Source organism: Acinetobacter sp. 5862 (genome assembly GCF_024494585.1).
In the GTDB taxonomy this organism is placed as follows: Bacteria; Pseudomonadota; Gammaproteobacteria; order Pseudomonadales; family Moraxellaceae; genus Acinetobacter.
Map to the genome: position 1 here is coordinate 1 of NZ_JANHGP010000026.1, position 57,671 is coordinate 57,671.

Genomic DNA, 57,671 nt, shown 5'->3' on the forward strand with positions numbered 1-57,671 from the left:
CTTGAATTAAATAATTTTGCTGATTAATTTAAGATCAAATAAATTGTACGTTTTTTGATTTATGACGGAAGTCTATTGAATAAATATAAATACTTGAAAATCTAAAAAGAAATATATGTTTATCTTGGCATTCTCCTTGCATTGGATTGAATGATCTTTTAAGGGGAATTTAATGAAAAATATAATTTTGATTTCTACTTTTTTAATATTTCTCTCAACATCAGTATCCGCCTCAACAGCACCGAATATTCAAGAAATTCGTATTTCACTCGATAGTGTTTGGGTGGTTATTGGGGGGATCTTGGTGTTTTTCATGCAGGCAGGATTTGCATTGATCGAAAGTGGTTCAGTGCGTAGTAAAAATACCGTCAATGTACTGATGAAGAACTATATGGATACCTGTATCGGGGGCTTGGTATTTTGGTTGTTTGGATTTGGATTAATGTTTGGCTTAAATCAATCGGGATGGATTGGATTGAGCCACTTTATGCCAGATCAGATGGATGATTGGCACTGGAACTTACTTTTCTTCCAAATGATGTTCGCTGCGACAGCTACAACTATTGCGAGTGGAGCAATGGCAGAGCGTATCCATTTTGTTGCCTATGTGGTAAGTGCCATTTTTGTGAGTGGTGTGATTTATCCAGTTTTTGGCAGTTGGGCGTGGGGTGGTTTGTTTGGGGGAGATGGTTGGCTTAAAGCAATGGGCTTTATTGATTTTGCAGGTTCTACAGTTGTGCATTCTATCGGTGGTTGGGTAGCTCTTGCAGGGATTATTGTCCTTGGCCCTCGTTTAGGGCGATTTGGGCGTAAAGGACAAAGCCATTTTTTAGCTGGACATAATTTACCTCTAGTTGCGCTAGGTGGGTTTATTTTGTGGTTTGCTTGGTTTGGTTTTAATGCTGCTTCAACCGTTGCAGCCAGTGTTAGTATTGGGCGTATTGCACTGAATACACATCTTGCTGCGTGTGCAGCAGCTTCAACTTACATGATTCTTGCACTGCTTCAATCAAAAGCAGTCTTGATGCGTCATACGATTAATGCTTCATTAGCGGGCCTAGTCGCAATTACGGCAGGATGTGCCACAATGTCACCGCCGTTTGCCATTATCACAGGGGCAATTGCGGGATTATTAATTACCTTTGTTCCACAATTTATAGAAAAGATGCAATTAGATGATGTGGTGGATGCTGTCACTGTTCATGGTGTTTGTGGTGCATGGGGGACATTAGCCGCAGGTATTTTCTTTGAAAAAGCACTATTTAATTTAGATATTATTCTTGTTCAGGCCTTGGGTGTGGGGTCTGCATTGATTTGGGGATTTGGTGCATCTTTTATTATGTTTAAATTACTCGATAAGCTCTTGGGTGGTTTGCGAGTTTCACAACAACATGAACAACGTGGTTTGGACTACACTGAACATGCGGAGTTATCTTATCCTGAGTTTCAAAGAGATGTGACTTTTGAGACTGAAAACATCACTCATCGGCATTAAGGGGTGATTGCTATGGTGGAACTGACAATTGAACAAAAGAAGCAGGCAGTCACAAAAGGATTATCCCAATTTTTGCCAGATACCGTGTTGCAACGTGTTTTACACTATTGGGAAAGTGAATATGGTCATCAGCCTTCTTTTGTATTAAACCGTTTTTTAAGTGAAATTTGTACAACACATGAGTTGCAGTTGCTCCGCAAAGACATGTTGCGTCAGGTCTTGCATGAAATATCGATTGTTGAAAAGCAGCAACATCTTGAGGTTAAAGAGGATCTAGAGGTGGTGATTGCGGAAGAAGAGCAGCCTGTAGATCTATTTCAAGCTTTTTATGATTTTATAATCACAATTTTAAAGTCAGTTCATCGGAATGATTATTTAGAGTTCGTAGATGAATTGGGGATAAAAATGAAAAAGCATCGCTTATTGGCTGCTTATCGATTTATTGATGGTTCAGAAAAAAATTGTCTTAAGCAAATACCTCAAACACTCTATGCTGAACTGATTACAATTTTTTATGCCATTTATTGTGATTTTTATGGACCAAATAAAGCTGATCAGCTCTATGCGCAGATTAAGAATACAGTGAAGCAACAATATCCTGAAATTGATTTAAAACAGTTACTATGAATATAAAAAAAGCGACCAATTTGGGTCGCTTTTTTGAGCATTACGCTACTGATTCTGGTACACGCCACAAACTTTCTAAGTCATAGAACTTACGGGCGGTAGGTAGCATAACGTGTACAACAACGAACCCTAGATCAATTAGGATCCATTCAGCGTCTCGTTCACCCTCAACACCAATTGGGCGAAAACCTGCTTTACGTGCTTCATCAGCAACATTGTCAGCAAGTGCTTTTACGTGACGAGTAGATGTTCCGCTTGCAATTACAATCGCATCGGCAACATTGCTAATAGAACTTACATCAAGTTCTAGAATATCTTTGGCTTTTACATCAGTAAGGGCCTCATGTACAACTTTTAAACAAGTATGTACATCTTTGTTTGCTGTTTTGATTTTTAGGTCGTGAGAATTAGAAGCGCTGGGCGATGGTTCTAAATTCATAGAGGGTATATTTTCCTGACAATTGCTCATCGTCAAATATACCGTTTTTCTCTATAAAATTCAAATTTCAGCAGTAACAGTTTATGTATTCACGTCATTGGAAAAGTACTTTTCTTTCCATGCAAAAGATTGATCTGATTGAATTTTTGGTCGGTATTCTGCACCAATATAACCTTGATAGTCACTTTGACGTAACCAGTCAAAAATTTGCTTATAGGGAATATTTCCTGTGTCAGGTTCATGTCGATTTGGATAATCGGCAAATTGGATATGTCCAATTTGATATAAATTTTCCTGTAATCCAGCCAAAATCTCTTCACCCATCATTGCCATATGGTAACAATCGTACTGCATTTTTAAAGCAGGATGGTTGACGACTTCTAGCATTTCTTGGGCTTGAGCGATATTCTGAACTAGAAAGCGTGGCATATCTGTGCCATTAATCATTTCAAAAACGGGTTCAATACCTTGTTCAGTGAGCAAGTGGCAAGCAAGTTTCAAATTGCTTGCTAAGGTATTTAAACAGGGTAAGAGGTCAGCATCTTGAGGCTGTTTACCCGCTAAAATATTGACTCGAGGAACATTCAGAGCCTTTGCATAACGAATTGCAAGCATAAGGGCATGATGAAATTCAATTTCTTTTCCAGGAATACCTGCTAGGCCATTACCGCCCTGCATTAAATCGCCAGCAGGCACATTAATGAGGCAAAGAGAAAGATCGTATTGTTCAAGCTGAGTTTGAATGTCAAAAATTTCTAATTCATATGGGAACTGAATTTCGATATGTTGGAAGCCATGTGTATGGGCTAAAGCAAAACGCTCAATCAAAGGGACTTCCGTAAAAATCATCGACAAATTGACTGCAAGATGGCTCATATTCAATCTCCTTCAATCAATTATTATTGCTCTATATATTGAATAATAGTCGCTAAATCATTATCAGCAAAGCCGTTTTCTTGGTGGGCTTGTAACTGTAGTAGAGCTTTTTGTGCAACAGGTATATTTAGGTTAAAACTATGTGCAAGTTTTAATGCATTATTAAGGTCTTTGGATAAGGTCTGCACTTTCCATTGCACAGGCTCGAAAGTATGGGTTGCCATACGAGGAGCTAAAATTTGAAATGGTTTAGAATCTGCAAAACCGCCCGCGAGAGCAGGGGCAAGCAAGTTAGTATCTACGCCTGCTTGGCTTGCTAATGCAACAGCTTCTGCGATCAACGTGCTATTTGCTGCAACAATCAATTGATTACAAATTTTGGTGGCTTGTCCAGTCCCTGTTTCACCCATACGGGTGACACGTTGTGATAAGACTTTATAAATAGGCTCGAGTGCTTGGATGGTGTGTTCATCGCCACCAGCAAAAATGACCAATGTACCTTGTTCTGCCCCGATAGTCCCACCTGAAACAGGCGAGTCAATCCAAGTCACTTGTTGCTGTTGGGCAGATTGCGCCAATTGTTGTGTCACGGTTACCGACAAGCTAGAAAAATCAACAATCACTTGCTCTGCTTTTAAATAGGGCTGGATTTGATCGAAAACGCTTTGAACAGCTTGATCATCCGCTAAACATATTAAAATAACAGGGTATTCCGCAATCTTGTTCAATTCTAACTGAGTTGCACCTTGTTGAATAAGTGCTTCACATGCATGTTGGTTTCGATTCCATACCGCTACAGTATAACCAGCTTGAACAAGTCGAGAGGCCATACGTGTACCCATTAAACCCATACCTAAGAACGCGATAGGTGTTTGTTGATTCGCATGCATGTGAATTTATCCTCGTGCTTATTTATATTGGCGCGGCAAGAATTGAATTTCTGGATTCTTATCTTTTTTACGTGCAAGGCTACTGTTTTTACCTAAAAGTAATTTAAGCTGCCACAGTTTTTCTAAACGTAAAGCCTTTTCAGGTTGATGTTCCATTGCATCCAATACTCGTTTCGCTGCCATAATTGCATCTGGCGAGCGCTGTAAGATTTCTTGGGCGATCACGTTTGCTTTGGCTAATGGATCTTGATCTAAATGTGTCACTAGACCAATTTCTTTAGCGTATTCTGCGTCAAAGATACGCGCAGTCAGCGTTAGTTCTTTGGCTAGATCAACGCCGATCAGCCCTTTTAATGAGCGGGTTAAACCCATGTCAGGTACTAGGCCCCAACGGCTTTCCATAATCGACATTTTAGTAGTGGGAGTCGCAATACGAATATCCGCTGCGAGTGCAAGCTGCATTCCTGCACCAAAGCAAAAACCTTCGATCGCTGCAATAACAGGAATAGGCAAATTTTGCCAAATTAAAAAAGCTTTTTGAAATAAGCTTTGTCCTGGTTTGATCAGTTCCCATGCTGCAAATGCTGTATTTTTTGGATTATTTAGATCTGATAAGTCGATACCAGCACTAAATACCTGTGCTTCACCCGTGAGGATGACACAACGAATTGAACGATCTTTCTCAATTTTTTTAGCTGTTGCAACCAATTCTTTTAATAATGCAAAACTCATTGCATTGCGTTTATCTGGTCGATTTAAGGAAACAGTTGCAATCCCATTGTTCTTTTCAACGCGTAAAAGTGCCATTTACCATACTCTTATTGTGTTTGATTGGGGCAGCATAGCATGAGTCTTTAACCTGAAACATGACACCGCAGTCACATTAAATGTCATGGGCGTGTAAGATGAGATTTGCGGCTTGTCGCACCTGTTCAATGGCCGTGTTTAATTCATTAAAGCGATAATTTGTTTCCCGAATAAAGCCGTCATCTGCTTTACGTCGTTCTTTACGTAGGGTTGAAACGAATTGTTCAAACTCGCCCGAAACCTGTTGTAAATTCGGTGTTCCTACGTATCGAGTAGCACCATATAAACGGTGTAATACATGTTCCAGTTGAGGGAAGTCTTCCATTTCAATCAATTGTTGCATTTCAGCAAGTTCAGTATCGAAACTGTCTACCAACATATTCAATAGATCTTGTGCTAGATCTTCTTTGTTCGCTGCTAATTGAACACTTTGTTGCCAATTCAAAATTTGAGGATCAATCGTTTCAATCGAACGTTTTTGTTCCGTATTTGCTGGTTGGGAAGAGAAATTGTTTTTCGTCCAGTGCGTTAAGATTTGAATGATTTGTTCCATTTGAATCGGTTTGGTTACGTAATCATTCATACCAACTTTGAGTAATTTTTGCTTTTCGTCTGCTAGAGCATGTGCCGTGAGTGCAATAATCGGAAGTTGCATGCCTGTATCTAAAGTTGACTCTAAGGAACGAATTGCTCGTGTTGTATCAATTCCAGACATCACTGGCATTTGGATGTCCATAAAGACTAAGTCAAATGGCGGTAATTTTTGTTGTATACGTGCTTGAATGATATCAATCGCTTTCTGCCCACTGAGCGCTTTTGTAGTGGTGACATTCAATTCACCAAGTAATGCTTCCAGTACAATCAAGTTAGGTAAATGATCGTCTACAGCAAGTATATGTAATCCTTGACCATTAAAGTTTTCTGGTTCTGGCTCAAAGATAGGTTGATTTCCCAATAACTGAACTAGTTCACGACGACTCAACGGTTGGTAGAGTGGCCGCGCACGATATTCATTGAGCATGTTTGGCTCAAGGCTCATTTGATAACCGTAAACGGCTAAGTTTCCTTGGTAACGCTGACGAATTTCTTTGAGTAGTGCTTCTGTATCACCACTATGGTCAACGATAAGCCATGTATTTTCTTGCTGATTTAAATGATTCAGACGACTAAATAAATCCAAAATTGATTGTGTTTCGATATGTGAGACACAGTAGTTTTCTAAATATGAACGAAGCACACTCGCTGTGGCAGGATGGGCAAGGTAAGAGACTACTTTTAAATGATCGAAATGTGGATGCTCGACAAATTCATCTTGTTCATCTACTTTAAATGAAGCCGTAAACCAAAAAGTTGAACCTTTTTCTGTCGGTGCACGTTCTTGGTTGTCTTCAAAGCCAATTTGACCATGCATCAAATGAACAAGTTGTTTGGAAATCGCTAAGCCTAATCCTGTACCTCCAAATTGACGAGTAACGGAAGCATCACCTTGAGAAAATGATTCAAATAATTTTTTACGGTCGGTACCACTGAGACCAATACCACTATCTTGAACGCTGAAATGTAATAGGCATTGTCCAATATCATCATCTTCCATACGTACACGAACAATGATTTCACCATCTGGAGTGAACTTAATGGCATTGGAAATGAGGTTGGTCAGAATTTGTTTAAAACGTAAGGCATCGCCAACCACATGCTGTGGAATATTCTCAGCGTAGTAAAATGCCATGTTGATATGTTTTTGCGCTGCAAGCGGAGAAAGCATATCCATCACATCAAAAATAGCTTCTTCCAAATCAAATGGTGCAGTTTCGAGCTCTAATTTACCTGCGTCAATTTTAGAGAAATCAAGTACATCATTAATCAGTGCCAATAGGTGAGCAGATGATTTACGAATAGTCTGTAGGTATAGGTTTTGTTCATTGCTAAGGTTCTGCTGACGAAGCAATAAATGAATAAAGCCATCAATACTGTTGAGAGGTGTTCTTAGCTCATGGCTGATATTGGCTAAAAAGACTGATTTAGATTGATTTGATGAAATCGCTTGGTCACGTGCTTGACGATAGGTAATGTTCTGAACTTCGAGTGTGTCTAAGGTACGACGTAAATCCTCTTCGGTTTGTTCAGTATGCTCTTTCAACTCCAAGAAACTAAAATGTAAACGTTTGACTGCATTGGCAATATCACGCTGGAGCAGGCGTAACTCGCCTGTACTGTTCACCACAATATGCTGATCCAGCGTATCGGCATTCAGGCGCTGCATCTGCATACGAATTTCATAGAGTGGCGCCAGCCAGCGCCGTGAAAAAACATTCAGGCAAAATAGTAAAATCATCAGGGTAATCAGCCCTGTCGCTACCAAGGCTAATAGAATTTTATAACGAGCTAACTCAAGTGGCTGATTGTCTAATTCAATCATGAGCCAAATTGATTCGTTATGACCACCAGCCAATTTTGCACCATAGATGCTGTTGTGTTTATGTGCGATTGGACCAAAAAAATTACTGTTATTTGGAAAAGTTGGCCAAAAACGATTATTTTGATAACCAATACTGAGATAGGTTTGCCCTTGATTATCAATAATGACAGCGCGTTGTAAGTTTTTCTCATCAAACATTTTTTGCATAATGTTTTGAGCGCGATCATATTGATCGGGGTGTTGTTGTACCAGTTGCAGTAATTTTTCTGCGGTTTGATGATAACGAGCTAAGATCGCTGAAGCATCGGAATGCTGTTGTTGTTTGGCTGCACTGGTGGTTTCAGATAAAACCCATAAAATTCCAACACCTGTCAGTACGGCGATCGGCACTAAAATAAGTGCAATCAATTGTCCATAAGCATGATTGAGCCGTAAGCGTTTTGACAGGATTTTATTGAAATTTGACATAGTGCGGTCAGATTTATCATTCTGTGCAACATTTTAGCATGCTTTGTGGCAAACAGAGGTACGGGCTAGCCAATAAAAAGCATAGTGAAAAGGTGCAGTATTTCTTATTTTTTCATACAATAGTCGCCACCTTAATATCGGTGTCGATCATGACGAATACGCAAACTGATTTTTTAGCAGATGAATTTTTACTAGATTATTATGTCGGTAAAAGCCCTTTAGTGCGTTTGCAACGTTTAGCAAGTCATACTCAAGCTACCGTATTAGCGAAATTAGAAGGTAATAATCCTGCTGGCTCAGTCAAAGATCGCCCTGCTTATAACATGATTGTTCAAGCAGAGAAACGTGGACAAATTCAACCTGGTGATACTTTAATTGAAGCCACTAGCGGTAACACTGGCATTGCTTTAGCCATGGTTGCAGCCATGCGTGGTTATAAAATGAAGCTGATCATGCCAAATAACATGAGCCAAGAACGTAAAGATGCAATGTTGGCTTATGGTGCTGAGTTAATCGAAGTGACTAAACAGCAAGGTATGGAAGGCGCACGCGATTTAGCTTTACAAATGCAGGCTGATGGCAAGGGGTTTGTGCTGAACCAGTTTGGCAACCCAGATAATGTTGAGGCGCATTACCTCACCACAGGCCCTGAAATCTGGAAGCAGACGGGTGGAAAAATCACTCATTTTGTCAGCTCGATGGGTACTACAGGCACCATCATGGGGGTGTCAAAATATCTAAAAGAACAAAATCCAGACATTCAGATTGTGGGTTTACAACCTGAAGATGGAGCGAGCATTGCGGGAATTCGCCGTTGGCCTGAAGAATATCTTCCAACTATTTTTGATCGTCGTCGTGTGGATCGAATTATTGATATTCCACAGATTGAAGCAGAAAAAACCATGCGTAAGTTAGCACGTACTGAAGGTATTAGTGCAGGTACTTCTTCTGGTGGTGCAGTTTGGGCATCAATTAAAATTGCTGAAGAACATCCAGATGCTGTGATTGTCTGCATTATCTGTGACCGAGGTGATCGTTATTTGTCAACAGGGCTGTTTTCAGTTCAAGATTAAAATCTCCCCCTAATCCCTCTCTGTTAAAAAGAGGGAGAACACCTTCCTTTATAAAAGGTGGGTTGGGAGGGATTTGAAGAGATTTCAAGATGAATTTACGTTTTCCAATTTTAGTTTTTGATATTGAGACACTCACCGATTTAAAGGCGGGTGCTCATCTTTATCATCTTGATTTACCTGAAGCCGATGTTGAACAAGCCTTAACTAAGATTCGCCGTCAAGAATCTGGTATGGATTTTCAACGCCTACCTTTGCATGAAATTGTGTGTATTTCAGGTTTGTGGATTGATGAAAAAGGGATTCGACTTTTTTCATTTAGTCAGGAGCAAAATACAGAAGCTGAAATGTTGACTAAATTTTTATCTATTTTTGATAAGAAGCAACCGACACTAATCAGTTGGAATGGCTCGCAATTTGATCTGCCTGTGATTTTATTCCGCGCCATGTATCATGGTTTGTCTGCGTCAAGTTTATTTGATCAGGGTGAAATTGATAACCAAAAGCGTTTCAATAACTATCAAAACCGTTATCACCATCGTCATGTCGATTTGATGGATGTGATGGCAATGTTTAATGGTCGAAATTTTCAAAAACTTGATGATGTTGCTTGCCTTTTAGGATTCCCTGGAAAACGTGGTGAGACTGGTTATCATGTGCCAGAGTATGTGAGTACTGAACAATGGTTAAAACTGACCAGTTATTGTGAAGGTGATGTTTTAAATACATGGTTGATCTATTTACGTTGGTTGTTGCTCAAAGGGCAGCTTAATCAACATGATCATCAGCATTGGCTTCAAACCACGATCGATTATTTACAAACTCAAACGCAACAAACAGAATTCTTACAGGTATGGCAACAAACATCGCAATATACTGTATTTACCGCAAATACGTTTGCGCCAAAAAATTAGGTTGATCTTTTGAAACATAAAGCGAAACAGCGCCCAGCTCAATATCCGACATATACCTTTCAAATCGAAGCTTTTTCTCATGAGGGGCGAGGGATTGCGCATTATGGAACGCATCCTGATCATCCAAAAGAAAAGCATGGCAAGAAGGTTTTCATTCGTTATGCGCTCGTGGGTGAAACAGTACAAGCCAAGATTAGCAATCAAACTTCTCGTTTAGAAGAAGCGGATATGGTTAAGCTAGAAAGTGATGCGGCTGTGGGAAGAGTCGATCCAATTTGTCCGCATTTTGGGGTGTGTGGTGGCTGTAGCTTGCAACATATTCATCCAGATGAACAGATTTTATTAAAACAGAATGTATTAAAGTCACATTTACAACATTTTGCTGGTTTACAACCAGAGCAATGGTTAGATCCAATCCGCTCTGAAAAAATAGATTATCGTCGTCGTGCTCGAATCGGCGTTCGCTATATTGCGAAACAAAATCGTTTGGTGATGGGCTTTCGTGAGCATCACAGTAATCATTTAACACCGATTCAGCAGTGTCACGTACTTGATCAGCGTTTGTCCGAAAGTTTAGTAGAGTTGAGAAAACTACTCGAAAGTCTAACAGGCAAAGCCCACATTGGTCATATAGAATTAGCAATAGGTGATACCGAGACAGCATTATTGATTCGCCACTTGGATGAATTAAATGTGTCGGATGTCAACCAATTACGTCAATTTGCGTTACTAAAGGATTGGCAGTTGTATTTACAACCTAAAGGCGCAGACAGTTTACATCGTGTTGATGATGCTCAAGCACCGATGCGTTTGCACTATAGTCTGGATGAGTTTGCGGTTAAATTTGCATTTTCACCTTTAGACTTTACTCAGGTGAATAGCGGTGTAAATGCAAAGATGATTCACTTGGCATGTGAATTGCTAGATTTACAGAAAGGGGAGAGAGTGCTCGACCTGTTTTGTGGACTGGGTAATTTTTCCTTACCTTTAGCACGTTGTGTTGGTGAGACAGGTCAGGTCATTGGTGTTGAAGCAAGTGATGAGATGGTACAACGGGCAACTGAAAATGCGAAAGCAAATCAATTGTCTCAGGCATTGTTCTTTTCACAAGATTTAACAAAAGACTTTTCGCATCATTCTTGGGCAAAACAGGGATTTGATGCATTATTAATTGATCCTCCTCGATCAGGTGCGTTTGAAGTTATGCAATATGTACCTAATTTTGGAGCAAAAAGAATCGTTTATGTTTCATGTAATCCATCAACGCTGGCAAGGGATGCGGGTGTACTGGCACAATATGGTTATCAACTTAAAAAAGCGGCAGTCATGGATATGTTTACCCATACTGAGCATGTTGAATCAATTGCCTTATTTGAAAAAAATGAGCAATTTGAAAATACCCAAGAGATAAACGATTAGAGAATGAGTTACATATCCAGAGGAGAATGGTATGGTCACAGTACGTGAGCAGTTACCTGGGCGACTCCATGAGTTGTCAGAGGAAACGACTGTAGAACATGCCGCTGAAGCGCAAAGTGGTCTGGTCTCTTGGCTAGATCGAGTGCGTGATATTTTGGATGGGGCGGAGCTAAAGCAACTTCAAAAAGTTGCAGAGCTGACCTTGGCAAAAGAATTAGAAACCACGGTTCATCATCGTAGCAATACCTTTAGTACAGGTATTGGCATGGCTGATATTTTGGCGCATTTACATGTTGATGAAGACACATTGTCAGCGGCAGTGTTGTATCGAAGTGTGCGCGAAGGTTTAATTACTTTAGAGGATATTCAACAACAATTCGGCGAACAGGTGCTTGGTCTTGTACAAGGCACGCTTGCGATGGGTAAGCTCTCTGAATTGATTGAAAAAAATAAACGTTTAGAAGATCATTTTAATAACAATCAGCGTGAGCATTTAAACGGCATTTATAAAATGCTGATTTCAGTGACAGAAGATGTACGCGTTGTTTTGATCAAATTGGCTGAACGTACTTATGCTTTACGTGAATTAGCCACTGCAAGTAAAGAACGCCAAGAACGCGTTGCACGTGAGATTTTAACGATCTATTCACCACTTGCACATCGCTTAGGTATAGCACAGCTTAAATGGGAGCTAGAAGATCTCGCTTTCCGTTATTTGGCGCCTGAGCGTTATAAAGAAATTGCATCGTTGCTGAATGAAAAACGTTTAGAGCGAGAGCAATATATTCAGTTTGTGATTGATAAGCTAAAGACTGAACTGGGTATGCATCATATTCAGGCTGAAATCACTGGACGAGTGAAGCACATTTATTCGATTTATCGAAAAATGAAAAGTAAAAATCTGAGTTTTGATCAGCTTTATGATATTCGTGCAGTGCGTGTATTGGTCAAAAGTGTACCAGACTGTTATCACGCTTTAGGTATTGTGCATCAGCTGTGGCGTCATATCCCGAACCAATTTGATGACTATGTCACCAATCCAAAAGCCAATGGTTATCGCTCATTACACACGGCAGTGATTGCTGAAAATAAATCTTTAGAAGTACAAATTCGTACCTTCGAGATGCACAACGAAGCCGAATTGGGCGTTTGTTCGCATTTTAATTATAAAGAGGGTGCAAAAAATACCGATCATTCATTTAATCATCGTCTACATTCTTTACGTGCGGTATTGGAACATTATCAAGAGCGTACCGAAACCACACCCCATGGCGAAGATGAAGAGTCAAATGGTATAGATCAAATTCAAGATTTTGAAAATTTTGAAAAAATCTATGTATTTAGTCGTGATGGTGATATTAAAGAATTGCCTCGAGGTTCGACGGTTTTAGATTTTGCTTACCATGTACATACTGAGGTAGGTAATAAGTGTTATGCAGCACGTGTCAATCAACGTTATGTGCCATTAACTTATACGCTGAAAACGGGTGAACAGGTTGAGATTTTAACCAAAAAAGATCGTGAACCGAACCGTGATTGGTTGGTGAACTCTTTAGGTTATATCAAAACTGCTCGTGCGCGTGACAAGTTGCGCCATTGGTTTAGACAGCAAGATCGGAGTAAGAATGTTGAGGTGGGGCGTGAATTACTTAATAAAGAGTTAGCACGCTTAGCAATTCACCCGAAAAGCATCGATCTTAAAGACTATTCATCTCACTTTAATCTGAAATCTGGCGATGATATTTTAGTTGCTTTGGTCAGTGGTGATATCAGTCTCCATGCCTTGATGAATCAAGTCAATCGTCAGATGCACTTGGATCAAGATGAGCCTGAACTGGTCTTAAAGCCTGCCTTAAATCCACGTGCCAGCCATACGCTCTCAGCACACGGGATTTTGATTGACGGCTTGGATAATGTTGAATTACATATTGCACAGTGTTGTCAACCTGTGCACGGTGAGTCGATTGGTGGTTATATCACTTTAAACCGTGGGGTGAGTATCCATAAGATCGCTTGTCCAGATTATTTGCGTATGACGACACAAGAGCCTGAACGTGCTGTTGAAGCGGATTGGGAAATGCAGCCAACGCGTGGTCAGAGCGTGCAAATTGTGGTTGAAGCCTATGATCGTCGTGGTCTACTTAAAGACCTCACGCAAGTGATTTTCTCAGATCAAATAAATATTCGTCAGGTCAATACGATTTCTGAGGCAGATGGGATTGCCAATATGAAGTTACTGATTGAAGTGAAAGGTTTGGCACAACTGTCTCGTCTTTTAGCTCGTTTAGAGCAGCAACCAGGGATTATCAGCGCACGACGTTTGGTTCAGGGTAGTTGATTGACATTATATTTATAAAAAAGAACACTTTAAATGAATTTAAAGTGTTCTTTTTTTGCATCAACAAAAAATCATAAATTGAATATACACAGATTATTCGATCACCAACGAATCGGTTTTTCACTCGAACCTGGTGTGAGTTCAGCATCCGAGAGTGGTTCTGAACTCTCTACTTGTGTCGAGTTTTGTCGAGAGTAACTGATCGGCATTAAAGACAAGCCATTTAAGACATCATTACTTATTTGTTGTGCGAGTAAGTCTGATGAGGTTGTAGATTGTGAATTATGAATAAGCTCTCCTAGAGATTGGCGTTGCTGTTGATTTACAGTTCCTGCAGCAGCAACTTTTCCTGTATTCACTTCAATCACTCGCCAATTTAGACGGATTGCTTGTTGCCCAGCTGGAACAGCGCCATAAAATGAACGTCCTTGAGTCGTTTTTGCTTCATTGATACGTCCAACTAAAATATAGTCAGCACCCACTTTTTGCCCAAGTCTCGCCATTTCTGCTGGTGCACCATCCCAACGAAGAAAGGCATTTTCACTTGCCATTTCCTCAATATAGTCACGACTCACCAAACTTAACTGACGTGAGTTTGCCAGTTGAGTGCCGACCAAATCAGCAACTTCTGTCACAAAGTCATCAGCATCACTGCCATCTGTGATTTGAGTTTTTGAATAGTTATATTGAAATGGCATAACCGCAATACGGCGTAAGTGTTGATCCGCTACACTTGATTGAAACTTGCTAACATAAGCACGCACTTTGGCGCGGTAGTTCTTGCCCGAACCCGAAACGCTTAACACCTGAAAACGATTAATCGCATTAGTGCCCTGTGTTTCAACACTGAACACAGGCGAGGTTTTTCCTTGGTAGCTCCAATGGTTGTTGCTGACCACCATGTTCACTTCTTCCGCTAAGTCAGTGCGTGAGCTGACACTGGTGCCATTTACAGACTGGGCCGCAATCAGCAAGGCTTCTGCAATAGCCTGTTGTTGGGTTGGGCCGCTACCTGTGGCTTCTTTCATGACTTCTTGTAGGGCGGCGTTGGCTGAGTGAATTGTTGTTAAGCAGAACAGGGCTGCACAAAGTAAGGATTTCATCATTTTCTATCATTCTATATGACCCGATGTTCAGCAGGTGCTGAGCATCGGGTTTATTGTTGTTGTGAATGGTTTATAGACCAAAAGTAGCACGTTTAGCCGATTTACGAATTTCTTTTTCGCCTGTCCATTCAACAATACCTGTTTTCAGGTTTTGTAATTTGAAAGTGAACTTGTAGTACACATCACTCTTACCGCCTGAATTTTTGACGATGCTGGATAAGTTACCATTCAGCATGTATTCAGCGGCAATTTGAGAGCCTGTTTTCACTGCTGTACGTTTGTCTACCATGCCACTTTGCTGTTGATAAGCTAACTGGTCTGCCATTGCACCGACAGAAGTCATGTCAACGAAACGGAATTTTCCAGAATTAATCAGTTTGTTCTGGATGGTGTCAGTGATGGATTCAGTATCAATATGCTCTTGGGTCTTGTTTTTGATACGGTCAACAAACAGTACTGGACGGCGAGCCTGAGTCATTTCAATCACGGGTGGAAACGCCAGCATGTCATCAACCATCTTGGCTGCGATTTGTTGAAGGTCGGTTGAACCAAAATCTTTGGTTAAGGTTTCAGTTGCCTGTGCATCGCCATAAGATACAGCCTGGGAGGCACAGCCACTGAACAATGCCATGCTGCCAATTGTGGTTGCTAAAGCCAAAGTACGGAATTTCATGTTTTACCCCTTATAAATAAGCTGTTGATTAGTCTTTCTTCATGTAAATAAGTACATCAACACCACTTGGATTGGGTGCGACAGACTGAACGGTTTTTACTTCACGCCCTTGTAATGTGATTGGTTTCCAAGTTGCACCTTCTGGATTGATTTCTGTTCCATTGGCATCAAACCAAACAACTTTGTATTCAAAAGATTGTTCGTAGAACCAACCATTTTTTAAGGCGAGTGATGCTTTTTTAATATCTCCAAGACTGACCATATTGATTCGATTGACACCAATACGGGTTGCGAGAATAGGATTACCTGTCATGGTTCTTACATTGCTTGCACCAGTATTTGGGTCTGTTTGTGTACGCATCGCATTTGGTGCTGTACATGCAGTTAAGCCAAGGCTAAAGCTACACAGAATTATGGGTAAAAGGCGTTGTTTCATTATGTTTTACTCAAGTTATTATTTAGCGATACTGAAGCTATCAGCGACAATTTGTTGGTTGGTTTCGATACCATGAATGAAGGTCGTCTGATTAGCTTTCACTTCAATATTGATCGATTGATTTGCATAGTTGTTTTTAAGTTGGATGGTATGACTACCAACAGGGAGTAAAAGGCGAGTGACTTGTGCATTGCTTGGGAGGGTATTCCATGCACGAACATCTGCTTTTTCTGTGGCAGTGTTATAGATATTGCCTGCAAGTTGTCCAAATACGCCTAAACGATTGCCCAGTTCTTTTTGTACAGCGTATTTCGCTGTAGAACGTGCAATTTGAGTTGTGAGATTAGCGGTAATCTTTTCTTTTAGTGTTTTTACAGCCAACGCACCAATATCAGTAAGTAATGCTGTATTTGCAACGGTTTTCCCATTTACAGCCACATCAACCTGACTTGGTGCAACATAGGTTGAAGGGTCATAGCTTGCAAATGAGATATTCACTAACCCATTTGGTGTTGGAATTGCTAAGGTCGAAGAAATTTTTTGAGGAACTAATCCTTGCTCCAGAAAAATAACAACTGGATATTGACCATTTGCTTTCTTTGCGGCGTTATCGAGTCGTTTTACATCATTTTTAATAAAATCATTTGGCTGTAGTTCATATGCTTTTTTATAATCAACTAAAGCATCATTTTTTTCACCCAAGGCTTCCCATAATGTTGCCGCCATATAAAATGCATACGCATTTTGATAGGTATTTTTTACTTTACCCGCAATTGTATTTAGTCCAGCTAAAGCTTCATCGTATTCAGCTGGAGCAGAATTAACATTTTGACCTTTAGCTGCTGCTTTTTCTGCTTCTTTGCTATGAGCTAATTCAATTTCGCGTTGAATACGTTGCGCTACACGCATTTCAACAGCCGCGCCCTCAGTATTATTTAAAGCTAGATAGTTTATTGATTGGTAAACATGTGCTAATACCTGTTCATATTCAGGAATCTTATAAGGGGCTACACTATCATTACTCACGAGGGAAAGTGCCTTAAAACCTAATTTAGAGGCGCTAATTGTTGCTTTATTATTTTGAGCATCTAATAGTTCAAATGCTTTTTCAAAAGTTTGCTTACTGGCTTCATATTGTTTGTTTGCTTGTTCTAAACGCGCCTTTTCTAATAGATACAACGCTGCATCATTATTTTTAGCTTTTTTTTCAAATAATTCTTGCGTTGGTGCCGATATCGGTTGAGTCAATGATGAACGAAAATTTTGAGCCGTATCCGTATAGTTATCAAATAAACCAGCATGTGCTTGAGTTGTTAAACCAGAAATCGATAAACTTATGCAACTGATGAATAAGAGTGAAAGCTTTGGTTTTAATAATAAAGATGACATATAAACCCCTAAAAATACAAAATGTATTAAAAAATTATGCAAATATACAAAAAGTTATAAATAATTAACAGGGATTTAAGGAGATATTTAATAAATATTTTTATTTTATAAAGTAAAAGATTTATTTTATTAGTATAAGTTTTTGAAACATAATATTTATTTTGATTCATTCAAATATTATTTGAATGAATCTTTTAATTTATCTTTTTGATAAAAAAATATTGGTCAATCGATTTAAAAACTGTGGACTAATGCTTGAGAGTTGATACATCAGCTTAGTTTTGATACCTACAGGGGTATGCGTTGGAATCAGGGCATGATCTTTTTGTTGTGCTAGATGTAATACTTGTTTTGCTACATCAACGGGGGGTAAATCTACGCCAATATTTTGAATACTGCCCGCATCCATATTCTTCACCATATTGGTTTGTACAAATAAAGGCATTACATCGAGTACACGAATATTATATTTTTGCCACTCTACATCTAAGGCTTCTGTTAAACCACGAACAGCAAACTTACTTGCTGAATATGAGGCTAAATCAGCTTGTCCATAAATTGCTGAAGCTGAAGAAAGATTAATTACACGGGCAAAACTCGCTTTTTCTAGATGGGGTAACCCAGCATGGCAACCATTCAGAACGCCTTTGATATTGATATCCACAGTGCGATGATGGGATTGAATTGACGTCTCTTCAAATGCGCCAGAGTATAAGATTCCAGCGTTGTTAATTAAAATATTCAGTTCGCCTGCCCAATTTTTAAAATCTTGTAGTGCTATTTTCCACTGACGAAAGTTACTGACATCTAAATAACCCGCTTTAGCATTTTCACCAAGTTCGTTGGCTAAACGAAGCGCTTGCTCATCATTAATATCATAAATACCGACTTTGTAACCATGACGATGAAAGATACGTGCAATCTCAGCACCAATTCCTTGTGCTGCCCCGCTAATAAATACGCTATGTTGCATTGCTTTCCCTTGCTTTATCATATTTCTTTAATCGGCGTATATTACGCATAAGCAGGTTCAAGCTGCAACATTTTGGTGTATTTGGAGGAATTCATGGAAAAGTTATTAGAAATCATGCACGAATTAAGACAAAAGTGTCCATGGGATCAACAACAAACACCAAATAGTTTGACGCGTTATACGATCGAAGAAGCTTATGAGGTGGAAGCTGCGATTCGAGAGGGCGATCTAAATGAAATTCGTAATGAGTTAGGCGATTTGTTATTGCAGGTCGTGTTCCAATCTCAGATGTATAGTGAACAAGGCGCATTTAACTTCCATGATGTGGTAGATGCAATTAGTGAAAAATTAATTCGTCGTCATCCACATGTATTTCAAGCTGAAAAATATCAAAATTTAGATCCAAAACAAGTCAGTGAACTATGGAAACAAATTAAGCAACAAGAAAAACAAGGTAAGGCTCAATCTCGACTAGATGACGTGAAACATGCGCCAGCATTGGTACAGGCACATGAGATTCAAAAAAAAGCAGCGCAGTTGGGTTTTGATTTTGAAACAGTTGAAGATGCTTATGGGAAGTTAAATGAGGAATTAGAGGAATTACAACAGGCAATAAAAACTAAAAAAACTGATGAAATACAAGAAGAATTTGGAGATTGTCTATTTTCTTTAATTAACATAGGACGTAAAATTGGCGTGTCGAGTGAGACTGCATTATTGGCAACGATTCATAAATTTAGAAGCCGATTTGCATATATTGAACAACAAGCACAAAGACAAAATAAAGACTTGCAAGAAATGAGTTTGGCAGAAATGGATGAACTCTGGGAGCAAGCAAAACGACACTTAAAACTTCAGGGGAAATCCAATGAATTTGCCGCAACCACGCAGCAAACATAACTTTGTTCTATTTATTTTTATATTTTTAAGCTGCTTTGTTTATGTGAGTGCACAGCCATTTGATCAATCCTATGAAAAATGGAAAGCTCAACAACAAGCACGTGATCAGCAATTAGCGAAGCAGTCTAACTATAATTATTATTTATCAAGACCCACGCCACAGAAAAGCTCCCAGCAAGTTTCATCTTCTACCAATATTCAGGGCGATAAGATTAGTTTGAACCAAGCAAATTTACAGCAGTTACAGACTTTAAATGGCGTTGGTGAGAAAAAGGCTCAGGCTATTGTGGAATATCGCCAAAAGAATGGTGGTTTTAAAACGGTAGATGAGTTGGTCAATGTCAAAGGAATTGGTCCAAAATTACTTGAAAAAAATAAAGCACGCTTAGCATTATAGGATAAAAATAAAGATGATATTGCAATTAAAACATACTGATCTGTTGAAACTTCAACAGAATAAATTGCCCTTTGAGTGTGTTAGAGCTATGATTAGCGACAAATTGTTATTTACGTCCTGACGTAGGAGACAGTGTCTTTTGCAAACTTTGCGTGCGTCAAAATGTGGTTTGTCCACAGCCCAACTCCCTTCTTCAATATTAGATGTAATCGATAGCCTAACGAAAGCGGGCTATGAGGCATATATTGTGGGCGGCGGTGTTCGCGATATGATGTTAGGTCTTAATCCTAAGGATTTTGATGCTGTCACCAATGCAACACCAGCACAAGTGAAAGAAGTTTTTGGTCGACGTTGCCGAATTATTGGTCGACGTTTCGAATTAGCACATGTTTATTCTGGTCGCGAACTGATTGAGGTGGCGACTTTCCGTGCCCCACCGAAAAAAGCGGTGACCAGTGCATCTGGAATGATTCTTCGGGACAATAACTGGGGAACCATTGAGCAGGATTTCGCGCGCCGTGATTTTTCCATCAATACCCTGTATTACCAGCCACGTAAAGGCATCGTACTTGATTTTTGTCATGCGGTTGATGATATTAAAACCCGTACCCTGCGTTTTTTGGGAGAGCCTGCCCAGCGTTTTGAGGAAGACCCTGTACGCATGCTGCGAGCATTGCGTTTCGCCGCAAAACTGAATTTCCAGATTGACCAATCCATTCTTGATGTTTTCAGTGTTGAGATGACGCAGTTGTTGCGGGATGTCTCACCGCACCGCCTATATGACGAGTCACAAAAACTATTTACCATGGGGCACCTGACGCAGGTCTTGCCAATGCTGATAGAGTTTGGTGTCTGGAAACAGTTGTTTGCTGAAATTCCACCCAGCCTTACTGCCTTTATTGAGCGTGCGGCCAAAAATACTGATCAACGAATTCAAATTGGTAAGACCATTAATCCCGCATTTTTTTATGCAGTATTGTTATGGAAGCCTTTCTTAGAGCGTTGTGATTTTTATTTAAATAAAGGTGTTGTTCCTGCTGAAGCACGTGCCCAAGCTGGTTTAGATGTATTGAAACGTCAAGCCACACGTACCATTATTCCTCGTTTTGCTGAAACTTTTATTCGTGAAGTATGGGAAATGCAAACCCGTTTGCTCAATCCAAAACCACAGCAAATTGAAGCTTTAGCTGGACATGCACGTTTTCGTGCAGGCTTTGACTTCTTGTTGTTACGTGAGAAATCAGGTGATAGCAGTACTGAAGGCATGGGTATTTGGTGGGAAGCTTACCAAGAAATGTCAATCGATCAAAAAGAAGTCGCAATTCGTCAATACAACCGCCAACGTAGTAAAACACGCCGTAAGACAGTTGATGTTGATGAGCCAAAGACCACTGAGATTGAGCCTTTGGTCAATGCCCCTGAGCCTAGAAGCCGCCGTGCCAAGAAAGAACGTGTTAGAGCAGATGAATCAACTAGCCGTTTTATTGAAAAAGCGACTGCCGTTTCAGGACAAATCAATGCAGATCATCCGATCCTTAAGCGTAAGCGTGTACAACGTGATCTCAGCCAAGTGGTTTTTGGACCGACGCAATGACTATTCGTACCTATATCGGTTTAGGCAGTAACTTAGGCGATTCACAACAGATTCTTAGCGAAGCTGTTGTGAAGTTGGCTAGTTTAGGTTCGGTAAAAGTTTCAAGGCTTTATCAAAGTCCGCCGATGGGTCCTCAGGACCAGCCAAATTATCTAAATGCCGTTGTTCAATTGGACACGACACTTGAAGCACTTGCCTTATTAGACCAATTACAACAATTTGAGCAAGAAGCAGGTCGTATTCGTTTAAGGCGATGGGGAGAGCGCACGCTTGATTTGGATCTATTGATTTATGGTCAAGAGCAGATTCAAAATGAACGTTTGACCGTACCACATATTGGTATTTTAGAGCGTGATTTTGTGATCCTTCCCTTATTAGATTTAGATGCTCATTTACACTTAAATGGGCACTCATTAAAAGATTTAGAACTAGTGCAGCAAGCAAACTTAACTGTAATCGCAGATCAATCTTGGGCAACGGCGTAAGATTGTTTCGTTCTGGAAATGCCTGCAGAGGATATCATCATGATTAGTCTAAGTGACTTAAGAAAATTTAAAGCTGATGGACGTAAGTTCTCATGTCTTACTTGTTACGATGCAAGTATGGCTAAAGCGATGGAATTGGCTGAAATTGATACAATTTTAATTGGTGATTCTCTAGGAATGGCGATTCAAGGAAGAGATTCTACACTTCCTGTGACAGTTGAAGATATGGTTTATCATACAGCAGCTGTACGTCGTGGTAATTCGCACGCCTTAATTATGACTGATCTACCATTTATGAGTTATGCAACGCTTGAAGATGGTCTAAAAAATGCCAAAGCCGTGATGCAAGTAGGCGCACAAATGGTCAAAATTGAAGGTGGTGCTTGGCTAAGTGAATTAGTCCAAGTTTTGACACGTAATGGTATTCCTGTCTGCGTGCATTTGGGTTTAACGCCACAATCAGTACACGTATTCGGCGGCTATAAACTTCAAGCACGAACCCGTGAAGCAGCAGATCAATTAATTGCGGATTGCCAAGCTGTGGTTGATGCAGGTGCTGCGGTATTATTATTAGAGTGTGTTCCAGCTCAGTTAGGCAAGGAAATTGCTGAACTATTTCCTAATACGCCAGTGATTGGTATTGGTGCAGGCAATGAAACTGATGGACAAGTCTTGGTGGTACAAGACATGCTTGGTTTAACTTTTGGTCGCGTTGCGCGTTTTGTGCGTAATTTTATGAAAGAACAAGCGGGGGAAACAGCAATTATAGATGCGTTTAAATCGTATCATGCTGCTGTTCAAAATCAATCATTTCCAGCGAAAGAACACACTTTTCAAGTTGAGCTCTAACTCATGAAAACAGAAACAACAATACAAGGCTTAACCGCATCATTAGCACCGGCAAGAACAACAAAAAAATTAATTGGTTTTGTGCCAACTATGGGGAATTTGCATGAAGGTCATTTGACTTTGGTGCGTGCTGCAAAAAAAATCTGTGATGTCGTGGTGGTGAGTATTTTTGTTAACCCAATCCAGTTTGGTGCGGGTGAAGATTTTGATAGCTATCCACGTACCTTAGAACAAGATAGTCGTTTGTTGGCAGATGTAGGGTGTGACATTATTTTTGCCCCTTCTGTCGATCAAATGTATGGCAAGCAGCCTCGTTTAACCAATATTAGTGTTAGTCAAATTACCGACGACCTGTGTGGCAAATCACGTCCAGGTCATTTTGATGGCGTGGCGGTTGTTGTCACTAAACTATTCAATATTGTACAACCTGATTATGCTTTTTTTGGGCAAAAAGATTATCAACAATTGGCTGTAATTCGTCAGTTGGTGCAGGATTTAAATATTCCATTAGAAGTCATCGGTGTACCAATTGTACGAGCAGCAGATGGTTTGGCTTTAAGTTCACGCAATGGTTATTTGTCAGAAGAGCAAAGAAGTATTGCGCCAAAAATTTATCAGTTGTTAAAACAAGCTGAAGTTGACTTGGGAGAGGGGCAATCACTTTCGCAAGTGTTAGCAAATATCTCAACGGAATTGACACAAGCTGGATTTGTTGTGGATTATGTAGAGGCTCGTCAACCTAATTTGCAACCAATTGAAGAGTTTGATCGTGATTTAGTTTTATTTATTGCGGCTAAATTAGGTTCAACACGTTTGATTGATAATTTACACATTAATTTCAAAACATAAAATAAATTAAAGGGCGATATGCGATGAAGCGTATTCTTATCGTTACAGGACAGTCAGGTTCAGGAAAATCATCTGCATTACAGGTGCTTGAAGATTTGGGCTATTATTGTATAGATAATTTACCTTTGGCATTATTGCCTGAAATTGTGTCAAAACTGGATCATGAGAATAATCTTGAGCAGTTAGCGCTGGGCGTTGATATCCGTAGCACCCGTGCCGATATGCAGGAGTTTGACCATGTTTTTGAGCAATTAAAAAAGCATGGTACGGTTGATATCATTTACCTGACCACTCAGGATCAGGATCTGGTTTCCCGTTTTAGTGCCTCACGCAGGCCGCACCCTTTAGCAAATCGTTTTAATAGCCTGTTGCAGTGCATACAGGAAGAAAAACAGTTGCTGATATCGATACAATTCCGCTCTACAGTGCATATTGATACGACGGGTAAAAGTGTCCATGATCTCAAACATATCTTGCTGTCTCGATTGGGGCAGTCTGATAAGTTGATTGTGATTCTACAATCCTTTGGCTATAAACATGGCATTCCGCTTGATGCCGATTATGTATTTGATGTGCGTCATTTACCTAATCCGCATTGGGATTTAGAGTTGCGTCGTCTTTCTGGGTTGGATGATCCCGTCTGCCGTTTTTTAGAAAGCAATCAGCAAACCAATGAAATGTTTACCGATATTTATAACTTCTTGGAAAAATGGTTGCCAGCTTTTGCGGAAGGGCATCGACATTACATGACCATTTCAGTGGGATGTACAGGTGGGCAACATCGTTCAGTTTATATCGTGGATAGACTCAAACAGGCTCTTAAGGCAAAATGGACTGTCCAAATCTTACATAGAGAAATGAAGCACTGGTCATGATAGACACAACAATTGATGTAATTAATAAGCTCGGCTTACATGCGCGTGCATCTGGTAAACTGATTGAAGTCACAACCAAATTTAGCTCTTCGATACAAATCGGCAAGGGTGATAAATTGGTTGATGCAAAAAATATTATGTCATTGTTGATGTTGGGTGCTGGTAAAGGCACAACATTAAGATTGGTGATTGATGGTGCTGATGAAGAAAAAGCACGGGAAGAAATTCAAACGCTGTTCGCAGCAAAATTTTATGAGGCAGAGTAATCGTGGCACGTGGTACCCAACAACGTTATACAGATGAAGATTTTGAGTCATTAGAAGGACGTGCGAGTAGAACCGAGCAAAAAAAAGCTGTGCAACGTATGGCTGCTTTAGGTGAGCAATTGGCTCAACTCAATCCAAAACAAATTCAAAAGCTTCCTGTCGATGAGCGTTTGATTGATGCATTACTTGAAGTGCAGAAGATCAGTTCATTTGAAGCACGCCGTCGTCAGTTTCAACGTGTTGGTAAGTTATTGCGTAATGAAAATGAAACCACGATTTTATCTTATTTGACACCCCAACAAGGTGCTAAAAAACAAATGCAATTGATGCGTTGGGTCGATCGAATGATTGATCAAGGTGATCCAATCATTAATGAGTTTAGCAAAGTGTTTAATGCTTCTGAACGTCATACTTTGCGTCAGCATGTTTTACGCATTCATCGTGATATCAAGCAGCAGGTGAGTGAAGAAGAACTTGCCGCATCCAAGCTCAAATTTGTGAACTATGTACAGCAAGTCGCCTTGTTATCTGATCAAGGTTAAAGCCAAAAAGAAGTTTCAGTTGAAACTTCTTTTTATTTTTAGGCATTAATTCTCAAACGAAACGCTAGCTCGTTCTTTTGCCCACTCTCTTAAAATAAATTTTTGTAATTTGCCTGTCGATGTTTTCGGAATCTCAGTAATCACCACATCTTTAGGAACTTTAAAGCGAGCCAGTTCTTTTTGGCAATGTGCAATAATTTCTTCTGCGGAAGCAGATGCACCTTGCTTCAACTCAATAAATGCACAAGGTACTTCTTGCCAACGTTCATCAGGTTTTGCGACCACTGCGGCGGTGAGTACAGCAGGGTGGCGGTAAAGTACATCTTCGACTTCGAGCGATGAAATATTTTCGCCACCTGAAATGATAATATCTTTAGAGCGATCAGTAATTTTGGCATAACCATCAGGATGGCAAACGGCTAGATCTCCTGTATGAAACCAACCACCTTTAAAAGCTTCTTCAGTCGCTTGTGGATTTTTGAGATAACCTTTCATCACGATATTACCACGGAACATAATTTCGCCCATGGTTTGCCCATCATTCGGTACGGGTTGCATCGTTTCAGGATCAAGTACTCGCATACTGTCTTGAAGTGGATAAGGAACACCTTGGCGTGAATGAAGTTGAGCCTGTTCTTGAATAGATAAGTCACTCCATCCTGCTTGCGAAGCACATAATGCTGATGGGCCATACGTTTCTGTCAAACCATAGACATGATTAACATTAATTCCAATATGGCGCATACCTTCAATAATCGCAACGGGCGGGGCAGCTCCAGCAACCATGACTTCAACATGGTGGTTGAAAGCTGTTTTTTGTTCTGCTGGAGTATTGATGAGCATGGATAAGACAATTGGCGCACCGCAGAAATAATCGACTTTGTGTTCAGCGATATATTTAAAAATTAAAACTGGATCAACTCGACGTAAGCAAATATTGGTACCGCCACTGGCAGCAATTGACCATGCAAAACACCAACCATTACAGTGAAATAGTGGTAGTGTCCATAGATAAACCGCACGAGGTTTCATACCACATGCCAAAATATTACTGGCCGCATTGAGATAAGCACCACGATGGTGATAAACCACACCTTTTGGATTGCCTGTGGTGCCTGAAGTATAATTCAGACTGATCGCATCCCATTCATCTTGTGGAAGTAGCCATTCAAATTCAGGATTGCCTTCAGCTAACCACGATTCATATTCATATTGCCCAAGTGCAATTTGCTGACCTTCGTATTCCTGATCAAATACATCAATCACAATAATATCTTGAGTGATCAGCTTTAAGGCTTCTTCAGCAAGTGATCTGAATTCTGGATCGACCAAAAGAACTTTGGACTCGGCATGAGCCAGCATAAAAGCAATGGTTTTGGCATCGAGACGAGTATTCAGTGTATTGAGTACTGCACCTGCCATTGGTACAGCGAAATGTGCTTCAATCATTGCAGGTACATTCGGCAAGAGTACCGAAACGGTATCATTCTTTTGAATTCCTAACTGAGTGAGCTGATGTGCAAACTGGCGACAACGTTGATAGCTTTGTTGCCATGTGATTTGACGTTCCCCATGAATAATTGCGGCTTGGTGTGGATAAATATAAGCAGCACGTTCTAAATAACGTAAAGGTGATAAGGCAACGAAATTTGCAGGGGTTCTCGGTAATTCATCATATGCACTAACCATGTGTTTGCTCCATTTGTGTTTTTTTCATTTATATCTATATCAACATAGTGTGTCATTCAGTCTAAATCATTTAGGCTTTAGTCGGAGATGAAGCCTAATCAATCTAGGTTTTTATGATTCAAAGGTTTCATCCTCAACTAAACCTGTGTAAAATCTTGAATACTTTTTTATCCGCCGTTTTTTATCTTTTGAGGTTCGCCTCAATACATAATCTCGCGGTGATATGCTCCTTCGTATAGGGCATCACTCCTTAAGGATTTTATTATGCCAATTATTACTTTGCCAAATGGCGATCAAAAACAGTTTGATCAAGCCGTATCTGTGATGGACGTTGCATTAAGCATTGGTCCGGGTCTTGCGAAAAATACCGTAGCAGGTCGTGTCAATGATCGTTTAGTCGATGCTTCAGACTTGATTACCGAAGATGCAACTGTGCAAATTATCACGCCTAAAGATGAAGAAGGCGTAGAAATTATTCGTCACTCTTGCGCACATCTCGTTGGTCACGCTGTTAAGCAGCTGTTTCCAGAAGCAAAAATGGTAATTGGTCCAGTCATTGAAGAAGGTTTCTACTATGACATTTGGATGCCACGTCCTTTTACTTTAGATGATATGGCAGCGATTGAAGAGCGTATGAAAAAGCTCATCGATCAAGATTATGATGTCATCAAAAAAATGACACCACGTGATGAGGTGATTGCAGAATTCACAGCACGTGGCGAAGAATATAAATTGCGCTTGATCGCAGACATGCCGAATGAAACACAAATGGGCTTGTACTACCATCAAGATTATTTGGATATGTGCCGTGGTCCGCACGTACCAAACACTAAATTCTTAAAATCATTTAAGCTCACAAAAATCTCTGGTGCTTACTGGCGTGGTGATGCGAAGAATGAACAGCTTCAACGTATCTATGGTACGGCTTGGGCTGATAAAAAACAGTTAGCTGCATATATCAAACGTATTGAAGAAGCAGAAAAGCGTGACCATCGTAAAATTGGTAAAGCCCTAGATTTATTCCATATGCAAGAAGAAGCACCGGGTATGGTGTTCTGGCATCCAAATGGTTGGACAATCTACCAAGTGCTTGAGCAATACATGCGTAAAGTTCAGCAAGACAATGGTTACTTAGAGATTAAAACGCCGCAAATCGTAGACTTTACGCTTTGGGAAAAATCTGGTCATGCAGCCAACTACGCAGACAACATGTTTACAACTCATTCAGAGAGTCGTAACTATGCTGTTAAGCCAATGAACTGTCCTTGTCACGTACAAGTGTTTAACCAAGGTTTGAAATCTTACCGTGATTTACCAATTCGTTTGGCTGAGTTTGGTTCTTGTCATCGTAATGAGCCATCAGGTTCTTTACACGGGATTATGCGTGTTCGTGGATTTACCCAAGATGATGCACATATTTTCTGTACCAAAGAACAAATTGGTCAAGAAGTTGCTGACTTTATTAAGCTGACTTTAGATGTTTATAAAGACTTCGGCTTTGAAGAAGTGCAAATGAAACTTTCTACACGTCCTGAAAAACGTGTCGGTGATGATGCACTTTGGGATTTGGCTGAAAAATCTTTGGCGGATGCTTTAGATAACGCAGGCTTGGCTTGGGATTTACAACCCGGTGAAGGTGCATTCTATGGTCCGAAAATTGAATTTTCATTGAAAGATTGCTTAGGCCGTGTATGGCAGTGCGGTACGATTCAATGTGACTTCAACTTACCAATTCGCTTAGATGCGTCTTATGTCACTGAAGACAATGATCGTGATCAACCAGTCATGCTTCATCGTGCAATTCTTGGTAGTTTTGAGCGTTTTATTGGTATACTAATTGAACACTATGCGGGCTTTATGCCGCCGTGGTTAACACCAATTCAAGCGTGTGTTATGAATATTACTGATTCACAAGCAGAAGCATGTGAACAAGTGGTTGCAAAACTCAAAGAAAATGGTCTTCGTGCTATTTCTGACTTGAGAAATGAAAAAATCGGATTTAAGATTCGTGAGCGTACCCTAGAGCGTATTCCTTACCTTCTAGTTCTTGGTGATCGAGAAGTTGAAGAAGGTACTGTTAATGTGCGTACTCGCTCAGGAAAAAATTTAGGTACTATGTCAGTAGATGCATTTATTGACCTAGTGAAATCTGCCGTTGCCGAACGCGGCCGGTACATTGTGGAGTAATAAAGATTAAACAGCCTGACCGTAACCAGCAACAAGGTGCTAAAAGTAACCGTCCTGCAATTAACGAAGAGATCCGTGCGAAAGAAGTACGCCTCGTCGCTGCAGATGGAGAACAAAAAGGTGTTGTTTCATTAACTGAAGCATTACGTGCTGCTGAAGAAGCTAATCTTGACCTTGTTGAGATTGTTGCTAATGCAGAACCGCCTGTTTGTAAAATCATGGACTACAACAAGCACTTATTTGACTTAAAGCAAAAGCAAAAAGATGCGAAGAAAAAACAGCATCAAGTGCAAGTGAAAGAAATCAAGTTACGTCCTGCAACGGACGTAGGTGATTACCAAGTAAAATTGCGTGCAATTTTACGTTTCCTTGAAGAAGGAAATAAGGTGAAAATTACCTTGCGTTTCCGTGGTCGTGAGATGGCACATCAACAGCTTGGTTTGGCTCAATTGCAAAAAATTGAAGCTGACGTTGCTGAGTTTGGCGTAGTTGAACAAGCGCCGAAGATGGAAGGTCGTCAGATGGGCATGTTACTTGGTCCGAAAAAGAAAAAGTAATCATCCAATCATCAAAAAAGCCCTGCTATTCGAGCAGGGCTTTTTTGATTTAAAGCATAATTACTGAGTACTTACAGTTTTTTCTGTAGAATCAGGCTGATCAAGTAAAAGTTTTTTCTTACCAATTGGGATTTCGCGTGGAAGTTTCTCTTCTGGTATGATTCGTTCCAACTCAATGACCAATAAACCATTCTCATAATCAGCTTGTTGAACTTCAATATGTTCATCTAAGCGTAAAGATAATTTAAAGGCACGACGCGCGATTCCTTTATGCAGATATTCAGTTGTTTCTTTCTGAACAACCTCAGGTTTACCTGAAATGGTAAGAAGCTGATTTTCTAGACTCAGTCCTAATTCCTCTAGGCTAAAACCTGCAGTAGCCACCACAATGCGATAACGGTTTTCACCAGATTTCTCTATGTTATATGGAGGGTAATTCGGTGTATCACTTTGCATGGCGTAGTCAATAAAATCATTTAAACGGTCAAATCCAATGCTACGACGAAATAAAGGATGAAGATTTAGATTACTCATGATTAGAACCTCCTGAGGTCAGCAAAGTTTTAAAAATAAGAAGATAAAACTTAAATCTGCCATGTATAAACATCGACAGAATGTTAAAAATCGTCATTTCTAACACAATAATTAATATATGTTTGGGTTTAAAAAATTCAAGTTAAAGATCTATTTTTTTAAATAAATTTTATATATAATTGATAATTATAAAAAATTATTTTTAATTTGCAGAACTTGTTGTTTCTTTTTAAATCTATTAAGGTGTGTAAAGAGCCACCATCTACGGTGTATGGAGAATAATTTTAAAATGATTGATCTTTATTATTGGGGAACACCCAATGGACATAAAATAACCATTGCACTTGAGGAAATGGGCTTAGATTATCAAATTTTTCCAATTAATATTTTGGAAAATGATCAGTTCCAACCAGACTTCTTAAGAATCTCTCCTAATAATAAAATTCCAGCGATTGTTGATCAAAATGGACCGCGAGGTGAACCGATTTCTGTATTTGAATCAGGTGCGATTTTGCAATATTTAGGTCGAAAAACAGGTCTATTTTATCCGACTGATGAGCAAGAACGGGTTGAGGTGGAACAATGGTTAATGTGGCAAATGGGTGGGTTTGGTCCAATGCTAGGGCAAAATCATCATTTTAATAAATTTGCACCTGAACGTATTCCTTATGCAATTGATCGTTATATCAATGAGACTAAGCGCCTTTACACTGTTTTAAATAAGCAATTGATTGGTCAAAAGTTTGTGGCGGGTGAGTATTCAATTGCCGATATGGCAATCTTGCCTTGGGCATTGCGTTATGAGTGGCAAGGCATTCAGCTTGAAGATTATCCATATGTGCAAGGCTATATTGAACGCTTAACAGCGCGTTCTGCGATACAAAAAGCTTTATCGATCCAAGTCTAATATTTTACTGTGTTTAAGTTTGCCTCATGAGTTATTGGTTGTTGTTTATATCTGCTTTTGGGGCTGCGACATTATTACCTTTACAGTCGGAAGCAGTATTAATAACCTTATTGATACAAGGGCTTTCCAATCCTCTTTATCTGATCTTGGTTGCAACCATTGGAAATGTCTTGGGTTCATGTGTGAACTGGTGGTTAGGACTGAAAATTGAACATTTTAAAGGTAAAAAATGGTTTCCTGTTTCTGGACGGCGTTTAGAGCAGGCACAACAGATCTATCATAAATATGGTTTCTATTCTTTATTATTGAGTTGGACACCTGTGATTGGTGATCCGATTACCTTGATTGCAGGATTGATGAAAGAAAATTTTTGGCGATTTTTATTGATTGTCACCATCGCCAAAGGTGGGCGTTATTTAACAATGTATGTGTTGTATCTTAGAGCCTTTTGAAAAAAGGGAAAGTTTGACTTTCTCTAAAACCTTTAATGATCAGTACCTTTAGTAATATCGACTTTAAATAAATCGCTGGTTTTCAACCAACAGTAAGTTACAACTGCAAGCGTCATACAACCACCAAATATGGTCGCGGTGATTGTTCCGAGATACTTGGCTGCTAGACCTGATTCAAAAGCCCCGAGTTCATTACTCGATGAAACGAACATTCCATTTACCGCAGCCACTCGACCTCGCATATTCTCAGGTGGGAAAATTTGTAGCACAGTTTGACGAACTATGACAGAAACACTGTCACAAGCACCAGTCATGGCTAAGGCAAATAGTGATAGCCATATATTGTTTGAAAAGGCGAACAGAATGGTAAAAATACCAAAGCCAGCGACAGCCAATAACATATTCCGCCAAGCGTGGTGCATTGGTGGGAATTTGGTCAGGACAATCATAGTAATCAGTGCGCCGATCGAAGGGGCGGCGCGTAGATAACCTAAACCTTCAGGGCCGACCTTTAAGATTTCTTCGGCAAAAATGGGCAACAGAGCAATCACACCACCAAAGAGTACCGATACCAAGTCTAGTGAGATTGCCCATAAAACAATTTTGGTTTTCCAAATAAAGCGGAAACCATCGGTCAGGCTTTGTAAGACATTCTCAGTTTCCATTTTGGGGAATGTTCGTTTCTGTAAGCAATTAATCAAAATAAAGCAGATTGCCAATAATGTTGATACTGCAAAAAGGCTCGTTTCGCGTCCCAGAAATGCCAACATAAAACCACCCAACATTGGCCCAATAATGACACCACTTTGCCAACCGATCGTTGTCCATGTAGCACCATTGGCATACAGCTCGCGTGGAATTAAAAAGGGTTTGAGTGAAGTGGCTGATGGATTGTAAAAACCCCGAATAGTACCCAAGGCAAATATGACAGCATAAATGCCCCAAGAAAGTGTGCTAATACCAATTTTTTCTAAGCCATGGAAATGGAATAAGCCCCAAAGAACCAAAGGTAAAGGAATGGAAAAGAATAAACAGACCTTCATAATGCTTTGTTTATTCAGTTTATCTGCAAAATAACCACCCCATAAAGAAAGCGTGATAAATGGGATTGCTTCAGCCAAACCAATAAAACCCAAGGTTAGGGGATCACGAGTGATTTGATAGAGTGAATAAGCAACAATAATTTCCTGAATTAAAATTGCCAGTGTTAAGCAAAATTGATTCAAGGTCACAATAGAGAAATCTCGATACCGTAACGCGGCGAATGCATCATTCTGAGTATTCATAAGAATAAAGATTTAATAATTTGATTCTATTATAGGCGCTGATTTTGTGGATTTTTCTCATAATTTGAGAATTAATTATGGAAAATAACGTTTGAGAAAAATAAAGTAGTTGCTGTTAAAAAATGAGCATTTTACTTTTGTTTTAAAGGCAGATGCTATATGATACTGCCTTCCTTACCTGCAGGTCGATTTGCAATAGTGCAAACGAGCCGAACAGGTGCCCAAAAGAGGTTACTATGGCTAAGTTAAAAACTCGCCGTGGTGCAGCTAAACGCTTTAAAGCGACTGCAAACGGTTTCAAGCGCAAACAAGCATTCAAGCGCCACATTTTGACCAAAAAATCTGCTAAGCGTATCCGTCAATTGCGCGGTTGTGTAATGGTTCACGTAAGTGACGTTGCATCAGTTCGTGCTATGTGCCCATACATCTAAGGAGATTATAAATGGCTCGTGTAAAACGTGGTGTACAGGCTCATCGCCGTCACAAAAAAATTCTTGCTCGCGCTAAAGGTTACTATGGTGCTCGTTCACGCGTTTACCGCGTAGCGTTCCAAGCAGTAATCAAAGCTGGCCAATATGCTTACCGTGACCGCCGTCAAAAGAAACGTCAATTCCGTGCTTTATGGATTGCGCGTATCAATGCTGGTGCTCGTCTTAACGGTTTGTCTTACAGCCGTATGATCGATGGCTTGAAAAAAGCTCAAGTGATCATCGACCGTCGCGTATTAGCTGACATCGCTATGCATGATGCAGTTGCATTTGCTGCTTTAGCTGAAAAAGCTAAAGGCGCATTAGCTGCATAAGCTTAGAGATTCAAAGAAGGCCGCTTTTTAGCGGTCTTTTTTATTTTTCAGATAAGTGGACTAAACTTAAAAAATAAAACACAGACCAAACATCAATAGAGCTTACACAACCCTAACACGTTTGATTGGACAGTTACCCTTGAATCTTTTTACAGTAAATAAAAAAGGATAGGGGTTAAAGATATGCTCGTGAGTGTAGATGAATTACAGCAAGGCGCATTTGAAGCAGAACTGACGATTTTGCCAAAAAAGGGTGAGACCATTCGGATTTTTTATGGACCAGATGCTGAGGTTGAAGGTGAGATTGAAAATGTACATCACGTTATTAATCAGCATGATGGTGGACATAAAGTGATTTTAAAAATTAGACCTACTTTTTAAGTAGTTAAAAATAAAAACCTAGATTTTGAAATCTAGGTTTTTTATGACTCGTATTGTTACAGACCAAAATAGTAAGCAACGAGACAAATAATCACAGTCAGTATAATCAATTTAATCACGCCAGACGCACCTACTTTATGATGGTGGGACTTATCAATCTGATGTGGAATTTCCATGGTTCGGTCAATGATTTCAGGTTCTTCTGCCGTAAGTTGAGCCGTTTGGTAGTGATTTGCGGTTTTTACAATCAGCTTGGCAAATAAGTCATCCGTTTTTTGTGAAAAATTACGGAGATTAATCTGTTCTTCAGGGCTAATTAACTCACCTGTAGTCGTATAAGGATGCTTTCTTTGTTGTTCTAAATAATCAGTTAATGCTTGTGTGCGATGTAATAATCGATGTGCACAATCCGCTGGATAATCTGTTGGAATCAATGCTAATTGTTTGCTAGAAAGATGTGTAAGATCAGCTTCATAACTATAAAAAGGCAAATCTTGTTGTTCTGGCTCTGGAAAATGTTCAGCATATTTACTATCGAACAGTTCTTTCTCCAAGACAATGGCAACCTGATTCCAATTTACCTTCTGTAAGTCAACATCAATTTTTTTAGCGAATTTATCATTCAACTCATAACGCCAAAATACTTCTTGGCGGAGTGTTGTTTGTTGAGATGCCGGCGCATCAAAGGCTTGATCACTGTTATCCCATTCAGCCAGTTCATGGCCACAGATCCATGCGGTTTTTTTATTGCCTTGATGGCTCACAATAAAATGCGCAAAGGGAAGCAGTTCTACATTGGCATTTGGATTTTGCTCATCATTCAGTACGCTAGATAAATGTAGGCTGAGTTTTTTAATACCTTGTTTTTTTAAGCCTTCAAGCCAAATCTGGAAATGTTGTGCCAACAGGTGTTGAGAGAGTAAGTCTCTAAAAATCAGTCGATTTTGATTGAAAATCGGATGTTCAACCCAACGGCTAAAATTGAGATTTCCTGCTAAATATTCATTGCCATAAGTCACTAGTGTAAGCTGTTGTTTCCAGATTTGATCAAGCGCCATCGTTATTCTTTCTCATTGACGATATCGGTATCTTATACATTTTATTCAATTGTTGAGTAATTTTTCAGAAATTTTAGTTGATCTGCTTAGGTATCTTGTTGTTTTATTTTTGCATCTATATTTTCAAAAGTACGTTATTTAAACCGCTGTTTATTTTCATCAAACTGGTAAAAAGCTGATAAACTATAGCGTTTTATTATATTTCTATATTTTGTTGCTTTGAGAGTTACTATGTCACTGGAAGCCCTGACCACTGAAGCGCTTGCTGCCATTGCAGCGGCTCAAGACCTTGCTGCACTCGATCAAGTTCGTGTGCAATTTACAGGGAAGAAAAGCCAGCTCGCAGAGCAGTCTAAAGCACTTGGAAAAATGGATCCTGAAGAGCGAAAAGTACAAGGTGCTGCGATTCACGCTGTGCGTGAAGCAATCAATACGGCTTTGACTGAGCGTCAACAGACATTACAACAAGCTGAACTTGCAAAAAAATTAGCAAGTGAAACCATTGATATTACTTTACCGGGCCGCGGTCAGCGCATGGGAAGTATTCATCCTGTTACTCAAGTACAAGAGCGTATTTGCCAATTCTTTACTAAAGCAGGTTTCCAAATAGCACATGGTCCAGAAGTTGAAGATGATTATCACAACTTTGAAGCCTTAAATATTCCGGGACATCACCCAGCCCGTGCCATGCATGACACTTTCTACTTTGATGCAACCCATTTGCTTCGTACCCATACTTCGGGCGTGCAAATTCGAACCATGGAAACCAGTCAGCCGCCAATTCGTATTGTCTGTCCTGGCCGTGTTTATCGTTGTGACTCAGATCAAACCCATTCGCCAATGTTCCATCAGATCGAAGGTTTGTACGTTGCTGAAAATACCAGCTTTGCTGAGTTAAAAGGTTTATTGATTAACCTACTCAATGAGTTCTTTGAAAAAGATTTAAAAGTACGTTTCCGTCCATCTTACTTTCCATTTACAGAGCCAAGTGCAGAAGTGGATATTATGGATGAACGTGGTCGTTGGTTAGAAGTTTTAGGCTGTGGCATGGTGCATCCAAATGTATTGCGTGCCGCAGGAATTGATCCTGATAAATACAAAGGATTTGCCTTTGGTCTAGGGGTAGAGCGCTTTGCAATGTTGCGTTATGGCATCAATGATTTGCGTATGTTCTACCAAAATGACGTGCGTTTCTTACGCCAATTTGCCTAAACAATTTTTCAGGATTAAAGAAGGTTTATACAAATGAAAATTAGTGAAAATTGGTTACGCAGCTGGGTAAATCCAGCAATTGATAGCGATACATTGTCTGATCAATTGACCATGTTGGGTTTGGAAGTTGATGAGTTAGCACCTGTTGCAAAACCGTTTACTGGTGTGGTTGTTGGTGAAGTCCTTACGGTTGAACAACATCCAGATGCGGATCGTTTACGTGTGACCACGATTAATATTGGTTCGGGTGAAGCCTTACAGATTGTCTGTGGTGCGCCAAATGTTCGTGTAGGCATGAAGGCTCCTGTTGCAACGATCGGTGCAGTATTGCCAGGTGATTTCAAAATTAAAAAAGGCAAGCTCCGTGGTGTTGAATCACAAGGTATGCTCTGTGGTGCTTCTGAAATTGATTTAGAAGACAAAATTGACGGTTTGTTAGAGTTGCCTGCTGATGCACCAGTGGGGATGAATATTCGTGAATATTTAAAGCTTGATGACAATGTCATTGATATCAGTATCACACCAAACCGTGGTGACTGCTTTAGTATTCGTGGAATTGCCCGTGAAATCGCAGTGATCAATCAGTTAAAGGTGAATGAGCCTGAGATCCAGTCTGTACCTGCAACAATCACAGATGAGAAAGCAGTAACGATTAGCACGGAAGGTACACCACGTTATTTGGGTCGTATTATCAAAAATGTCAATGTCAAAGCGCCGACACCGGAATGGATGGAACAGGCATTGGCACGCTCAGGCATTCGTACGCATAGTATTTTGGTGGATATTACTAACTATGTATTACTCGAGCTTGGTCAACCGATGCATGCCTTTGATTTGGCAAAAATCGAAGGTTCGATTCAAGTGCGCCAAGCGCAGCCACAAGAAAAACTGACTTTGCTCAATGATCAAGAAGTTGAACTGCAAGATGACATCATGGTTATTGCAGATGATCAGAAAGTATTGGCAATAGCAGGCATTATGGGCGGGCTGGATTCATCGGTAACTGATGAGACTCAAGATATCTTCCTCGAAAGTGCGTTCTTTGCGCCTTTAGCTATTGCAGGGCGTGCTCGTCGTTTCGGTTTGCATACTGACTCATCACAGCGCTACGAACGTGGCGTTGACTTTGAATTGCCGATGATTGCTATGCACCGTGCTTCTGAGCTGATTCAAGCCTTTGCTGGTGGAGAATTTGGTCCAATTACGATTGCTGAGCAAGAGGCTTTATTGCCGAAACGTGAAGCGATTACATTACAACAAGCGCAAGTAGACCAGTTGTTGGGTTATCAAGTTGCTGGCGATTTTATTGCGGATGCGTTAACACGGTTGGGCTGTGTGGTTGAAAGCAAAGCTGAAGGTGAGTGGAGCGTAGTTCCACCATCACATCGCTATGATATGGCAATTTATCAAGACTTGATTGAAGAAGTTGCACGTATTCACGGCTATGACAACATTCAGATCAGTTTGCCAAAAATTGATGTGACATTGGAGAAATATCAAGATCGTTTTGAAATCGCTCAATTACGTCAAACTATTGCAGCTTTGGGTTACCAAGAAGCGATTAGTTTTAGCTTTGCCGATGCAAAACTTGAGAAGCAATTGAATCCAAACGTACAGCCATTAATGCTTGCCAACCCAATTTCAAGTGACTTGGCTGCAATGCGTAGTACTTTGTTATCCAGCCTGATTCCTTGTGTCCAGTACAATTTAAACCGTCAGCAGCAGCGTGTCCGTTTCTTTGAACTGGGCTTACGTTTTGATTATCAAAATGCACAAAGTATTCATGACCTGAAACAGATTCCGACTCTGGCCTTGATTGCGGTTGGTTCACGTGTACCAGAATCTTGGCATGCAAAACCACAGATAATGGATTTCTTTGATTTCAAGGGTGAGGTGGAAGAAATTCTGGCTGCGGGGCGTGTAAAGGCTGAATTTGTCCGTACTGAGCGTGCATGGCTGCATCCAGGTCAATCTGCGGAAATTGTGGTGGATGGACAGTCGATTGGTTACTTGGGGCGTTTACACCCGTCACTGGAAAATGAACTCGATTTGGGCACAACATGGGTGGCAGAACTGGATCAGCAGGCTGTTTTGCAATCTTATGTATCTAATTTTACAGAATTATCACGTTTTCCATCGGTTAGACGTGATATTGCGCTTTTAATCTCTGATAATATTGAGGTTAGAGATATTCAGCGCTTAATTGAGCAGACTGGTGGTGAGTTACTCGACTCAACATGGTTGTTCGATGTGTATACGGGTCAAGGGGTTGAACAAGGCAAGCGCTCTTTAGCTTTTGCAGTGTTGTGGCAACATCCAGCACGTACGCTTGAAGATGCTGAAATTAAATCTGGTATGGATAACATTATTCAAGTGTTGGAAGACACTTACCAAGCGACATTGAGGGCCTCATGACAGCATTAACAAAAGCAGAGATGGCGGACCATTTAAGTGAGCTTACTAGCTTAAATCGCCGTGAAGCAAAACAGATGGTTGAGTTGTTTTTTGATGAGATCAGCCAAGCATTAATTGCGGGTGAACAAGTCAAACTTTCTGGTTTCGGTAATTTTGAATTACGTGATAAACGTGAGCGTCCAGGACGCAATCCAAAAACGGGTGAAGAAATCCCGATTTCTGCCCGCCGAGTGGTTACGTTTAGAGCGGGTCAAAAATTTAGACAGCGCGTTGGAAATGAGCAGATCGATTGATCTGCTTTTTTTATAGTGATATTTTTATTTGATTAAAAATCTAGGCGTAAAAAAAAGAGAACCTATAATGGTTCTCTTTTTGATAATCTAAAAATATTAGATTATTGAGCAGCAGAAGCTGGAGCAGCTTCAGAAGCAGCAACGTCAGAAGCAGCAGCAGCAACGTCAGAAGCAGCAGCAGCAACGTCAGAAGCAGCAGCTTCAACAGCAGTAGTAGCTTCAGAAGCAGCAGCTACAGCTTCAGACGCAGCAGCGTTAGCATCAGCAGCAGGAGCTTCTTCTTTCTTAGAGCAACCAACGAAAGCTAAAGTAGTAGCAATAGCAGCAGCAACAGCGAATTTTTTGAATAACATGGCATCACTCTCATAAAATTGTGAGATTAAAAAAAACCTAGAGTTAGTCTGTTTGTGCTTTTATTATTCCTAAACGCTTTAGGTAACAACGCAGGGAGCAGCCTAACTGGTCTGCTGCTATCCTATCAAAGCAGATCATGAATTACTACTGTTCTGTCCAACAAAACGACAAAAAAGGGCAGAATTTGTCTATTTTTTGATAGAAAAAAACTATGGAAATTAAAATTAAAATCGGTATTTTATTGTTTTTTTTATTGAAATTAATTTTAAATTTATTAAAAACAAAGGTTTATTGTTTTATTGGAATTTTAAAATAATCTGTAAATATTATGTAAGTTTGTCAACCAAATAAAAAAGGCTACCATAAAGGTAGCCTTTTTTAATGCAATTATCTTATGTCGATGCTTTACGTTTCATTTGATCAAAGAAGTCATCATTAGTTTTGGTTTCTTTCATACGATCTAATAAGAATTCCATTGCAGCAAGTTCATCCATAGGGTGAAGCAATTTGCGTAAAATCCAAACTTTACGTAGATTTTCTTCGCTCATTAGGCGCTCTTCACGACGAGTTCCAGATTTTTTGATATTCATTGCAGGGAATACACGTTTCTCTGCAATACGGCGATCAAGCGTAATTTCTTGGTTACCTGTACCTTTAAATTCTTCGTAAATCACATCATCCATTTTACTGCCTGTTTCGATCAAAGCAGTTGAAATGATGGTCAGAGAACCACCTTCTTCGATGTTACGTGCAGCACCGAAGAAACGTTTAGGGCGTTCTAATGCATGAGCATCGACACCACCGGTTAATACCTTACCTGATGATGGGATCACAGTGTTGTAGGCACGCGCAAGACGAGTAATTGAGTCAAGTAAAATCACAACGTCTTTTTTATGCTCAACTAAACGTTTTGCTTTCTCAATCACCATTTCTGCGACCTGAACATGGCGAGCAGGTGCTTCATCAAATGTTGATGCCACAACTTCACCGCGAACAGTACGTTCCATTTCTGTAACTTCTTCAGGACGTTCGTCAATCAAAAGTACGATTAAGAACACTTCGGGATTATTACGCACAATGGATTGAGCAATGTTTTGTAATAGCATTGTTTTACCCGCTTTAGGCGGTGCAACAATAATAGAACGCTGACCTTTACCAATCGGAGCAACCAAATCGACCACACGAGCTGTGAGATCTTCAGTTGTACCGTTGCCCAATTCCATAATCAGTTGTTCTGTTGGAAAGAGAGGAGTTAAGTTCTCAAATAAAATTTTATTACGTGAGTTCTCAGGTGTGTCATAGTTAATTTGATTAACTTTGAGTAATGCAAAGTAACGTTCGCCTTCTTTTGGTGGGCGAATAGTACCTGTAATGGTATCGCCTGTGCGTAAGTTAAAACGGCGAATTTGAGATGGGCTGACATAGATATCATCTGGACCTGCTAAATATGAACCAGCAGCAGAGCGTAAAAAGCCAAAACCATCTGAAAGAATTTCGAGAACACCATCACCAAAAATTTCTTCGCCATTCATGGCATGGCGTTTTAAAATGGCAAAAATAATATCTTGTTTACGGTTACGTGCCATGCCTTCAAGGCCCATAAACTCCGCAATTTTAATGAGTTCGCCAATGGGTTTTTTCTTGAGTTCAGTTAAGTTCATAAGTGGTCAGACAGAATGGAATAAGTGGAGGAGTGTTTGGAAAGAATAAAAAATCGACCGCATACATACATGCTGATGTAATTGTATAGTTACACAACCACAATTCAGTAGTCTGGTTCATTGTTTCAGAGAGAAATGTGAAAACAATTATTATTGCCGAGCGGCGATCTTATGTTTGTGTCTTGTAAGAAACGCGATGAAGTAGATTCCATTCAAAGCTTCTTGATCCAAGAATATAAGCGAAACTAAGAAATTTGTCAATTTTTACTGAGAAATACGTCGCTTAATTTAGACGTATTTCTCTTATTTATACGGTCAAAATCTGATTAGATATTTTGATCAATAAATGCTGCAAGTTTAGAACGAGGCGCTGCACCGACTTGTTGAGCAACAACTTCGCCATTTTTAAACATTAATAATGCTGGAATGTTACGAATGTTGTACTTCACAGCAGTGTCTTCACATGCAGTCACGTCAACTTTAACGATTTTGACTTTTCCTGCATATTCATTTGAAAGATCTTCAAGCACTGGTGCAATGGCTTTACATGGCGCACACCAACCAGCCCAGAAGTCAACAAGTACAGGAGTTTCAGCATCTAAAACATCTGCTTGGAAGTTTTCATCAGTTGTATTAACAATAGTCGCAGACATAAGGTTACTCCAAATTTAATAAATAAAGTGCAAATTCGTTCATCATCAGCATGAATATTACATTGCTACTTTATTCAATGTAAGGGTTTGTTCTGATTATTCAAGTTTCAAAATGAAAAGTCTAATGGATGCTCACGATGTTGATTATCGGCTTCTACAATCATTTATAGCTTAAAAGCAAAAATACGCACCTATTATTGCTTAAAATGACTTTAAAATTATTGGCGTGTGAATTACTCTAATGCGTGAATTGAGCATAGGTTTATATAAATAATGTCTGATTTTCTGATTGATGAAGAATTACTTGCTGCAATTGATATGGGGTCGAATAGTTTCCACTTGGCGATTGCTCGTGTTGATCACGGTGAAGTGAAAAAAGTTGCTTCAATGTCAGAAAAAGTACAATTAGCAGCTGGGCTGGATGAAAATAAAAATTTAACTGAAGCTGCGCAACAGCGTGGACTTGCGTGTTTGGCTCGTTTTGTAGGTCGTTTAAGCTCTGTTCAAGCAAATCGGTTAAGAATTGTGGCGACAAATGCTTTAAGACAAGCAAAAAATGGTCATGAATTTATTCAAAAAGCAGCTGAAATTTTACCAAAACCCATTGAGATTATTGCTGGACGTGAAGAAGCACGTCTGATTTATTTAGGCGTTTCACACACGATGGCCAATGGTGGTCGACGTTTAGTGATTGATATTGGTGGTGGTTCAACAGAGTTCATCATTGGCGAAGAGTTTGAACCGCTACACACTGAATCGTTGCAAATGGGTTGTGTCGCTTACAGTAAAGCTTATTTTGCTGATGGTGAGATTTCAAGCAAGGCTTTTGATAAAGCTGTTGTCGCAGCGCGTAAAGAACTCTCTGCGATTGCAAATACCTATAAAGCAGAAGGTTGGGATACTGTTGTTGGCTCAAGTGGAACAATCAAAGCTTGTCGTCAAATTACTGTAAATCTTGGTTTGAGCGATGAACAAGAAAATTTAACTCGCGAAGGCTTATATAAGTTAAAAGATCGTTTGCTCAAATTTAAACATATTTCTGAAATTGATTTTGAAGGTCTACGTGAAGATCGACGAGCAGTTTTGCCAGCAGGTCTTGCGATTTTATATGCCATTTTTGAAGTTTTAGAGCTTGATAAATTGGCATATTCTGATGGTGCTTTACGTGAAGGCGTGATGTATGACTTACTTGGTCGCTTCAAACATGAAGATATACGTGACCGAAGTGTGCAAGCCTTAATGGGACGTTATAATGCAGACCCAAAGCAAGCGGAACGTGTCGTAAATACAGCACAACAGTTATTTGATGGCGTCGCGGATGCTTTAAATTTAACGACTGAAGACAGTGACTTACTGCGTCGTGCAGCTTATTTGCATGAAATCGGTTTAGCAATTAGCCATGGTGGCTACCATCGTCATGGTGCATATTTATTACAGCACTCCGATATTCCCGGTTTTTCACAAATTGATCAAAATCATCTATCTCATTTAGTTTCACATCATCGTCGTAAGTTACGGGCTGATGCAAAAAATGACGTTCTAAAAGTTGGTGGTAGTCATTTATTGTATCTCTGCTTGTTGCTTCGTCTCGCTGTTTTGCTGAACCATAGTCGTAGTGATCAGATGCTTCCTGCCATTGAACTGAGTGTTGTAAATGGTCAACAATGGCAACTCAGCGTTTCTGGCGATGCTAAACAATGGCCTTTATTGGTTGCTGATTTGCATGATGAGCAAGTGCAGTTTAAGAATTGGGACATTGAGTTAAATATTCAGTCAGACAATTTTGTTGATTAACAATATATCCTTGTTAGGGATTATCTACGACTTATGAAAAATAAAGCGACTCAGTCCAAGGCTTGGGCTACGGTTCAAATTGCACGACATCCTGAACGTCCGCAATTTCTAGATTATGTCAGTGAAATCTTTACTGAATTTGATGCTCTTCATGGTGACCGTTTATATGGTGACGATGGTGCTATGATTGGCGGTTTAGCTCGTTTCGATGGGCAGCCAGTGATGGTGGTTGGTCAACATCGTGGTCGCAGTACGCGTGAAAAATTACAACATAACTTCGGTATGTGTAATCCAGAAGGTTATCGTAAATCACAGCGTTTACTTGATATGGCTGAACGTTTTAATCTTCCAGTATTTACTTTTGTCGATACCATGGGAGCGTATCCTGGTGTAGGTGCTGAAGAGCGTGGTCAAGCAGAAGCGATTGCAACAAGTTTAGCGCAGCTTTCTAGTTTAAAAGTACCTGTGATTGCGACTGTACTTGGTGAAGGCGGTTCTGGCGGGGCACTTGGTATTGGTGTCGCTGACCGCGTGATTATGCTATCGCATAGTATTTACTCAGTCATTTCACCTGAAGGCTGTGCTTCGATTTTATGGAAAACAGCGGACAAAGCTGCACAAGCCAGTGAAGCGCTCGCATTAACTGCCGACAAGCTGAAAGCTTTAGGTATTGTTGAGTATGTGGTGGATGAGGGTGAGGGTGCTCACTTACAACCTGAAAAAGTCATGCATGATTTGAAAGATGTGTTAAAACAAGCCTTAAATGAATTGCAACCGATGGATGCACAAGAACGATGCGATGCACGTTATCAACGTTTAATGAAGTTTGGCAGCAGCAATTTAGGCATCGTGTCTTAGCACAAACTCAGCATTTTTCTGAACAAACTCAATTCTTAATTGGGTGCAGCGGCGGCATGGATTCCATGCTGTTGCTGTATCTGATGTCTGAACTTTTCCCCACCCGAACCCGCGCGATATATATTGATCATCAACTTCAATCGATGAGTGAAGAATGGGGCAATTTAGTACAAAAACACGCTGATGCGCTAAAGATTCCTTGTGCTTTGCAAAAAGTCTCAGTCGGGTCAGGTAATCTAGAGCAACAAGCACGAGATGCGCGCTATCAAGCTTATTGTAGACATTTAACTGAGAATGACATTTTAGTACTTGGGCATCATCAGCAAGATCAAGCGGAAACGCTGTTATTACGATTATTTTCTGGTGCAGGTGTCAATGGTTTGGCAGCGATGCAGCAAATTGATGTTCGGCAAGAGATGACCATTTGGCGACCATTTTTAGATCTGAGTCGTGAGCAAATTGAGCAATGGTCACAGCAACTGGGTTTTGATTATGTGACTGATCTCACCAATCACGATACGCACTATGATCGGGCATGGTGTCGAGAAGAGTTATGGCCTGTATTAGAAAATCGCTTCCCTAAAATGCAGTCAGCTGTGTCACGAACGAGTTATCTGATGCAAGATGCTGCAGAAATTTTAGATGATGTGCTGCAAAGTGATTGGAAATTATGTGCAACTGAGAATGAGATGGATTTAACTTGTTTGTTGGAATTATCGGATGCACGACAACGTCAATTACTGTCCGCTTGGGTAAAAGGTAAAGATCAATATCGTCCAAGCTACGATATGGTACAACGCTTACAACAAGAGGTTATTCTAGCAAAGCCAGATGCTCAGGCAATTTTACATATCAATCAACACTATTTTGTTCGCTATCAGAAAAAATTATATCGTTTAACTCACAACCAATTATATGCAGAAAAACAATCTACCATTCTGCCTACATTATTAGAGCGATATGAGATGGGTGAAACGATCAAAGTTGCGGCTGGAACGTTTAAAATCGAATCTCAAGCGATTGGATTTTCATCCCAGCTTTTAGGGCGAGAGTTAAAGCTACTGAAACGCCTAGGGGGGGAAAAAATTCATCTCTATGGTCGCGTTGGACATTGGCCACTGAAAAAAGCCATTCAAGATGCACAGATTTTGCCTTGGTTACGTCATACAATTCAAATATTGGTCGTAGATAATGTTATGCTTGGGGTTTTTAGCCCAAAGGGTTTTTGGTTGGCGCAATCTGATTATTTAGAGCAGGGCGGTTGGCAACCAAGTTTAATTTCTGACTGCAATGACTTTTTTCAGCAGTCTTTTTCATATGATGAGTAGGACATGGCGACAACATTGAATCAAAATATTTGTTTTATTGGTGGTGGTAACATGGCGCAAGCCTTGATTGGTGGGCTACTTTCTCGTGGTTTACCGACGACCCGCATTACCGTTTCTGATCCAGTTGAACAAATTCGTCACATCTTAGAAGAAAAAAATATTCAAACCACAACAGATAATGTGGACGCAATTAAAAATGCGGACGTTGTGGTATTAGCGGTTAAACCCCAAGTTTTGGCAACGGTATTACAACCATTAAAAGGTTTATTGTCAGATAAACTCGTGATCTCAATTATTGCGGGTGCCGAAATTCAAACGATTTCAGATTTAATTGGCGGTAGTCAGCGTATTGTTCGTGTCATGCCGAACACGCCAGCATTGGTACAAACGGGTGCACATGGTATTTATGCATCTGAAGCAGTAAATGCCCAAGATCGTGAATTAACCAGTCAAATTTTGGCTGCGACAGGTTTAACCATTTGGGTAGACAATGAAGCGCAAATTGATGCAGTAACAGCAGTCTCTGGTTCTGGTCCAGCCTATTTCTTTTACTTGATGGAAAGTATGATTCGTGCAGGTAAAAACTTGGGCTTAGATGAGAAAGTCGCGACGGCATTGACCCTGCAAACAGCGTTGGGTGCGGCACAAATGGCGATTACTAGCTCAAATTCTCCAACAGAATTACGTAAAAATGTGACGTCTCCAAATGGTACAACACAAGCAGCTTTAGAAGTGTTTGATCGTGCGCAGATTTCACAAAATATTCAAGCAGCGCTTGCAGCAGCTCAGAAGCGTAGCCAAGAGCTTGCACAAGAGTTGAGTGACAAGACTAAATCGGTTTAAGTAGGATAAGACAATTATGGGTGCAAGTTCTGCGCTAATTTTTGGTGTTTTGATCAATGTTGCAATTTTATTGATCTTTTTCCGTTTTTTAATGCAATTAGCGGCAGTCAGTCCATACAATCCAGTGGTCCTTTCAACCGTGAAAGCGACCAAGATTGTGGATGTTTTTAGCCGTATTTTTCCCACTTTAGGTAAGGGGCGTGTCAATTTAGCCGCAGTTGCTTTGTTGGTGGTATTGTACTTACTGAAAATTTTTGGGTTGATGTATTTGTCAGGACAAATGCCACATAGTGCGGTGTATCTTGTGATCACGACATTTGTGACGATGATCCAAGATTTAATTCGTTTCTGTCGTTATTTGATTTTTGCAACCATCATTTTGAGTTGGGTGGTGATGTTTACGCAGTCACGGTCACCTTATATTGAAGTGATTCAGGAGCTTGCAGAACCTCTACTTGCACCATTTCGTCGTCTGTTACCGAATATGGGGATGATTGATTTATCTCCAATTTTGGCTTTCTTAGCTTTATATATTGCTGAGATCTTAATGAATGAAGCGGCTAAAGTTCTTTTAACAGGTCTTTAATCTGCTTCAAAATAAAAAAGGGACTGTAGTTGATACAGTCCCTTTTTTATTTACATTATTTTAGTGAGCAGCATCCCAGTTAAGACCTTGTCCAACTTCAACCACAAATGGCACTGAAATTTCTAATACAGACTGCATCACTTCAGCAATTTGTTTTGAAAGTTCATCTGCAATAGCGACATCTGCTTCAAAGACCAATTCATCGTGAACTTGTAATAACAGCTTAGCCTGATCTTTTGGCAGGACTCTATCAACTGCAATCATGGCAAGTTTAATGATATCAGCAGCACTTCCTTGCAATGGTGCATTGATTGCTGCGCGTTCGGCTGCCTGCTTAATCATTTTATTGGTTGCCATAATGTCGGGTGTATACAGACGACGACCTAAAATAGTTTCAACAAAGCCTTGTTCACGTGCAATCTGACGGGTACGTTCCATATAGTCGAGTACGCCCGGATAGCGTTGGAAATAGCGTGCAATATAGCTACGAGATTCTTCGCGTGTAAAGCCCAGTTGACGAGTAAGCCCAAACTCAGACATTCCATAGAGTAGACCAAAGTTAACGGCTTTAGCTTGTCGACGTTGATCATGAGTGACATCTTCAATCGCAATTCCCAAGACTTCTGATGCTGTACGACGGTGTACATCTTGACCTTGTTGGAAAGCATGGACTAACGCATCATCTTGCGAAAAATGTGCCATCAAACGCAGTTCAATTTGCGAATAATCGGCTGCGAGTAATACACGACCTTCAGGTGCAATAAAGGCTTTACGAATCTGACGACCAATTGGTGTACGAATTGGAATATTTTGCAAATTTGGATCAGTGGAAGATAAACGCCCAGTTGCCGTGAGTGCTTGGTGATAACTGGTATGTACACGATGCGTTGCATCATGTGATTGCTCGATCAAGCGATCAGTATAGGTGTTTTTAAGTTTTGCTAATCCACGATGTTCTAAAATAACTTCAGCTAAAGGATGTTCGATTTTCTCTAAAATACTTTCACTGGTGCTGTATTGACCCGTGGCAGTTTTCTTACCACCTTTCAGTCCAAGCTTATCAAATAGGACTTCACCCACTTGTTTAGGTGATGCGATATTAAAGGCTTCACCTGCTAATTCAGTTGCTTGGTTTTCTAAAGTTTGAATCGTTTCAGAGAACTCAACACTGAGTTGATCCAAAAATTGATGATCCAGTTTAATTCCATCTTCTTCCATACCTGTAAGCACACGTGCTACAGGCATTTCAATGTTATGTAGAATATGAACAAGCTCAGGATGGCTTTGAAGTTTTGCTTTTAATACTTCATAAAGACGATAAGTGACATGTGCATCTTCAGCAGCATAATGTGCCGCTATTTCTAATTCAATCTGATTAAAGGTTTTTTGCTTTACGCCTTTACCTGCGATTTGTTCAAAAGTGGTGGTCAAATGGCTCAGATAAACACGTGCTACATCATCCATCCCATGACGGGTTGCCGCTGCATTGAGTACATACGAGGCAAGCATAGTATCGAAATACCAGCCTTGAATCGTGATACCGTGATTAGCAAAAATATGCGCATCATATTTTAAGTGATGACCAATTTTCTTGATTTGCTCATTTTCTAAAATTGGTTTGATCTGAGCTAATAATGTTTCACGGTTGAGTTGAACAGGCGCGCCTTCATAGTCATGTGCAACAGGTACATAGTAAGCATCATGAGCATTGAATGCGATTGAGAAGCCGACTAACTCAGCAACACGATAATCTAGATTTGTAGTTTCAGTATCAATTGCAAAATGATCAGCATGCTGCATACGTTGAAATAAAGCATCCCAAGCATCTTGGGTTAATACAGTGTGATAGGTTGCAGTTCCAAGTTGATCATCTTGACTGGAAAGGTTGGCATGATCCTCAGTGACCACCTGCTCAACTTTCTGTTCGGCTTTGACAATACTTTGAGATGTTTGTTGGTAAGCTGAATTATTTGGATTGTTGGGATGGTCTAAAGATTGTAATTGGTTACGGAATTCTAGTTCTGTATAGAGGTCACGTAATTGATCTACATTTGGATTGCTTAGTTTTAAATCATGCCAATCTAAAGCTAAATCTAGATCACAGACAATACTGGCCAGTTGATGGTCAATCTTAATATTCTCTAAATTGTCTTTAATATTTTGGCTGATTTTGCCTTTCAGTTGATCAACATTGGCAATAATATTATTTAATGAACCATATTCAGTCAGTAGTTTTGCGGCAGTTTTTGCGCCGACACCTGGCACTCCCATAATACCGTCAGAAGCATCTCCCATCAGGGTGAGATAATCAATAATTTGATTTGGATGTACCCCAAATTTTTCTAGTACCCCAGCTTCATCTAACACACGTTCTTTAAAACTATCTTCGAGTTTAACGTGTTCATTAACCAATTGTGCCATGTCTTTGTCACCTGTTGAGATCAAGACATGGTGACCTTCAGCCAATGCACGTTTAGTGAGTGTGCCAATAATATCATCAGCTTCCGCACCTGGCAGGCTATACAGAGGAATTCCTTGAGCTTTGATTAATGCATGTAGATAGGGAATTTGTTGAGATAATTCCTCAGGCATGCTTGGGCGATCACCTTTATAAATGGGTGATAATTTGTGGCGGAAAGTTGGTTCTGGTGTATCAAAAATCACAGCCATATGAGTAGGCTGAGTACGACGCATTAACTTTTGAATTGCTGAAATTGCGCCACGGATTGCGTTGGTGTGTAAACCTGTAGAGGTTGTTAATGGCGGTAAAGCGTGAAAAGCACGAAATAAAAAATAAGACCCGTCAACCAAGACAAAAGGTGGCATTATGCAAATCCTTATTATGAACTAAATGCCATTTTACGTGAAAAAGTAGTGGCTGTCCTTGTTGTCTTGTAGAGCAGTGGCAAACTGTGTCGCGTTAAATAATTGCAGTATTTTGTATGTAAAAATGGCTGCTTATCAAGTGATCAAGTAAGATAACTTAAATGAAGCTGTCATAATTGATCTAAGTCTATGTATAAAAAAAATAAACAGGGAATTATTATCGTTTTAGTTGCTTTGACTGTGCTGCTTGCTTGCGCAATTGCATTTCAATGGCATCGAGCGATTATTGCTGCAACAATTGGATTAACTGTTGTTATTGTGCACGTTATTTCAGAAATTCATCAGCGCTTACGCCAGCTAGAGCAGGCCGCGCCAAGTTTTTTTGCACAATCAGCGAATATAAATGGGCAAAAAATTATTATTTATGCTGCGGCACTCGTGGCACTTTTTGCTTACGCCAATACGTGGATGTGGTTAGCTGGCGGTGCATTATTGGTATTAATGCTATGTTTAATCCAAACGATCAGTGCATTTCAAACTCGACTGACTCATTTAGAACAATATGCAAATGTAGAGACTGACATTGAGGCTTTAGCTCAGCAAAAGATCAACGCCCAAAATATTGAACGGTATCTTGATGAAGCCAAGAAGACAGAAACTCAGACACCAGTTTTTGAACAACATCCTGCGTGGATGAAAGCTGATTATCAGGCGATACCAAATCAAAATAGTCAGTCAGCTGTTGATTTTGAGCATCAAGCAACAACTCAAACAGTATCATGGTGGCAACCTGCACTTGATTGGATGATGCATGGCAATCCAATTTTACGCGTTGCAGTTGCAATATTAATGGTTGGCGTGGTGTTACTGTTACGCTTTGCTAGCGAGCATTGGCAATTGAGCTTGGGGGTAAAACTGAGTTTTATTGCTGTTGCTGGTGTTATCACGACCATTGCAGGTTATTTACTACAAAAGAAAAACCAATTATTTGCTGTAGCTTTACAAGGCGTGGGTTTAGCAGTCGTTTTTTTGACCTTGATTTTCTCGCATCATTTCGCCGTGATTGCTAGCTTAAGTACAGCGAGTATTTTATTTGTAATTCTATTATTAGCGACGGTCTATCTTAGTTTAAAACAGCAAGCCTTGTATTTAGCGATGTTAGCTTTGAGCATGGCATATCTTGCACCACTGGTGATTCCACAAAATCATCCTGACGTGATTTTCTTATTTGGCTATTACTTTGTAATTAATTTAGCTGTTGCTGCCGTTAATTTTATTCAGCCATGGAAAATTTTGCATCAAATCGCATTTTTTGCCACCATGTTTATTGGTGGCGCAACGATTGGAATCTATGCAAAAACATATCAGTTTGACACCTTGGATATGATCTTATGGCTGCATATTGCTTTATTTATTTGGTTAAGCATTCGCTATAGCCAACTAATGTTACGGACACAAACTCAAGATACAAGCATCGATCAGACAATTCCTCAAAGTCGTCAACGTCTACAGCCTATCTTAGATGTTGGGCTTATTTTTAGTGTTCCTGTACTTGGTTTTTCCCTGCATGCATATTTAATGCATAACTCGACTCAAGCATTAACATGGGGAGCTGTTGCATTAGCCATTGTGTATATCGCATTAAATCTATGGATTAAACGTCGGCATCCACAATTATCTATCTTGGCAAAAAGTTTCTTTATTCTTGCAGTGGTTTTTACTGCATTAATTTTTCCATTGGCTAAAGGGGCACATTGGACTTCAACGGGTTGGGTGATTCAAGGTACAGCATTAATTGTCTGGGGAGTAACTGAACGTTATCGTTTAAGTCGTTATATGGGTGTTGTATTGGTGCTGTTAAGTTCAGTAGCACTCATTTTCCAAGTTTGGTCAAATGACCACTTTCCGATACTCAGTACAGTCATCTATGCAATCGCTCAGTTTATTTCAGCTTACTATTTATTAAATTATCAACAAGTTGAAAAATACTTTAGTGCTCGAATGCTCAGTGGAATTTTTTTAGCATTGGGGATGTATGCAGGTGCAGTCGCTGGCGTTGAGTTGATGCAGTGGCGGCAATATGGACTGAGTTCTTATTTAGCGATTGCGGTAGTGTTGATGGCTGGGTTTAGCCTTGCTGTTCATTTAAAATCACAATTACAGTGGGGAAATGTGCAACTGATTCTATTGGGTGGCCTGTTATTGTTGCTCTATGGGGAAAGCTTCGCTGCAAATGTGTACTCTGTCTGGCATTGGCCGAATGGTTTAAGCCAGTTCAGCTTTGCCGTAGCTTCGGTTGTATTGGCGATCATGCTGATGACCTTAAAATTCACTTCTTCAAAAGCATATCTGGCGATTTGGTCTACCTTGCTTTGGTTGAGTCTGGCAAGTGTTGGTTTAGCTATTTTCCCTGTGATGCCAATCCTTGCACTTGCCATCGCTCCTATCATCTACGGTATTTGGTTATTTCAAACGAATAGGACACAGTTACTGCATCAGCTTCCCGTCTGGTGCCTGACCCTGTTGTGGCTAGTGCTGGTCAGTCTGGATGCCTATTCTGCTGAGCAATATTATTTTTTACCGTTGCTGAACTTCACGGATATTCTATCCTTGCTGATGTTTATGGGGATGATCTGGATTATTTATCATCACGATTTTAGCGTTGAGCAATCCGTAGAATGGGGCTTTAAAGTTACCACCATTTTAATTGGTTTATTGGTGTTGAGCAGCGTGGTGGTTCGTGCCATGCATCATTATCTGGGTACGCCATTGTGGGGATTGGACATTTGGTCAAATGGTGATGTGCAACTCAGCCTGACTTTATTATGGGTGATTCTGGCATTTATCCTGATGACTTTTTCCAGTCGCCGTCATATCCGCCAAATCTGGTTTGTGGGTGCTGCGTTGTTGGGTATTGTGGTGGCTAAATTATTACTGCTGGACTTATCGCAAAGCGGTACATTGACACGCGTGATCTCATTTATTGGTTCGGGTGCGGTCATGCTGGTGATTGCCTATCTTGCACCGCTACCACCTGCGCTTGAGGAAAATCAGAAAGAGGGTTAATCAACTCTCTTTCTGCTCTTTTTTAAGTTCTTTCTGATGGGCATATTGATCAAGCTCATCATCATCAAGTGGGATAGGTCGGTCAATCAAGCCCATTTTAGGTACAGGAATCTCAATTTGATTTTCTAAGAAACCATTGCGTACACGTTCTTGCATTTCATCGCGAACTTTCAATGCATTTTCCTGTCTACACCATACCGCAAAGAGAAGTTCAATCGATGACTCCCTAAATGCTGTTACAGTAACGGTTGCTTTCGGATCATCCATGACCAAAGGATATTTAGCGGCAACATCTAAAAGTACTTGTCGTACTTTGATAATGTCTTCATGGAAATTGATCGCCAATGTAATTGGAATACGCCGTATTGGATATTTTGATAAATTCATGACGGGTGTTCGAATCAATTGTTCGTTTGGTAGGCGAATATACACATTATCTAGTGTCAGCAATTTAACTGAGAGGAGGTCAATTGAAATGACTTGTCCTTCAATAGTTTGTCCGCGAATTAAGGTAATCTGAATCGTATCACCAACTTCAAATGAACCTTCGCCGATCAAAAATAAACCACTGATCAAGTTGGTTGCTGATGTCTGTGATGCAAAACCTAAAGCAACGGTCAGAATCCCTGCCGCACCCAAGAACACGCTGAGTTTAAATCCAGCTTCTCTTAAGCTGGTCATAATAAATAACAGGAAAATAAAATAAAAAATCCCTCGACGCCATAGTAAGCGTTGATGGGCATTAAAACGATTTCCAATTGTACGGATGAAGGCATTCGATACTAGTCTTGCGATTACAAAACCAATAAACGCTAAAATAATCGCAACAACGATTTCGCTTAAACGTTCGAAGTTAATATTGGTGAAAATACTGGCGAGACTGCTAGCAACATCCTTTGGAATATTCGAATCAGGCATAGCAACCTCTTAAAAAAATGAATCAAACATATTGAATAATGTACTTCCAGGCGCACGAGGAGGATGTACATAGATAACCTCACCCGCTTGAGTTGGGGTTTTATTCTCAATCCGAATACGTGCTGGATGATCCGTACCTTCATAATAGACTTTGATTTGGGAAGTCCATAAACGACCTGTACTTTCACTATAGAAAAGGGGGAGAGCAGGAACAGGAACATTCATACGATCAAAGCGTAATTGGTGTTGGCTAGTATTGTGGAATTCAATTGGAGTGACTGCGCGAAAAGCACGTGGTTTTAATAGATTTAAATCTGTGCGGCCATCTACAGAGGTCGCGTAACAAATCTCTCCGTGCTGAGGATCTTTACCGAACCATGTGTCTTTCGGTTGGATCACAGGAATATCAAATAGAGGTTCATTGAGTCCATCCACTAAACCTGCAATCCATAGTGGTGTACTAATATATAAAGTTCCACGTTGTCCAGCAGGAATATAAATCGGATCAACGGGTTTAATCACCACAGAGCGATCTGCTAAACGGGGCATTAAGTGAAAAGTACTATGGGTGTTATGGAACATATAACGTTCGATCTTTGCAGGTTGTGGCATTGCAAAAATCGTGTCATTCAAGACATGCCATTGCTGTTCGTAATCATGTTGAGATTGAGGGCGATGATATTCCAAGCGCCATTCTTTAATGCCACGTGTCAGACGAAATAATAATGAACCAAATTGCCAAGCTTTGGCTTGTTGAATTTCAAATTGTTGTTCGCCCCACCATTTCAATTCGTTGGCATGTGGAGCTTGATATTGATTATTTTGAGACAAGATGCAAAATTCCTGTGTGAGTATGCTAAACAGACTTCACGCTGTAATCTGCTTAGAGTACACTCACTGTTTTCTTTTATCATTATTTGTGTGATGCAAATACTTAAACAAATACAAATTCCTTATAGTTTTGCTAAACGACATGGCGTTTTATTACGTTATGAAGGTGATCAAATTTTTATTGTGCGACGGAAGGACACCGCGCGTATTGCTTTGCAGGAAGCACGTCGAATTTTGGGTAAATCGGCTCACGATCAATTATGTACTGATCAAGAGTTCCATGCTCTATTGAGTTCGAGTTATGCAGGGGATACAGGTGAGTCACAACAAGTGGCTGCGGGTCTAGAAGATCATCCAGATTTATTAAGTTTGGCAGACCAAGTGCCTGAAGCTGAAGACTTGATGGATCAAGAGGATGATGCGCCAATTGTTCGCTTAATTAATGCCTTATTGTCTGAAGCGATTCGTGTCAGCGCATCTGATATTCATATTGAAGCGTTTGAGAAAAAACTTTCGGTACGTTTACGTGTCGATGGTCAACTGCGTGAAATTGTACAGCCACGCCGTGAGCTTGCGCCATTATTGGTATCACGTATTAAAGTCATGGCGAAACTGGATATTACTGAAAAGCGTGTTCCACAAGATGGGCGTATTTCATTACGTTTAGCGGGACGTGAAGTGGATGTGCGTGTATCGACTTTACCGTCTTCGCATGGTGAACGAGTGGTAATGCGTTTACTAGACAAGCAAGCTGGGCGTTTAAATATGACTCATCTTGGTTTAATGAAAAATGACTATGAACGTTTAACGCAATTGGTACATCGACCACATGGCATTATTTTAGTTACAGGTCCTACAGGTTCGGGTAAAACCACAACTTTATATGCTGCATTGTCTGATCTTAATGACAATACACGTAATATTTTGACTGCCGAAGATCCGATTGAATATCAATTGGAAGGGATTGGTCAAACCCAGGTCAATACTAAAGTCGATATGACCTTTGCACGTGCATTAAAAGCGATGCTACGCCAAGATCCAGATGTGGTGATGGTGGGGGAGATTCGTGATCTTGAAACTGCTGAAATTGCGGTACAAGCATCTTTAACAGGGCACTTAGTCTTATCAACGCTGCATACCAATACAGCAATTGGTGCGGTAACACGTTTAAAAGATATGGGGATCGAACCATTCTTGTTGGCAAGTTCTTTGATAGGTGTCATTGCACAACGTCTTGTTCGTACCTTGTGTCCACATTGCGTGACTTGGCGAAAAGCAGATGATTTTGAGCGACAAGTGTTCCAACATCTCAAAGTTGATGAATATATGCAGTTGCCTGAACCGCATGGTTGTGAGCAATGCTCTCATGTCGGCTTTAGTGGCAGAACTGCAATTTATGAAATTGTCCCTGTCGATGAACCATTACGCCGTCTGATTCATGGTAATGCTGCTGAATATGAACTGGAAAACCATGCACGCCGTTACGCAGGCTCAATTCGTGATGATGGTTTATTGAAAGTGTTAGCTGGTAAAACCACACTGGAAGAAGTATTGCGGGTGACCAACCAGAGTGAAGAAGTCTAATTTTATAAATTAAGATAATTTAAATTGGTCAGCAAATGCTGACCAATTTATTTTTTTGGTGGTGTTTCAAAAAGTATGCTGAAACAAAGCAGGTTGAATTTTGATAAAATAGAGAAATGCGAATAACTCTAGAAATCAAATGTCCAACCTGCCTCGGTGACAGTATAAAGAAAAATGGCATCAAAGTAGATGGGAAACAAAACTATCAGTGCAAAGACTGTAAACGTCAGTTTATTGGTGACCATGCTCTGAGCTATCTAGGATGTAATTCAGGCATTACTCGAAAAATATTACAGTTGATGGTCAGAGGTAGTGGTATACGAGATATCGCTGAAGTTGAGCGAATCAGTATCGGTAAAGTTTTACGTACTTTAACCGAATCGACCTACCAAATTCAGCCTAAACAAAGTCATTATGAGTCTCTTGAAGTTGATGAGTTTTGGACTTTTGTGGGAAATAAAAATAATAAACAATGGCTTATTTACGCCGACCATCGAGAAACAGGTGAGATTGTTGCTTATGTTTGGGGTAAAAGAGACTTAGCTACAGTTCAACGATTGAAGACAAAGCTTAAACAATTAGGTATTCACTACACCCGAATTGCAAGTGATCATTGGGACAGTTTCATAACTACTAGGACTTACGCATTGACAGATTCAAAAAAGTATTAAAATGCTTTATAAAGTATCTGTGATCAGACGAATTAAACATGCTTCTACGGCAACTTGTACTCTACCCATTTATATGGGCTTTCTCATGACAGAACCGAACTCTATTAGCTGCACACAACTTGCCGAGACTTATAACATCTCGCATGATAGTGTAAATCGCTTTCTAGAGCGTGAAGACTACACACCTCACGACCTATATCAAGAAGCAATTCAACATATTGATAATAATAAACTTATAGTCAGTATTGATGATACTGTTTTAGATAAACCGTATAGTCAGCATATGGACTTAGTTAGCTATTTTTGGTCAGGCAAACACCACCGATCCGTCAAGGGTATTAATCTCATTACCTTGTATGCGACAGATCAAAATGGTCAAAATATTCCAATTAATTTCCGAATTTATGACAAATCTGAAAGTAAAACCAAGAATGATTACTTTATGGATATGTTAAGTGAAGTACTCAGTTGGGGTGCAAAGATTCAATTTATTACAGGTGATAGTTGGTATTCATCGACTGGAAATCTAAAAACCATAAGAAAATATGGTATTCGATTTATGTTTGGTATCGACTGTAACCGTAAGGTTTCCCCAGAAAAAGGACAATGGTTTCAACTGCGTTTATTGCCAGATTTTCATCAGGGTCAAGTGGTCTGGCTCAAAGATTTTGGCTTTGTACAATTATTTAAGACTCAGTTAAAAGAACAGCAGAGGTTTTATATTGTGCATCAAGATGAAGATGATTTATTGTCCTTTGAGGGTTTTCATGAATTACATTCAAGTCATTGGAAAATAGAGCAATATCACCGAGTGATTAAACAGGTTTGT

53 protein-coding genes and 1 pseudogene (1 of these 54 running past the window's edge) are annotated in these 57,671 nt (G+C 40.0%); 34 read left to right on the forward strand and 20 right to left on the reverse strand.

What is annotated here, in order from left to right; genetic code table 11:
- The first annotated feature begins 172 nt into the window (after positions 1 to 172).
- Complete coding sequence (locus NO346_RS04835; RefSeq protein WP_256414437.1) at positions 173 to 1,495, forward strand: ammonium transporter; 1,323 nt, start codon at positions 173 to 175, stop codon at positions 1,493 to 1,495.
- A gap of 12 nt (positions 1,496 to 1,507) precedes the next feature.
- Entirely contained in the window at positions 1,508 to 2,122 is a 615-nt protein-coding gene (locus NO346_RS04840; protein ID WP_249571002.1) for a hypothetical protein, read from the forward strand.
- A 40-nt stretch (positions 2,123 to 2,162) separates the two neighbouring features.
- Here the strand turns inward: NO346_RS04840 and rsfS are convergent, their stop codons facing one another.
- From rsfS to NO346_RS04865, 5 genes are all read right to left on the reverse strand, one after another.
- On the reverse strand, positions 2,163 to 2,561 hold the full coding sequence (gene rsfS, locus NO346_RS04845; RefSeq protein WP_256414438.1) for a ribosome silencing factor: 399 nt from the start codon (positions 2,559 to 2,561) through the stop codon (positions 2,163 to 2,165).
- Between the two features lie 81 nt (positions 2,562 to 2,642).
- The gene (locus NO346_RS04850; RefSeq protein WP_256414439.1) at positions 2,643 to 3,437 is read right to left on the reverse strand and encodes a hydroxypyruvate isomerase family protein; all 795 of its coding nucleotides are present in this window, start codon (positions 3,435 to 3,437) and stop codon (positions 2,643 to 2,645) included.
- A 23-nt stretch (positions 3,438 to 3,460) separates the two neighbouring features.
- On the reverse strand, positions 3,461 to 4,327 hold the full coding sequence (locus NO346_RS04855; protein WP_256414440.1) for an NAD(P)-dependent oxidoreductase: 867 nt from the start codon (positions 4,325 to 4,327) through the stop codon (positions 3,461 to 3,463).
- Positions 4,328 to 4,345: 18 nt separating this feature from the next.
- Positions 4,346 to 5,134, reverse strand: a complete 789-nt coding sequence (locus NO346_RS04860) for a crotonase/enoyl-CoA hydratase family protein (protein WP_005164310.1) — start codon at positions 5,132 to 5,134, stop codon at positions 4,346 to 4,348.
- 76 nt (positions 5,135 to 5,210) lie between these two features.
- Complete coding sequence (locus NO346_RS04865; protein ID WP_256414441.1) at positions 5,211 to 8,021, reverse strand: ATP-binding protein; 2,811 nt, start codon at positions 8,019 to 8,021, stop codon at positions 5,211 to 5,213.
- 149 nt (positions 8,022 to 8,170) lie between these two features.
- On the opposite strand from NO346_RS04865, the gene cysM reads away from it, so the two are divergent.
- The 4 genes from cysM to NO346_RS04885 all read left to right on the forward strand — a co-directional run bounded on the left by cysM (position 8,171) and on the right by NO346_RS04885 (position 13,762).
- A complete protein-coding gene (gene cysM, locus NO346_RS04870) occupies positions 8,171 to 9,094 on the forward strand; it encodes a cysteine synthase CysM (RefSeq protein ID WP_004678341.1) in 924 nt (307 codons plus the stop codon).
- An 89-nt stretch (positions 9,095 to 9,183) separates the two neighbouring features.
- Positions 9,184 to 10,005, forward strand: a complete 822-nt coding sequence (locus NO346_RS04875) for a 3'-5' exonuclease (RefSeq protein WP_256414442.1) — start codon at positions 9,184 to 9,186, stop codon at positions 10,003 to 10,005.
- 9 nt (positions 10,006 to 10,014) lie between these two features.
- Positions 10,015 to 11,424 (forward strand): 23S rRNA (uracil(1939)-C(5))-methyltransferase RlmD, encoded by a 1,410-nt coding sequence (rlmD, locus tag NO346_RS04880; RefSeq protein WP_256414443.1) that lies wholly within the window; start codon positions 10,015 to 10,017, stop codon positions 11,422 to 11,424.
- A gap of 31 nt (positions 11,425 to 11,455) precedes the next feature.
- The gene (locus NO346_RS04885) at positions 11,456 to 13,762 is read left to right on the forward strand and encodes a bifunctional (p)ppGpp synthetase/guanosine-3',5'-bis(diphosphate) 3'-pyrophosphohydrolase (protein WP_256414444.1); all 2,307 of its coding nucleotides are present in this window, start codon (positions 11,456 to 11,458) and stop codon (positions 13,760 to 13,762) included.
- 101 nt (positions 13,763 to 13,863) lie between these two features.
- Here NO346_RS04885 and NO346_RS04890 read toward each other — a convergent pair whose 3' ends face one another.
- The 5 genes from NO346_RS04890 to NO346_RS04910 all read right to left on the reverse strand — a co-directional run bounded on the left by NO346_RS04890 (position 13,864) and on the right by NO346_RS04910 (position 18,339).
- Complete coding sequence (locus NO346_RS04890; protein WP_171295137.1) at positions 13,864 to 14,865, reverse strand: CsgG/HfaB family protein; 1,002 nt, start codon at positions 14,863 to 14,865, stop codon at positions 13,864 to 13,866.
- 73 nt (positions 14,866 to 14,938) lie between these two features.
- Positions 14,939 to 15,541, reverse strand: a complete 603-nt coding sequence (gene lpoB, locus NO346_RS04895) for a penicillin-binding protein activator LpoB (protein WP_005164332.1) — start codon at positions 15,539 to 15,541, stop codon at positions 14,939 to 14,941.
- A gap of 28 nt (positions 15,542 to 15,569) precedes the next feature.
- Positions 15,570 to 15,977: a DUF1425 domain-containing protein gene (locus NO346_RS04900; protein ID WP_005164336.1), complete on the reverse strand. Its 408-nt coding sequence runs from the start codon at positions 15,975 to 15,977 to the stop codon at positions 15,570 to 15,572.
- A gap of 18 nt (positions 15,978 to 15,995) precedes the next feature.
- Complete coding sequence (locus NO346_RS04905; protein ID WP_256414445.1) at positions 15,996 to 17,366, reverse strand: COG3014 family protein; 1,371 nt, start codon at positions 17,364 to 17,366, stop codon at positions 15,996 to 15,998.
- A gap of 199 nt (positions 17,367 to 17,565) precedes the next feature.
- A complete protein-coding gene (locus NO346_RS04910) occupies positions 17,566 to 18,339 on the reverse strand; it encodes an SDR family oxidoreductase (protein WP_256414446.1) in 774 nt (257 codons plus the stop codon).
- 93 nt (positions 18,340 to 18,432) lie between these two features.
- On the opposite strand from NO346_RS04910, the gene mazG reads away from it, so the two are divergent.
- The 9 genes from mazG to yjgA all read left to right on the forward strand — a co-directional run bounded on the left by mazG (position 18,433) and on the right by yjgA (position 25,096).
- Positions 18,433 to 19,239: a nucleoside triphosphate pyrophosphohydrolase gene (mazG, locus tag NO346_RS04915; RefSeq protein ID WP_256414447.1), complete on the forward strand. Its 807-nt coding sequence runs from the start codon at positions 18,433 to 18,435 to the stop codon at positions 19,237 to 19,239.
- Positions 19,208 to 19,636: a ComEA family DNA-binding protein gene (locus tag NO346_RS04920; protein ID WP_256414448.1), complete on the forward strand. Its 429-nt coding sequence runs from the start codon at positions 19,208 to 19,210 to the stop codon at positions 19,634 to 19,636. Before mazG ends, NO346_RS04920 begins: the two co-directional genes overlap by 32 nt.
- Before the next feature lie 139 nt (positions 19,637 to 19,775).
- Positions 19,776 to 21,230: a polynucleotide adenylyltransferase PcnB gene (gene pcnB, locus NO346_RS04925; RefSeq protein WP_256414449.1), complete on the forward strand. Its 1,455-nt coding sequence runs from the start codon at positions 19,776 to 19,778 to the stop codon at positions 21,228 to 21,230.
- Positions 21,227 to 21,715 (forward strand): 2-amino-4-hydroxy-6-hydroxymethyldihydropteridine diphosphokinase, encoded by a 489-nt coding sequence (gene folK / locus NO346_RS04930; RefSeq protein ID WP_087545610.1) that lies wholly within the window; start codon positions 21,227 to 21,229, stop codon positions 21,713 to 21,715. Before pcnB ends, folK begins: the two co-directional genes overlap by 4 nt.
- A gap of 39 nt (positions 21,716 to 21,754) precedes the next feature.
- A complete protein-coding gene (gene panB, locus NO346_RS04935; protein ID WP_256414451.1) occupies positions 21,755 to 22,564 on the forward strand; it encodes a 3-methyl-2-oxobutanoate hydroxymethyltransferase in 810 nt (269 codons plus the stop codon).
- Between the two features lie 3 nt (positions 22,565 to 22,567).
- On the forward strand, positions 22,568 to 23,413 hold the full coding sequence (gene panC / locus NO346_RS04940) for a pantoate--beta-alanine ligase (protein ID WP_256414452.1): 846 nt from the start codon (positions 22,568 to 22,570) through the stop codon (positions 23,411 to 23,413).
- Positions 23,414 to 23,436: 23 nt separating this feature from the next.
- Positions 23,437 to 24,288 (forward strand): RNase adapter RapZ, encoded by an 852-nt coding sequence (gene rapZ, locus NO346_RS04945; protein ID WP_256414453.1) that lies wholly within the window; start codon positions 23,437 to 23,439, stop codon positions 24,286 to 24,288.
- A complete protein-coding gene (locus tag NO346_RS04950; protein WP_005164368.1) occupies positions 24,285 to 24,554 on the forward strand; it encodes an HPr family phosphocarrier protein in 270 nt (89 codons plus the stop codon). The genes rapZ and NO346_RS04950 overlap by 4 nt, the downstream gene beginning before the upstream one ends.
- Positions 24,555 to 24,556: 2 nt before the next feature.
- The gene (gene yjgA / locus NO346_RS04955) at positions 24,557 to 25,096 is read left to right on the forward strand and encodes a ribosome biogenesis factor YjgA (RefSeq protein WP_005164369.1); all 540 of its coding nucleotides are present in this window, start codon (positions 24,557 to 24,559) and stop codon (positions 25,094 to 25,096) included.
- A 45-nt stretch (positions 25,097 to 25,141) separates the two neighbouring features.
- Here yjgA and NO346_RS04960 read toward each other — a convergent pair whose 3' ends face one another.
- Entirely contained in the window at positions 25,142 to 26,785 is a 1,644-nt protein-coding gene (locus NO346_RS04960; protein WP_087547687.1) for an acyl-CoA synthetase, read from the reverse strand.
- 264 nt (positions 26,786 to 27,049) lie between these two features.
- Between NO346_RS04960 and thrS the strand changes: the two genes are divergently transcribed.
- The gene (gene thrS, locus NO346_RS04965) at positions 27,050 to 28,972 is read left to right on the forward strand and encodes a threonine--tRNA ligase (RefSeq protein WP_087547686.1); all 1,923 of its coding nucleotides are present in this window, start codon (positions 27,050 to 27,052) and stop codon (positions 28,970 to 28,972) included.
- Between the two features lie 5 nt (positions 28,973 to 28,977).
- The gene (gene infC, locus NO346_RS04970) at positions 28,978 to 29,529 is read left to right on the forward strand and encodes a translation initiation factor IF-3 (protein WP_081399795.1); all 552 of its coding nucleotides are present in this window, start codon (positions 28,978 to 28,980) and stop codon (positions 29,527 to 29,529) included.
- 60 nt (positions 29,530 to 29,589) lie between these two features.
- On the opposite strand, the gene NO346_RS04975 is transcribed toward infC, so the two are convergent.
- Complete coding sequence (locus NO346_RS04975) at positions 29,590 to 30,063, reverse strand: Hsp20 family protein (protein ID WP_087545618.1); 474 nt, start codon at positions 30,061 to 30,063, stop codon at positions 29,590 to 29,592.
- A 289-nt stretch (positions 30,064 to 30,352) separates the two neighbouring features.
- On the opposite strand from NO346_RS04975, the gene NO346_RS04980 reads away from it, so the two are divergent.
- Complete coding sequence (locus NO346_RS04980; RefSeq protein ID WP_256414454.1) at positions 30,353 to 30,970, forward strand: glutathione S-transferase N-terminal domain-containing protein; 618 nt, start codon at positions 30,353 to 30,355, stop codon at positions 30,968 to 30,970.
- Positions 30,971 to 30,996: 26 nt separating this feature from the next.
- Positions 30,997 to 31,422 carry a YqaA family protein gene (locus tag NO346_RS04985; RefSeq protein WP_256414455.1) on the forward strand — a complete coding sequence of 142 codons (426 nt, stop codon included), beginning with the start codon at positions 30,997 to 30,999 and terminating at the stop codon, positions 31,420 to 31,422.
- Positions 31,423 to 31,454: 32 nt separating this feature from the next.
- Here NO346_RS04985 and NO346_RS04990 read toward each other — a convergent pair whose 3' ends face one another.
- Positions 31,455 to 32,708: an MFS transporter gene (locus tag NO346_RS04990; protein ID WP_256414456.1), complete on the reverse strand. Its 1,254-nt coding sequence runs from the start codon at positions 32,706 to 32,708 to the stop codon at positions 31,455 to 31,457.
- Between the two features lie 236 nt (positions 32,709 to 32,944).
- Here NO346_RS04990 and rpmI point away from each other — a divergent pair, with 236 nt between their 5' ends.
- The 3 genes from rpmI to NO346_RS05005 all read left to right on the forward strand — a co-directional run bounded on the left by rpmI (position 32,945) and on the right by NO346_RS05005 (position 33,891).
- The gene (gene rpmI / locus NO346_RS04995; protein WP_004637967.1) at positions 32,945 to 33,139 is read left to right on the forward strand and encodes a 50S ribosomal protein L35; all 195 of its coding nucleotides are present in this window, start codon (positions 32,945 to 32,947) and stop codon (positions 33,137 to 33,139) included.
- 11 nt (positions 33,140 to 33,150) lie between these two features.
- The gene (gene rplT, locus NO346_RS05000) at positions 33,151 to 33,510 is read left to right on the forward strand and encodes a 50S ribosomal protein L20 (RefSeq protein WP_004675688.1); all 360 of its coding nucleotides are present in this window, start codon (positions 33,151 to 33,153) and stop codon (positions 33,508 to 33,510) included.
- 183 nt (positions 33,511 to 33,693) lie between these two features.
- Positions 33,694 to 33,891: a hypothetical protein gene (locus tag NO346_RS05005; RefSeq protein ID WP_256414458.1), complete on the forward strand. Its 198-nt coding sequence runs from the start codon at positions 33,694 to 33,696 to the stop codon at positions 33,889 to 33,891.
- Positions 33,892 to 33,947: 56 nt separating this feature from the next.
- Here the strand turns inward: NO346_RS05005 and NO346_RS05010 are convergent, their stop codons facing one another.
- Positions 33,948 to 34,949: a hypothetical protein gene (locus tag NO346_RS05010; protein ID WP_256414459.1), complete on the reverse strand. Its 1,002-nt coding sequence runs from the start codon at positions 34,947 to 34,949 to the stop codon at positions 33,948 to 33,950.
- Positions 34,950 to 35,180: 231 nt separating this feature from the next.
- Between NO346_RS05010 and pheS the strand changes: the two genes are divergently transcribed.
- The 3 genes from pheS to NO346_RS05025 are packed head-to-tail and all read left to right on the forward strand — an operon-like array spanning position 35,181 to position 38,869.
- Positions 35,181 to 36,161, forward strand: coding sequence for a phenylalanine--tRNA ligase subunit alpha (gene pheS / locus NO346_RS05015; protein WP_005164386.1), 981 nt, complete (start codon positions 35,181 to 35,183; stop codon positions 36,159 to 36,161).
- 33 nt (positions 36,162 to 36,194) lie between these two features.
- A complete protein-coding gene (pheT, locus tag NO346_RS05020; RefSeq protein ID WP_256414460.1) occupies positions 36,195 to 38,576 on the forward strand; it encodes a phenylalanine--tRNA ligase subunit beta in 2,382 nt (793 codons plus the stop codon).
- Positions 38,573 to 38,869 (forward strand): integration host factor subunit alpha, encoded by a 297-nt coding sequence (locus NO346_RS05025; protein ID WP_004664224.1) that lies wholly within the window; start codon positions 38,573 to 38,575, stop codon positions 38,867 to 38,869. The genes pheT and NO346_RS05025 overlap by 4 nt, the downstream gene beginning before the upstream one ends.
- A 101-nt stretch (positions 38,870 to 38,970) precedes the next feature.
- Here the strand turns inward: NO346_RS05025 and NO346_RS05030 are convergent, their stop codons facing one another.
- The 3 genes from NO346_RS05030 to trxA all read right to left on the reverse strand — a co-directional run bounded on the left by NO346_RS05030 (position 38,971) and on the right by trxA (position 41,537).
- On the reverse strand, positions 38,971 to 39,222 hold the full coding sequence (locus NO346_RS05030; protein ID WP_004664225.1) for a hypothetical protein: 252 nt from the start codon (positions 39,220 to 39,222) through the stop codon (positions 38,971 to 38,973).
- Between the two features lie 393 nt (positions 39,223 to 39,615).
- On the reverse strand, positions 39,616 to 40,884 hold the full coding sequence (rho, locus tag NO346_RS05035; RefSeq protein WP_004664227.1) for a transcription termination factor Rho: 1,269 nt from the start codon (positions 40,882 to 40,884) through the stop codon (positions 39,616 to 39,618).
- 326 nt (positions 40,885 to 41,210) lie between these two features.
- Positions 41,211 to 41,537, reverse strand: coding sequence for a thioredoxin (trxA, locus tag NO346_RS05040; RefSeq protein WP_004675702.1), 327 nt, complete (start codon positions 41,535 to 41,537; stop codon positions 41,211 to 41,213).
- 273 nt (positions 41,538 to 41,810) lie between these two features.
- On the opposite strand from trxA, the gene ppx reads away from it, so the two are divergent.
- From ppx to NO346_RS05065, 5 genes are read left to right on the forward strand one after another with little or no spacing between them, the layout of a single operon-like run.
- Positions 41,811 to 43,331, forward strand: a complete 1,521-nt coding sequence (gene ppx / locus NO346_RS05045) for an exopolyphosphatase (RefSeq protein ID WP_087545629.1) — start codon at positions 41,811 to 41,813, stop codon at positions 43,329 to 43,331.
- 33 nt (positions 43,332 to 43,364) lie between these two features.
- On the forward strand, positions 43,365 to 44,189 hold the full coding sequence (locus NO346_RS05050; protein WP_256414461.1) for an acetyl-CoA carboxylase carboxyltransferase subunit alpha: 825 nt from the start codon (positions 43,365 to 43,367) through the stop codon (positions 44,187 to 44,189).
- The gene (tilS, locus tag NO346_RS05055) at positions 44,126 to 45,517 is read left to right on the forward strand and encodes a tRNA lysidine(34) synthetase TilS (RefSeq protein WP_256414462.1); all 1,392 of its coding nucleotides are present in this window, start codon (positions 44,126 to 44,128) and stop codon (positions 45,515 to 45,517) included. Before NO346_RS05050 ends, tilS begins: the two co-directional genes overlap by 64 nt.
- Positions 45,518 to 45,520: 3 nt before the next feature.
- Positions 45,521 to 46,360 (forward strand): pyrroline-5-carboxylate reductase, encoded by an 840-nt coding sequence (proC, locus tag NO346_RS05060; RefSeq protein WP_005164417.1) that lies wholly within the window; start codon positions 45,521 to 45,523, stop codon positions 46,358 to 46,360.
- A 16-nt stretch (positions 46,361 to 46,376) separates the two neighbouring features.
- Complete coding sequence (locus NO346_RS05065) at positions 46,377 to 46,946, forward strand: YggT family protein (protein WP_005164419.1); 570 nt, start codon at positions 46,377 to 46,379, stop codon at positions 46,944 to 46,946.
- Positions 46,947 to 47,006: 60 nt separating this feature from the next.
- Here the strand turns inward: NO346_RS05065 and polA are convergent, their stop codons facing one another.
- Complete coding sequence (polA, locus tag NO346_RS05070; protein ID WP_256414464.1) at positions 47,007 to 49,772, reverse strand: DNA polymerase I; 2,766 nt, start codon at positions 49,770 to 49,772, stop codon at positions 47,007 to 47,009.
- 189 nt (positions 49,773 to 49,961) lie between these two features.
- Here polA and NO346_RS05075 point away from each other — a divergent pair, with 189 nt between their 5' ends.
- Positions 49,962 to 52,838, forward strand: a complete 2,877-nt coding sequence (locus NO346_RS05075; protein WP_256414465.1) for a DUF2339 domain-containing protein — start codon at positions 49,962 to 49,964, stop codon at positions 52,836 to 52,838.
- On the opposite strand, the gene NO346_RS05080 is transcribed toward NO346_RS05075, so the two are convergent.
- Positions 52,839 to 53,756 (reverse strand): mechanosensitive ion channel family protein, encoded by a 918-nt coding sequence (locus NO346_RS05080; RefSeq protein WP_256414466.1) that lies wholly within the window; start codon positions 53,754 to 53,756, stop codon positions 52,839 to 52,841.
- Between the two features lie 9 nt (positions 53,757 to 53,765).
- Entirely contained in the window at positions 53,766 to 54,587 is an 822-nt protein-coding gene (locus tag NO346_RS05085; protein WP_256414467.1) for a hypothetical protein, read from the reverse strand.
- 93 nt (positions 54,588 to 54,680) lie between these two features.
- On the opposite strand from NO346_RS05085, the gene gspE reads away from it, so the two are divergent.
- The 3 genes and pseudogenes from gspE to NO346_RS05100 form a co-directional block, all read left to right on the forward strand.
- Positions 54,681 to 56,171 carry a type II secretion system ATPase GspE gene (gene gspE, locus NO346_RS05090; RefSeq protein ID WP_256414468.1) on the forward strand — a complete coding sequence of 497 codons (1,491 nt, stop codon included), beginning with the start codon at positions 54,681 to 54,683 and terminating at the stop codon, positions 56,169 to 56,171.
- Between the two features lie 116 nt (positions 56,172 to 56,287).
- Positions 56,288 to 56,803, forward strand: a pseudogene (locus NO346_RS05095) (IS1 family transposase); the annotation flags it as partial.
- Between the two features lie 58 nt (positions 56,804 to 56,861).
- Positions 56,862 to 57,671, forward strand: part of the annotated coding region (locus tag NO346_RS05100) for an IS701-like element ISAba11 family transposase (RefSeq protein ID WP_256414469.1) (this coding region is incomplete at its 3' end). 144 nt of the annotated region lie beyond the right edge of the window; 810 of its 954 annotated nt are in view.

What these genes read in the sequence shown, in the direction of transcription:
- rapZ (WP_256414453.1), top strand. Translation starts at nt 23,437, where the DNA reads ATGAAGCGTATTCTTATCGTTACAGGACAGTCAGGTTCAGGAAAATCA.
- trxA (WP_004675702.1), bottom strand. Translation starts at nt 41,537, where the DNA reads ATGTCTGCGACTATTGTTAATACAACTGATGAAAACTTCCAAGCAGAT.
- proC (WP_005164417.1), top strand. Translation starts at nt 45,521, where the DNA reads ATGGCGACAACATTGAATCAAAATATTTGTTTTATTGGTGGTGGTAAC.
- rpmI (WP_004637967.1), top strand. Translation starts at nt 32,945, where the DNA reads ATGGCTAAGTTAAAAACTCGCCGTGGTGCAGCTAAACGCTTTAAAGCG.
- NO346_RS04905 (WP_256414445.1), bottom strand. Translation starts at nt 17,366, where the DNA reads ATGTCATCTTTATTATTAAAACCAAAGCTTTCACTCTTATTCATCAGT.
- NO346_RS05065 (WP_005164419.1), top strand. Translation starts at nt 46,377, where the DNA reads ATGGGTGCAAGTTCTGCGCTAATTTTTGGTGTTTTGATCAATGTTGCA.
- mazG (WP_256414447.1), top strand. Translation starts at nt 18,433, where the DNA reads ATGGAAAAGTTATTAGAAATCATGCACGAATTAAGACAAAAGTGTCCA.
- NO346_RS04890 (WP_171295137.1), bottom strand. Translation starts at nt 14,865, where the DNA reads ATGAAATCCTTACTTTGTGCAGCCCTGTTCTGCTTAACAACAATTCAC.
- ppx (WP_087545629.1), top strand. Translation starts at nt 41,811, where the DNA reads ATGTCTGATTTTCTGATTGATGAAGAATTACTTGCTGCAATTGATATG.
- NO346_RS05025 (WP_004664224.1), top strand. Translation starts at nt 38,573, where the DNA reads ATGACAGCATTAACAAAAGCAGAGATGGCGGACCATTTAAGTGAGCTT.
- NO346_RS04835 (WP_256414437.1), top strand. Translation starts at nt 173, where the DNA reads ATGAAAAATATAATTTTGATTTCTACTTTTTTAATATTTCTCTCAACA.
- polA (WP_256414464.1), bottom strand. Translation starts at nt 49,772, where the DNA reads ATGCCACCTTTTGTCTTGGTTGACGGGTCTTATTTTTTATTTCGTGCT.
- NO346_RS05010 (WP_256414459.1), bottom strand. Translation starts at nt 34,949, where the DNA reads ATGGCGCTTGATCAAATCTGGAAACAACAGCTTACACTAGTGACTTAT.
- lpoB (WP_005164332.1), bottom strand. Translation starts at nt 15,541, where the DNA reads ATGAAATTCCGTACTTTGGCTTTAGCAACCACAATTGGCAGCATGGCA.
- NO346_RS05005 (WP_256414458.1), top strand. Translation starts at nt 33,694, where the DNA reads ATGCTCGTGAGTGTAGATGAATTACAGCAAGGCGCATTTGAAGCAGAA.
- cysM (WP_004678341.1), top strand. Translation starts at nt 8,171, where the DNA reads ATGACGAATACGCAAACTGATTTTTTAGCAGATGAATTTTTACTAGAT.
- rho (WP_004664227.1), bottom strand. Translation starts at nt 40,884, where the DNA reads ATGAACTTAACTGAACTCAAGAAAAAACCCATTGGCGAACTCATTAAA.
- NO346_RS04875 (WP_256414442.1), top strand. Translation starts at nt 9,184, where the DNA reads ATGAATTTACGTTTTCCAATTTTAGTTTTTGATATTGAGACACTCACC.
- tilS (WP_256414462.1), top strand. Translation starts at nt 44,126, where the DNA reads ATGCGATGCACGTTATCAACGTTTAATGAAGTTTGGCAGCAGCAATTT.
- NO346_RS04960 (WP_087547687.1), bottom strand. Translation starts at nt 26,785, where the DNA reads ATGGTTAGTGCATATGATGAATTACCGAGAACCCCTGCAAATTTCGTT.
- panC (WP_256414452.1), top strand. Translation starts at nt 22,568, where the DNA reads ATGAAAACAGAAACAACAATACAAGGCTTAACCGCATCATTAGCACCG.
- NO346_RS04885 (WP_256414444.1), top strand. Translation starts at nt 11,456, where the DNA reads ATGGTCACAGTACGTGAGCAGTTACCTGGGCGACTCCATGAGTTGTCA.
- NO346_RS04985 (WP_256414455.1), top strand. Translation starts at nt 30,997, where the DNA reads ATGAGTTATTGGTTGTTGTTTATATCTGCTTTTGGGGCTGCGACATTA.
- folK (WP_087545610.1), top strand. Translation starts at nt 21,227, where the DNA reads ATGACTATTCGTACCTATATCGGTTTAGGCAGTAACTTAGGCGATTCA.
- pheS (WP_005164386.1), top strand. Translation starts at nt 35,181, where the DNA reads ATGTCACTGGAAGCCCTGACCACTGAAGCGCTTGCTGCCATTGCAGCG.
- NO346_RS04910 (WP_256414446.1), bottom strand. Translation starts at nt 18,339, where the DNA reads ATGCAACATAGCGTATTTATTAGCGGGGCAGCACAAGGAATTGGTGCT.
- gspE (WP_256414468.1), top strand. Translation starts at nt 54,681, where the DNA reads ATGCAAATACTTAAACAAATACAAATTCCTTATAGTTTTGCTAAACGA.
- NO346_RS04980 (WP_256414454.1), top strand. Translation starts at nt 30,353, where the DNA reads ATGATTGATCTTTATTATTGGGGAACACCCAATGGACATAAAATAACC.
- thrS (WP_087547686.1), top strand. Translation starts at nt 27,050, where the DNA reads ATGCCAATTATTACTTTGCCAAATGGCGATCAAAAACAGTTTGATCAA.
- panB (WP_256414451.1), top strand. Translation starts at nt 21,755, where the DNA reads ATGATTAGTCTAAGTGACTTAAGAAAATTTAAAGCTGATGGACGTAAG.
- NO346_RS04840 (WP_249571002.1), top strand. Translation starts at nt 1,508, where the DNA reads ATGGTGGAACTGACAATTGAACAAAAGAAGCAGGCAGTCACAAAAGGA.
- NO346_RS04975 (WP_087545618.1), bottom strand. Translation starts at nt 30,063, where the DNA reads ATGAGTAATCTAAATCTTCATCCTTTATTTCGTCGTAGCATTGGATTT.
- NO346_RS05075 (WP_256414465.1), top strand. Translation starts at nt 49,962, where the DNA reads ATGTATAAAAAAAATAAACAGGGAATTATTATCGTTTTAGTTGCTTTG.
- rplT (WP_004675688.1), top strand. Translation starts at nt 33,151, where the DNA reads ATGGCTCGTGTAAAACGTGGTGTACAGGCTCATCGCCGTCACAAAAAA.
- NO346_RS05030 (WP_004664225.1), bottom strand. Translation starts at nt 39,222, where the DNA reads ATGTTATTCAAAAAATTCGCTGTTGCTGCTGCTATTGCTACTACTTTA.
- rsfS (WP_256414438.1), bottom strand. Translation starts at nt 2,561, where the DNA reads ATGAATTTAGAACCATCGCCCAGCGCTTCTAATTCTCACGACCTAAAA.
- NO346_RS04860 (WP_005164310.1), bottom strand. Translation starts at nt 5,134, where the DNA reads ATGGCACTTTTACGCGTTGAAAAGAACAATGGGATTGCAACTGTTTCC.
- NO346_RS04920 (WP_256414448.1), top strand. Translation starts at nt 19,208, where the DNA reads ATGAATTTGCCGCAACCACGCAGCAAACATAACTTTGTTCTATTTATT.
- NO346_RS04900 (WP_005164336.1), bottom strand. Translation starts at nt 15,977, where the DNA reads ATGAAACAACGCCTTTTACCCATAATTCTGTGTAGCTTTAGCCTTGGC.
- NO346_RS04990 (WP_256414456.1), bottom strand. Translation starts at nt 32,708, where the DNA reads ATGAATACTCAGAATGATGCATTCGCCGCGTTACGGTATCGAGATTTC.
- NO346_RS04950 (WP_005164368.1), top strand. Translation starts at nt 24,285, where the DNA reads ATGATAGACACAACAATTGATGTAATTAATAAGCTCGGCTTACATGCG.
- NO346_RS05080 (WP_256414466.1), bottom strand. Translation starts at nt 53,756, where the DNA reads ATGCCTGATTCGAATATTCCAAAGGATGTTGCTAGCAGTCTCGCCAGT.
- NO346_RS04850 (WP_256414439.1), bottom strand. Translation starts at nt 3,437, where the DNA reads ATGAGCCATCTTGCAGTCAATTTGTCGATGATTTTTACGGAAGTCCCT.
- pheT (WP_256414460.1), top strand. Translation starts at nt 36,195, where the DNA reads ATGAAAATTAGTGAAAATTGGTTACGCAGCTGGGTAAATCCAGCAATT.
- NO346_RS05050 (WP_256414461.1), top strand. Translation starts at nt 43,365, where the DNA reads ATGAAAAATAAAGCGACTCAGTCCAAGGCTTGGGCTACGGTTCAAATT.
- NO346_RS04865 (WP_256414441.1), bottom strand. Translation starts at nt 8,021, where the DNA reads ATGTCAAATTTCAATAAAATCCTGTCAAAACGCTTACGGCTCAATCAT.
- NO346_RS04855 (WP_256414440.1), bottom strand. Translation starts at nt 4,327, where the DNA reads ATGCATGCGAATCAACAAACACCTATCGCGTTCTTAGGTATGGGTTTA.